Source organism: Alkalimonas collagenimarina (assembly GCF_030717845.1).
Taxonomy (GTDB): domain Bacteria; phylum Pseudomonadota; class Gammaproteobacteria; order Enterobacterales; family Alteromonadaceae; genus Alkalimonas; species Alkalimonas collagenimarina.
In genome coordinates, this window is sequence record NZ_JAUZVZ010000013.1 from 1 (window position 1) to 57,671 (window position 57,671).

Annotated in this window: 51 protein-coding genes (1 of these 51 running past the window's edge); 32 read left to right on the forward strand and 19 right to left on the reverse strand. The window is 49.3% G+C overall.

Annotated features, from left to right (window positions below):
• Positions 1 to 47 precede the first annotated feature (47 nt).
• From Q3O60_RS10315 to tkt, 10 genes are all read right to left on the reverse strand, one after another.
• Positions 48 to 1,322, reverse strand: coding sequence for a tetratricopeptide repeat protein (locus Q3O60_RS10315; protein ID WP_305893848.1), 1,275 nt, complete (start codon positions 1,320 to 1,322; stop codon positions 48 to 50).
• On the reverse strand, positions 1,322 to 1,942 hold the full coding sequence (locus Q3O60_RS10320; protein ID WP_305893849.1) for an energy transducer TonB: 621 nt from the start codon (positions 1,940 to 1,942) through the stop codon (positions 1,322 to 1,324). The genes Q3O60_RS10315 and Q3O60_RS10320 overlap by 1 nt, the downstream gene beginning before the upstream one ends.
• A gap of 4 nt (positions 1,943 to 1,946) precedes the next feature.
• Positions 1,947 to 2,345, reverse strand: a complete 399-nt coding sequence (locus Q3O60_RS10325) for an ExbD/TolR family protein (protein ID WP_305893850.1) — start codon at positions 2,343 to 2,345, stop codon at positions 1,947 to 1,949.
• A 12-nt stretch (positions 2,346 to 2,357) separates the two neighbouring features.
• Complete coding sequence (locus tag Q3O60_RS10330; RefSeq protein WP_305893950.1) at positions 2,358 to 2,882, reverse strand: MotA/TolQ/ExbB proton channel family protein; 525 nt, start codon at positions 2,880 to 2,882, stop codon at positions 2,358 to 2,360.
• A gap of 2 nt (positions 2,883 to 2,884) precedes the next feature.
• Complete coding sequence (locus tag Q3O60_RS10335; RefSeq protein WP_305893851.1) at positions 2,885 to 4,252, reverse strand: MotA/TolQ/ExbB proton channel family protein; 1,368 nt, start codon at positions 4,250 to 4,252, stop codon at positions 2,885 to 2,887.
• A gap of 6 nt (positions 4,253 to 4,258) precedes the next feature.
• Positions 4,259 to 5,032, reverse strand: coding sequence for a DUF3450 domain-containing protein (locus Q3O60_RS10340; RefSeq protein ID WP_305893852.1), 774 nt, complete (start codon positions 5,030 to 5,032; stop codon positions 4,259 to 4,261).
• Between the two features lie 317 nt (positions 5,033 to 5,349).
• Positions 5,350 to 6,387 (reverse strand): class II fructose-bisphosphate aldolase, encoded by a 1,038-nt coding sequence (gene fba / locus Q3O60_RS10345; protein WP_305893853.1) that lies wholly within the window; start codon positions 6,385 to 6,387, stop codon positions 5,350 to 5,352.
• A gap of 115 nt (positions 6,388 to 6,502) precedes the next feature.
• Positions 6,503 to 7,684, reverse strand: coding sequence for a phosphoglycerate kinase (locus Q3O60_RS10350; RefSeq protein WP_305893854.1), 1,182 nt, complete (start codon positions 7,682 to 7,684; stop codon positions 6,503 to 6,505).
• An 11-nt stretch (positions 7,685 to 7,695) separates the two neighbouring features.
• The gene (gene epd, locus Q3O60_RS10355; RefSeq protein ID WP_305893855.1) at positions 7,696 to 8,721 is read right to left on the reverse strand and encodes an erythrose-4-phosphate dehydrogenase; all 1,026 of its coding nucleotides are present in this window, start codon (positions 8,719 to 8,721) and stop codon (positions 7,696 to 7,698) included.
• Between the two features lie 56 nt (positions 8,722 to 8,777).
• Entirely contained in the window at positions 8,778 to 10,775 is a 1,998-nt protein-coding gene (tkt, locus tag Q3O60_RS10360) for a transketolase (RefSeq protein ID WP_305893856.1), read from the reverse strand.
• Between the two features lie 389 nt (positions 10,776 to 11,164).
• Between tkt and metK the strand changes: the two genes are divergently transcribed.
• From metK to Q3O60_RS10440, 16 genes are all read left to right on the forward strand, one after another.
• The gene (gene metK, locus Q3O60_RS10365; RefSeq protein ID WP_305893857.1) at positions 11,165 to 12,313 is read left to right on the forward strand and encodes a methionine adenosyltransferase; all 1,149 of its coding nucleotides are present in this window, start codon (positions 11,165 to 11,167) and stop codon (positions 12,311 to 12,313) included.
• Between the two features lie 193 nt (positions 12,314 to 12,506).
• The gene (locus tag Q3O60_RS10370; protein ID WP_305893858.1) at positions 12,507 to 14,084 is read left to right on the forward strand and encodes an AbgT family transporter; all 1,578 of its coding nucleotides are present in this window, start codon (positions 12,507 to 12,509) and stop codon (positions 14,082 to 14,084) included.
• A gap of 241 nt (positions 14,085 to 14,325) precedes the next feature.
• Positions 14,326 to 15,240, forward strand: coding sequence for a PEP-CTERM sorting domain-containing protein (locus tag Q3O60_RS10375; protein WP_305893859.1), 915 nt, complete (start codon positions 14,326 to 14,328; stop codon positions 15,238 to 15,240).
• Between the two features lie 106 nt (positions 15,241 to 15,346).
• Positions 15,347 to 16,072 carry a 16S rRNA (uracil(1498)-N(3))-methyltransferase gene (rsmE, locus tag Q3O60_RS10380; RefSeq protein ID WP_305893860.1) on the forward strand — a complete coding sequence of 242 codons (726 nt, stop codon included), beginning with the start codon at positions 15,347 to 15,349 and terminating at the stop codon, positions 16,070 to 16,072.
• 53 nt (positions 16,073 to 16,125) lie between these two features.
• On the forward strand, positions 16,126 to 17,091 hold the full coding sequence (gene gshB, locus Q3O60_RS10385; RefSeq protein ID WP_305893861.1) for a glutathione synthase: 966 nt from the start codon (positions 16,126 to 16,128) through the stop codon (positions 17,089 to 17,091).
• A 22-nt stretch (positions 17,092 to 17,113) separates the two neighbouring features.
• The gene (locus Q3O60_RS10390; protein WP_305893862.1) at positions 17,114 to 17,671 is read left to right on the forward strand and encodes a YqgE/AlgH family protein; all 558 of its coding nucleotides are present in this window, start codon (positions 17,114 to 17,116) and stop codon (positions 17,669 to 17,671) included.
• Positions 17,671 to 18,108, forward strand: coding sequence for a Holliday junction resolvase RuvX (ruvX, locus tag Q3O60_RS10395; RefSeq protein WP_305893863.1), 438 nt, complete (start codon positions 17,671 to 17,673; stop codon positions 18,106 to 18,108). Before Q3O60_RS10390 ends, ruvX begins: the two co-directional genes overlap by 1 nt.
• Positions 18,098 to 18,346 (forward strand): DUF1653 domain-containing protein, encoded by a 249-nt coding sequence (locus Q3O60_RS10400; protein ID WP_305893864.1) that lies wholly within the window; start codon positions 18,098 to 18,100, stop codon positions 18,344 to 18,346. Before ruvX ends, Q3O60_RS10400 begins: the two co-directional genes overlap by 11 nt.
• A 164-nt stretch (positions 18,347 to 18,510) precedes the next feature.
• Positions 18,511 to 18,765, forward strand: coding sequence for a superinfection immunity protein (locus Q3O60_RS10405; protein ID WP_305893865.1), 255 nt, complete (start codon positions 18,511 to 18,513; stop codon positions 18,763 to 18,765).
• A gap of 4 nt (positions 18,766 to 18,769) precedes the next feature.
• Positions 18,770 to 19,465, forward strand: a complete 696-nt coding sequence (locus Q3O60_RS10410) for a Yip1 family protein (protein WP_305893866.1) — start codon at positions 18,770 to 18,772, stop codon at positions 19,463 to 19,465.
• Between the two features lie 22 nt (positions 19,466 to 19,487).
• Complete coding sequence (locus Q3O60_RS10415) at positions 19,488 to 20,639, forward strand: efflux RND transporter periplasmic adaptor subunit (protein ID WP_305893867.1); 1,152 nt, start codon at positions 19,488 to 19,490, stop codon at positions 20,637 to 20,639.
• 1 nt (position 20,640) lies between these two features.
• Positions 20,641 to 21,351, forward strand: coding sequence for an ABC transporter ATP-binding protein (locus Q3O60_RS10420; protein WP_305893868.1), 711 nt, complete (start codon positions 20,641 to 20,643; stop codon positions 21,349 to 21,351).
• Entirely contained in the window at positions 21,344 to 22,582 is a 1,239-nt protein-coding gene (locus Q3O60_RS10425) for an ABC transporter permease (protein ID WP_305893869.1), read from the forward strand. The genes Q3O60_RS10420 and Q3O60_RS10425 overlap by 8 nt, the downstream gene beginning before the upstream one ends.
• The gene (locus Q3O60_RS10430; RefSeq protein ID WP_305893870.1) at positions 22,575 to 23,696 is read left to right on the forward strand and encodes a sensor histidine kinase; all 1,122 of its coding nucleotides are present in this window, start codon (positions 22,575 to 22,577) and stop codon (positions 23,694 to 23,696) included. Before Q3O60_RS10425 ends, Q3O60_RS10430 begins: the two co-directional genes overlap by 8 nt.
• On the forward strand, positions 23,686 to 24,438 hold the full coding sequence (locus Q3O60_RS10435; protein WP_305893871.1) for a LytR/AlgR family response regulator transcription factor: 753 nt from the start codon (positions 23,686 to 23,688) through the stop codon (positions 24,436 to 24,438). Before Q3O60_RS10430 ends, Q3O60_RS10435 begins: the two co-directional genes overlap by 11 nt.
• Before the next feature lie 153 nt (positions 24,439 to 24,591).
• Positions 24,592 to 25,824 carry a sugar phosphate nucleotidyltransferase gene (locus tag Q3O60_RS10440; RefSeq protein WP_305893872.1) on the forward strand — a complete coding sequence of 411 codons (1,233 nt, stop codon included), beginning with the start codon at positions 24,592 to 24,594 and terminating at the stop codon, positions 25,822 to 25,824.
• 3 nt (positions 25,825 to 25,827) lie between these two features.
• Here the strand turns inward: Q3O60_RS10440 and Q3O60_RS10445 are convergent, their stop codons facing one another.
• Complete coding sequence (locus Q3O60_RS10445; protein WP_305893873.1) at positions 25,828 to 26,721, reverse strand: tRNA/rRNA methyltransferase; 894 nt, start codon at positions 26,719 to 26,721, stop codon at positions 25,828 to 25,830.
• Positions 26,722 to 26,884: 163 nt separating this feature from the next.
• On the opposite strand from Q3O60_RS10445, the gene Q3O60_RS10450 reads away from it, so the two are divergent.
• Both Q3O60_RS10450 and Q3O60_RS10455 read left to right on the forward strand, forming a co-directional pair.
• Positions 26,885 to 27,736 carry a 23S rRNA (adenine(2030)-N(6))-methyltransferase RlmJ gene (locus Q3O60_RS10450; protein WP_305893874.1) on the forward strand — a complete coding sequence of 284 codons (852 nt, stop codon included), beginning with the start codon at positions 26,885 to 26,887 and terminating at the stop codon, positions 27,734 to 27,736.
• Positions 27,737 to 27,740: 4 nt separating this feature from the next.
• Entirely contained in the window at positions 27,741 to 28,541 is an 801-nt protein-coding gene (locus Q3O60_RS10455; protein WP_305893875.1) for a S1/P1 nuclease, read from the forward strand.
• Here the strand turns inward: Q3O60_RS10455 and Q3O60_RS10460 are convergent.
• Positions 28,538 to 29,086, reverse strand: coding sequence for a hydrolase (locus Q3O60_RS10460; RefSeq protein ID WP_305893876.1), 549 nt, complete (start codon positions 29,084 to 29,086; stop codon positions 28,538 to 28,540). The two genes, Q3O60_RS10455 and Q3O60_RS10460, sit on opposite strands and share 4 nt — an antisense overlap.
• A gap of 153 nt (positions 29,087 to 29,239) precedes the next feature.
• Positions 29,240 to 29,563, reverse strand: coding sequence for a DUF440 family protein (locus Q3O60_RS10465; RefSeq protein WP_305893877.1), 324 nt, complete (start codon positions 29,561 to 29,563; stop codon positions 29,240 to 29,242).
• Between the two features lie 100 nt (positions 29,564 to 29,663).
• Between Q3O60_RS10465 and Q3O60_RS10470 the strand changes: the two genes are divergently transcribed.
• Together Q3O60_RS10470 and Q3O60_RS10475 are read left to right on the forward strand one after the other, a co-directional pair.
• Entirely contained in the window at positions 29,664 to 30,494 is an 831-nt protein-coding gene (locus Q3O60_RS10470; protein WP_305893878.1) for a putative RNA methyltransferase, read from the forward strand.
• A 51-nt stretch (positions 30,495 to 30,545) separates the two neighbouring features.
• A complete protein-coding gene (locus tag Q3O60_RS10475; protein ID WP_305893879.1) occupies positions 30,546 to 30,962 on the forward strand; it encodes a DUF3429 domain-containing protein in 417 nt (138 codons plus the stop codon).
• Positions 30,963 to 30,974: 12 nt separating this feature from the next.
• Here Q3O60_RS10475 and Q3O60_RS10480 read toward each other — a convergent pair whose 3' ends face one another.
• The 4 genes from Q3O60_RS10480 to Q3O60_RS10495 are packed head-to-tail and all read right to left on the reverse strand — an operon-like array spanning position 30,975 to position 37,044.
• Positions 30,975 to 32,162, reverse strand: coding sequence for a serine hydrolase domain-containing protein (locus Q3O60_RS10480; protein ID WP_305893880.1), 1,188 nt, complete (start codon positions 32,160 to 32,162; stop codon positions 30,975 to 30,977).
• A 6-nt stretch (positions 32,163 to 32,168) separates the two neighbouring features.
• On the reverse strand, positions 32,169 to 32,657 hold the full coding sequence (locus Q3O60_RS10485; RefSeq protein ID WP_305893881.1) for a hypothetical protein: 489 nt from the start codon (positions 32,655 to 32,657) through the stop codon (positions 32,169 to 32,171).
• A 33-nt stretch (positions 32,658 to 32,690) separates the two neighbouring features.
• Positions 32,691 to 34,382 (reverse strand): NAD-dependent malic enzyme, encoded by a 1,692-nt coding sequence (locus Q3O60_RS10490; protein WP_305893882.1) that lies wholly within the window; start codon positions 34,380 to 34,382, stop codon positions 32,691 to 32,693.
• 55 nt (positions 34,383 to 34,437) lie between these two features.
• On the reverse strand, positions 34,438 to 37,044 hold the full coding sequence (locus Q3O60_RS10495; protein ID WP_305893883.1) for a S8 family serine peptidase: 2,607 nt from the start codon (positions 37,042 to 37,044) through the stop codon (positions 34,438 to 34,440).
• A 191-nt stretch (positions 37,045 to 37,235) separates the two neighbouring features.
• Here Q3O60_RS10495 and Q3O60_RS10500 point away from each other — a divergent pair, with 191 nt between their 5' ends.
• The 5 genes from Q3O60_RS10500 (at position 37,236) to Q3O60_RS10520 (ending at position 46,314) form a co-directional block, all read left to right on the forward strand.
• Positions 37,236 to 38,675 (forward strand): efflux RND transporter periplasmic adaptor subunit, encoded by a 1,440-nt coding sequence (locus Q3O60_RS10500; protein WP_305893884.1) that lies wholly within the window; start codon positions 37,236 to 37,238, stop codon positions 38,673 to 38,675.
• Positions 38,672 to 39,421, forward strand: coding sequence for an ABC transporter ATP-binding protein (locus tag Q3O60_RS10505; protein WP_305893885.1), 750 nt, complete (start codon positions 38,672 to 38,674; stop codon positions 39,419 to 39,421). The genes Q3O60_RS10500 and Q3O60_RS10505 overlap by 4 nt, the downstream gene beginning before the upstream one ends.
• The gene (locus tag Q3O60_RS10510; protein ID WP_305893886.1) at positions 39,418 to 40,647 is read left to right on the forward strand and encodes an ABC transporter permease; all 1,230 of its coding nucleotides are present in this window, start codon (positions 39,418 to 39,420) and stop codon (positions 40,645 to 40,647) included. Before Q3O60_RS10505 ends, Q3O60_RS10510 begins: the two co-directional genes overlap by 4 nt.
• Before the next feature lie 215 nt (positions 40,648 to 40,862).
• Positions 40,863 to 44,060, forward strand: a complete 3,198-nt coding sequence (locus Q3O60_RS10515) for an amidohydrolase family protein (protein ID WP_305893887.1) — start codon at positions 40,863 to 40,865, stop codon at positions 44,058 to 44,060.
• A gap of 385 nt (positions 44,061 to 44,445) precedes the next feature.
• A complete protein-coding gene (locus tag Q3O60_RS10520; protein WP_305893888.1) occupies positions 44,446 to 46,314 on the forward strand; it encodes a C39 family peptidase in 1,869 nt (622 codons plus the stop codon).
• A gap of 69 nt (positions 46,315 to 46,383) precedes the next feature.
• Here the strand turns inward: Q3O60_RS10520 and Q3O60_RS10525 are convergent, their stop codons facing one another.
• Together Q3O60_RS10525 and Q3O60_RS10530 are read right to left on the reverse strand one after the other, a co-directional pair.
• The gene (locus Q3O60_RS10525; protein ID WP_305893889.1) at positions 46,384 to 47,568 is read right to left on the reverse strand and encodes an MFS transporter; all 1,185 of its coding nucleotides are present in this window, start codon (positions 47,566 to 47,568) and stop codon (positions 46,384 to 46,386) included.
• Positions 47,569 to 47,644: 76 nt separating this feature from the next.
• Positions 47,645 to 50,059, reverse strand: a complete 2,415-nt coding sequence (locus tag Q3O60_RS10530; RefSeq protein ID WP_305893890.1) for a TonB-dependent receptor — start codon at positions 50,057 to 50,059, stop codon at positions 47,645 to 47,647.
• A gap of 163 nt (positions 50,060 to 50,222) precedes the next feature.
• Here Q3O60_RS10530 and Q3O60_RS10535 point away from each other — a divergent pair, with 163 nt between their 5' ends.
• The 7 genes from Q3O60_RS10535 to cysT all read left to right on the forward strand — a co-directional run.
• On the forward strand, positions 50,223 to 51,122 hold the full coding sequence (locus tag Q3O60_RS10535) for a LysR family transcriptional regulator (RefSeq protein WP_305893891.1): 900 nt from the start codon (positions 50,223 to 50,225) through the stop codon (positions 51,120 to 51,122).
• Between the two features lie 120 nt (positions 51,123 to 51,242).
• Entirely contained in the window at positions 51,243 to 52,661 is a 1,419-nt protein-coding gene (locus tag Q3O60_RS10540) for an aminotransferase (protein ID WP_305893892.1), read from the forward strand.
• A gap of 123 nt (positions 52,662 to 52,784) precedes the next feature.
• Entirely contained in the window at positions 52,785 to 53,912 is a 1,128-nt protein-coding gene (locus Q3O60_RS10545) for a C39 family peptidase (protein WP_305893893.1), read from the forward strand.
• 73 nt (positions 53,913 to 53,985) lie between these two features.
• Positions 53,986 to 55,263, forward strand: a complete 1,278-nt coding sequence (gene chrA / locus Q3O60_RS10550) for a chromate efflux transporter (RefSeq protein WP_305893894.1) — start codon at positions 53,986 to 53,988, stop codon at positions 55,261 to 55,263.
• Positions 55,264 to 55,273: 10 nt separating this feature from the next.
• Positions 55,274 to 55,726: a hypothetical protein gene (locus tag Q3O60_RS10555; protein ID WP_305893895.1), complete on the forward strand. Its 453-nt coding sequence runs from the start codon at positions 55,274 to 55,276 to the stop codon at positions 55,724 to 55,726.
• 133 nt (positions 55,727 to 55,859) lie between these two features.
• Positions 55,860 to 56,867 (forward strand): thiosulfate ABC transporter substrate-binding protein CysP, encoded by a 1,008-nt coding sequence (gene cysP, locus Q3O60_RS10560; RefSeq protein ID WP_305893896.1) that lies wholly within the window; start codon positions 55,860 to 55,862, stop codon positions 56,865 to 56,867.
• An 18-nt stretch (positions 56,868 to 56,885) separates the two neighbouring features.
• Positions 56,886 to 57,671, forward strand: the 5' portion of a protein-coding gene (gene cysT / locus Q3O60_RS10565; protein ID WP_305893897.1) for a sulfate/thiosulfate ABC transporter permease CysT. The gene runs 60 nt beyond the window's last position; the window shows 786 of its 846 coding nt (coding positions 1-786); the start codon lies at positions 56,886 to 56,888; the stop codon falls past the right edge of the window.

The following is a 57,671-nucleotide window of genomic DNA, read 5'->3' on the forward strand; positions in this document are numbered from 1 at the left end:
GCCAGCTGGCGGGTTTTTTAGTACTGTACTTTAGCGGAAAAAGTAGCTTATAGGTTTACACCTTTCTGCTGTGCTTTCTCACGAATATAGTTTTCCCAGCTGCGAGCTTGACGAGACAATGACGAATCTCTCCGGGCTTGCGTTACTGCAGCCAATGCCTGCGGATACTGCTCCTGGTAAAAATGTGCGCTTACCAAGCTCATATGGACCCGACCAGCATTATCTACATTCAGCTCCAACGCTTTGTTAAATGCAGTTACTGCATCACGATAACGTTGAATGCTTAAATAAGCCTCACCCTGACGACGATAGGCTTCAGCATCATTCTCTTTCTGGCCTAATTTACCATAGAACTCTGCTGCTTTGGCGTATTCACGAGCGGCCTGGTAGTTACTAGCGGTTGCCAATAACAATTGACGACTGTCATTGATTACACCTGCTTTGATCTGCTTATCGAAGATATCAGCTGCTTTAAATTGCATCTCATTGTTAGCATACATCTGACCTAACATCTGATAATGCGATTGCGTTTCTATGAAACCTAATAGATTAGCTACCCGCAATGCCGACAATGCCTTTTCATACTGCTCTTGCAACTGATACGTATTCCCAAGATAGAACCACCACTGGGCGCTTTCAGGGAATATTTGTACCATCTCTTCAAGCACAGCAACAGCTTGTGGGATCTGCTGTCCTTCATACAAAGAAGCAAACTTCAATGTGTAGTAAGGCTCTCGCGGCTCACTCGACAAAGCAATCGCTCTGTTAACAGGGTCAAGTACTCGATCATACTGATTCAACTGCTGATAGGCTGCTGCTATGCGATAGTAAACATCATGCTTTTCTTCACCGGTAAAGTGCATCCAAACCTGATACGCATCAATTGACTGCTGATACTGTTCAGCATTTAAATGCAATTGCGCAATGAGTTCCAGCAATTGAGACTGATCCGCAAAGCTCAGAATATCTGGTGCCGCAGCACGTTTCAGATAGTCCAACGCTTTGGCATCATCCAGACCGATGTTCATTTGGCCAATGTAGCGATCGACAAAGGCACGATCAAAGTCTGAGCTGGTGCGGGCACCCTCAAGAATCACCAGCGCTTCTCGCACTTGATCTTCCTGATACAACTCAAAAGCCTGAGTGACTGCACGACCCGTTCGCTCGCTAACTGCCTGACTCCGTCTGTCTTTACGTTCCTGGATCCGCTGCTGCTTCTGCGCGGCTGTTTCAGCAAAACTAACCGGGCTATAAAAACCAGCACCTGCAACAGCAATCATCAAAGCCAGCGCTGAAGTCAGTTTAGTAAACTGTTTCATCATTAACCTCCGGCCATATCAAGATTGAAGTCCAGCTGAACTTGCAAACCTGTTTGCACTTGTGGACGACCATCAACAATTTTCGGTTGATACTTCCAGCGGCGCAAAGCTCGTACAGCTTCACGGTCGAACACGCGGCGTGGTTCAGCTTCAATGACTTCCACATCACCCACACTGCCATCTTCCAATATGCTAAAACTCAACCGTACCCAGCCTTGCAAACCATCACGCGCGGCTTGCACCGGATAACGAGGTTCAATCCGTACGATAGGCTGAGCATCGCCATCACGCATTAGGGCACCTGACGGGTCTCCAATGCCAGTACCAGCACCACCTAGATCCAAACCTGGCATATTAAAACCAACCGCTCCTGAAACATCCGTCGTATCTGGCGGTGTTTCCGGGGTTTGCGGCGGCTGTGCCGGTGGTGGTGGCGGCGGCGGCGGTGGTGGACGACGCACTTGCGTGTCCATATCTGGCGGTGTTGTGTTCACTTCTATAACAATCCGCTCTTGCTCATCGACCCGACGTTCCCCGGTCCCTTTGACCAGGGTCGCCATTAACAAGAACAATAGAAACGTTACCACAGCACCTAGAATAAGCGATGTTATGAAACGTGCCATAGTATCACTGCTCCCCGGCGATCGTGATAATGTAATCACCTGCCGCTTTGATTTGGTCCATGACTTCCATCACCCGACCATGTTGGGTTTCTTTGTCAGCCTGAACGATAATAGTATCAGTCGGTGACTCTGCAACCAGTCGCTCAATGTTTGCCGCAACCCGCTCAACATCGACCATACGACGGTCCATCCAGATCTCGCCATTCGGACGAATTGCGATAAAGATGGTTGCGCTTGGTTTTTGCTGTGCCTGTGTAGATTCAGGTTTGTTGACATCGATACCGGCTTCCTTAACGAAAGAGGTCGTCACAATAAAGAATATCAACATAATGAAAACGATATCCATCATCGGCGTAATGTCGATTTGGGCCTCGTCGTCTTCACGAATACGTTTACGTGCCATAAAAATCTCTCTTTAATGATGCGGTAAGCTGTCAACCAAGCTGGCTTTTTCGCGCTTCGCTTTGATTTCCAACCGTGAACTGAAGAAGAGTCCGGATAACGCTGCAACCATACCTGACATTGTCGGGATCGTTGCCATCGAAATACCCGATGCCATGGTTCTTGGATTACCTGTTCCCTGGGTTGCCATCACATCAAATACGGCAATCATCCCGGTTACTGTTCCCAGCAGTCCGATTAACGGACACATGGCGACCAAGGTTTTGATCAAAAGCATGTTCTGATCGATTCTACTTCCTGCTTCAGAAATCCAGGTATCACGAATTTTATGAGCATACCAAGAGGTGGTGTCCTCTCTGGCATCCCAGCGGGCAATAATTGCCTTTTTCTCTTTCGGGAAAACCGCTCTCAGATACCAGTAGCGCTCTAACATCAAAAACCACATGATGAGGAGCACCAGGGCGACAACGTACAATACGTTGCCCCCGGTATGAATAAAATCCTGTACCGATTCCCACAGCTCAATTAGCTGGAGCATCATTAGGCCTTCTCCTTCTCCGCATGAGCAGCAACGATACCTGCGCTTTGCTCATCCAGTACATGCATTACACTTTTGGCTTTTGACGCCACGATGCTATGAGCGAAGATCAGTGGCAATGCCGCGATCAGACCCAGAGCCGTAGTTACCAAGGCCAGAGAGATATCACCTGCCATCAGTTTCGGGTCACCGGTACCGTACAGCGTGATGGTTTGGAAGGTCATGATCATACCGATAACAGTACCTAACAGACCCATCAATGGTGCGACCGCTGCGAACAGCTTGATCATCGGAATACCACGTTCGATTTTTGGCGTCTCACGTAAAATGGCTTCGTCCAATTTCAACTCAAGGTTTTCCACATCAGCAGATTTGTTGTTGTGGTAGACCTTCAGGATACGACCCAGTGGGTTGCCATCGGATGGATTCGACAGATTTTTCAGCTGAGACTTAATTTTGCCGCCAACCATGCTCAGTACCACAAAGCGCTCAATGGCAATCAGTAAACCTAATACCAACAAGAAGGTGATTAAGTAACCGACTTCTTTACCCTGATGATAGTATTCAGACAAGGTTGCGCGCTGCTGGTTCAAACGCAGGATGCTGTTGCCTTTGGTTGGGTCAACAAACAAGCTAGTCAGTGAACCTGCACTGGCGTTGTGGAAATCAGATACAGTGCTATGTACACGGCTAACCGGTGCACGGCCTAAAGGCTGCAACTGGTTGGTATCTGCGTTGAAATAAAGGTAGTCACGATCAGTGGTGACATGGAAAGCACCGAAACGCGTCACACGTTGGGTACTGGTACCACCATCCAGATTAACCACTTCAGCATCAAAACGAGTGATTTTGCCAGACTCAGTCATCTCAGTCAGCAAAGCAACCCACAGATCTTCCATTTCTGGAATAGTCGGTAATTCCGTTGCTGCTGCCAAACCACGTAGCGGCTGCTCACGATTAGGATATTGTGAACTGACGATTGAAGTACCGACGACACCAATGGCATCAGAGGCACTACCACGAACCATACCAAACAACTCACCTAAGGTGCCTTGTGCAGAGTCTAGCTCTTGTTCTTTTTGCGCAATCAAAATGTCGTTATCAGCGTAATTTTTTTGTAGACGCTCACCACGAGACTCTTCTGCTGCCAGAGTACGTCTTGCTTCGGTCAAAATACGTTGCTGATCGGCACGGGCATTGATAAATGCTTGCTCACGTTGCTGATTAACACGGCCTTCAAGTTGACGCTCGCGCTTCACTTGTTCCAGAATTTCATCCAGCTTCGCTGTGCTGGCTGATACGTTGAATGCCATGCTAGCAGTAGCAGTGACCGCAGCGGCAACAATGATCGATTTAAATAGGTTTCTCATTTATTCTTACTCCGCTGCGATTAGTGGTACGCGTGCCATTTCAAAGTTAATCTCACGACGGGCCATTTTGATGAAATCGCTGACACCGCTCAAGTAGCTGGCTGGCAGTGAATCCCAATTATTGGTCTGATTGTTCCAAACCCACGCAGAGTTGCCATCTAATGACATCGCCATCAATGCCAAACGGCCCAGATGCACGTAATCAACCGTTAATTCGTTGCCACCAAGAACCAAAGTGCCCTGGAACGATTCTAATGCAGAACCATAACCAGCTTCGATGCTGTAGGCTTCCATGATTTGACGGTATTGCTCAGACAACTGAACATCTGAACGGCCCATCACATCACGCAAACGCTCAACACGTTCCATACGACGCTCGGTGCGCAGTGGAATGTCGTTCTTCACGAACTCTTCCAGAGCATCAATCATTTTAAACATGAGCGGAACGGTGCCACGACGCGTATCTTCCAACGTGTCGATTTGACGCTGAATTGAGTCGATTTGACGCTGCTGATCGGTTACCAATGTCTGCAAGAAGTCGTTGTAGACTTTCAGGCTGTCTGTTTGGTCTACCACAGTGCGATACTCACCCAGAAGCTCCTGAGTTTGCTCATAAATCGTGTTGATTCGCTCTTGTGAACGAACGGCTTCACGAACGATTTGGCTGTTTTCCTGATGCAGTTGCTCTAATCCGGAATTCGCTATTGCTCCGCCTGAAAAGGCGAAGGCACCAGCCAAAGCTGATGCAATAAGACTTTTACTCATTTTATTGTTAAACATAGTTCCCAACCAATAATTGCTGATTAACGTAACCTGGAGTTATTTAGGGCTTACTCACACTACCCTTTGGTCAATCACATTAAGCACTTCAACATAGCGCGTTGACCACGAATAGAGAGCCCTGGTTAGAGGGTAAACCAACCGCATCATTGCAGCTAAAAAGCCCATTGTCAATACGACAACAGGCTTTGGCAATAATTCACTCGATGCTTATTTATGCAGTTTTTGCCAATTAATATGCACCTTTAAAGCTATGGTTTTTTTATTGTCAAACTTTATTAAAGTTCGCGTACAAAAAAGCAGCAGCAGCCAGTGGCTTACTTATAAAAATCAACCATTTTTTCTAAGCTAACTGGCTTAATTTTGCTGGCATGACCAGCAGTACCAAAGGCTTCATAGCGAGCCAGACAAATGTCTGTCATGGCTTTAGTCGATGCTTGCAAAAATTTTCTCGGATCAAACTCAGCCGGATTTTGCGCTAAAAACTGACGTACAGCCCCTGTGGATGCCAAACGCAGGTCAGTATCAATATTCACTTTACGAACACCGTGCTTAATCCCCTCCAAAATTTGCTCCACAGGCACACCATAAGTCTCTGGGATCGCCCCGCCAAATTCATTGATTACTTTTAACCATTCTTGAGGTACCGAAGACGAGCCGTGCATGACTAAATGAGTATTGGGGATTTTGGCATGAATGGCTTTTATGCGATCAATCGCCAGAATATCGCCCGTTGGTGGACGGCTGAATTTGTATGCGCCGTGCGAGGTACCGCAAGCAATAGCTAATGCATCCACGCCTGTGGCTTTAACAAAGTCGAGCGCTTCATCCGGGTCGGTCAGCATTTGATCGTGCGTTAAAATACCTTCAGCCCCGATACCATCTTCTTCACCAGCCGTACCAGTTTCTAACGAGCCCAAACAGCCAAGCTCCCCTTCGACCGATACGCCACAGGCATGTGCAATATCCACTACACTTTTGGTCACTGCCACGTTGTAATCATAATCCATCGGTGTTTTGCCATCTTCACCTAAGGAACCATCCATCATCACGGAGGAGAAACCCAGTTGAATGGAACGCTGACACACCGGCATCGAGGTACCATGATCCTGATGCATCACCACAGGAATATGTGGGAACTCTTCAATGGCTGCCAGAATTAAGTGACGCAAAAAAGGAGCACCTGCATACTTTCGTGCACCTGCCGACGCCTGAACAATCACAGGGCTGTCGGTTTGTTCTGCCGCCAGCATGATAGCGCGCATTTGTTCTAAGTTGTTCACATTGTACGCCGGTACGCCGTAGTCATGCTCTGCGGCATGATCAAGCAGCTGACGTAATGAAATAAGTGCCATGAGATCCTCTCTTCACTTTAGTTAGGGTACAGGTTTAAATAAGTATGCTCTTTGAGCTTATGTTTTAATCGTCGTGTTCTAAGCTTTGTATTAATGGTGCCGCTGACTTGGAAGGCTACGCTTGTTGAGCACGTTGTTCTAGTATAGCGACTGCTGGCAAAGTTTTACCCTCCAAAAACTCTAAAAATGCTCCACCACCGGTTGAAATATACGAAATCTTATCGGCAACCTTGTATTGATCGATGGCGGCTAGTGTATCGCCGCCTCCGGCGATAGAAAAAGCAGAACTTTCGGCGATTGCATGAGCGATGGCCTCAGTACCCGCGGAAAACTGGGCGAACTCAAATACGCCAACAGGCCCGTTCCATACGATAGTTCCTGCACTTTTTAGTACCTTAACAAGGGCCGCAACTGACACCGGCCCGATGTCAAAAATCATGTCATCGGCAGCTACATCATTTACTGGTTTTAGGCTCGCTGGGGTACTTTCACTAAAAGCCTTACCGACCACCACATCCGAAGGCACCGGAATACTGGCACCACGCGCATTGGCGGCTGCAATCAAGCGCTTAGCTTCAGGAATTAAATCATCCTCACACAGTGATTTCCCGACGCTGTGGCCATCGGCAGCAATAAAAGTATTAGCAATGCCACCGCCAACGATTAATTGATCGACAATGCCAGACAAGGATTCCAACACAGTGAGTTTGGTGGATACTTTAGAGCCACCAACAATAGCAACCAATGGACGCTTAGGTGATTTTAATGCCATCGTTAAGGCTTCAAGCTCACCAGATAGCAAAGGCCCGGCACAAGCGATGGGGGCAAATTTAGCCACGCCATGGGTCGATGCCTGCGCCCGGTGTGCAGTGCCAAAGGCATCCATCACAAACACATCACACAATGCAGCCAGCTTTTTAGCTAAACCATCATCATTCTTCTTTTCACCCGAGTTAAAGCGGACATTTTCAAACACCACCACTTCGCCTGGTGTGGCCGTCACGCCATCCAAATAATCTTTTTCCAATCGTACGGGTACAGATAAGGCCTGCTGCAAATAAGCGACAACGGGCTGTAAGGATGCCTCTTCACTGTAGACACCTTCTTCTGGCCGACCTAAATGCGACATCACCATCACGGCTGCACCTTTTTCCAGTGCCAGCTCAATAGAGGGGATGGCAGCTTTAATTCGGGCATCAGAGGTGACCTGACCGTTTTTAACCGGTACATTTAAGTCTTCACGGATCAGGACTCGTTTACCCGCCAAGTCCAGGTCGGCCATTTTTAATACCGTCATGAGTTTCTCCATTAATTTAGTTTAGATCCTGAAAAGGCCATCATAGCTCTGGCTGTATCCAGCATTCGATGAGCAAAGCCCCACTCGTTGTCGCACCAAAGCAAACATTTAACTAACCGCTTGTGACTAACCCGGGTCAGGGAGCCATCGACGATACAGGAGTGTGGGTTGTGATTAAAATCGACAGAGACCAAAGGCTCTTCGGTGTAATCCAAAATACCCGTTAAGCGTTGTTGGCCTGCTTGCTGCAATACCTGATTGATTGAGGCGGGACTGACGTCTTGATGCAACGTCAGGCTGACATCCATCGCAGTAACATTGACCGTGGGTACCCGTACAGCAATGGCTTCAAAACGACCGGCTAATTGCGGCAATATGCGCTCAATACCCAGCGCCAACTTGGTATCGACCGGAATAATGGATTGGCTGGCCGCCCGGGTACGACGTAAATCGCTGTGATAGGCATCAATCACTTGTTGATCATGCATCGACGCATGGATAGTAGTAATAGTGCCACTTTCAATGCCATAGGCCTGATCCAGCAGCTGCAACACCGGCACCACGCAGTTGGTAGTGCAGGATCCGTTGGAAATAATGGACATGGCTGGGGTTAATAACTGTTGGTTAATGCCATAAATCACGGTGGCATCCACATCGGCATCGGCCGGATGGGAAAACAGTACTTTTTTTGCACCAGCTGCCAGATGCCAGCCGGCATGCTCTCGACTATGAAACACACCGGTGCATTCCAGCACCACATCAATATCAAGCTCAGACCAAGGCAACTCAGTGGGGTCGGCTTCTGCGAATAAGCGAATCAAATCGCCATTCACTTCAATGCCCTGCTCTACCCGCTTTACATCGGCCGCAAAGCGACCGTGTGAGGTATCGTATTTTAGTAGATGGGCAACCCCTTTGGCATCGGCCAATTCGTTGATAGCCACCACTTGCATATCTCGCAGGCCAGATTCGTACAAGGCCCGCACAATGTTACGGCCAATACGACCAAAACCATTAATTGCCAAACGTACTGTCATAGCTTCCTTCAAAAGGCTCGCTTTAAGCGAGCCTTGTTTCGCTTTGCTTGCTACGATTAACCGCGCAGTAATTCACGTGCAGCACTCAACACGCGCTCACTAGTGATACCAAAGTGTTCAAATAGCTGCTCTGCAGGCGCTGACTCGCCGAAAGACGTCATGCCAATCACGGCGCCATTCAAACCAACGTACTTGTACCAACCATCGGTTATCCCTGCTTCGACCGCAATGCGCCGACTAACTGCTGCAGGCAAAACCTGCTCACGGTAGCTGGCATCCTGCGCCTCGAACACGTCCGTCGATGGCATGGATACTACCCGTACTTTATGGCCATCTGCCTGCAATGTTTCAGCCGCTTGCATTGCCAGCTGAACCTCCGAACCGGTGCCAATCAGAATAAGCTCTGGTGTGCCTTCACAATCTAACAATACATAGCCACCACGGCGAATCGCCGCTACTTGCTCGGGGTTGCGCTGCTGCTGCGGCAAACCCTGGCGGGTAAAGATTAAGCTGCTTGGGCCATTTTTACGTTCAATCGCTGCCTGCCATGCCACGGCCGACTCTACTTGATCGCAAGGACGCCAGTTCATTAGGTTAGGCGTAGCGCGTAATGCGACCAATTGCTCAACCGGTTGGTGCGTTGGGCCATCTTCACCCAAACCGATGGAGTCGTGCGTGTACACAAAGATCACGCGTTGCTTCATCAAGGCAGCCATGCGAACCGCATTGCGGGCATACTCCATAAACATCAGGAAGGTCGCACCGTAAGGTACAAAACCACCATGCAGGGCGATGCCGTTCATAATGGCCGACATGCCAAATTCGCGCACACCGTAATAAATGTAGTTACCGCTGGCATCAGTCTGAGTTAATGGCTGAGAGCCAGACCAGATGGTTAAGTTGGAACCAGCTAAATCGGCCGAACCGCCCATAAACTCTGGCAACATAGGGCCAAAAGCGTTCAACGTATTTTGCGATGCTTTACGGGTGGCTATGTTTTGAGGATTGGCCTGTAAATCAGCGATGTAAGCGGCACTTTGCTCCGCCCAATCTGCCGGTAAGTCGCCATCCATTCGACGTTCAAACTCAGCCGCTAACTCAGGGTGGGCAGCACGATAGGCTGTTAACTTCTGTTGCCAGTCTTGCTCCGCAGCCGCTCCTTTGCTCTTGGCATCCCATTCGGCATAGATATCAGCTGGAATGTCAAAGGGTGCATGTGGCCATTGCAAAAACTCACGACTAGCGGCAATTTCAGCATCACCCAAAGGCGCACCATGACAATCATGGCTGCCCGCTTTGTTAGGAGCACCATAACCAATTACTGTTTTACAGCAAATAAGCGTAGGTTGGTCGGTTGCACGTGCGGCTTCGATGGCTGCTTTCACTGCTGCAGAGTCATGGCCATCGACGGCTTCAATGACATGCCAGCCATAGGCTTTAAAACGTGCCGGGGTATCATCGGTAAACCAGCCTTCGACTTCACCATCGATGGAGATACCATTGTCATCCCAAAACGCAATCAGCTTACCAAGGCCCAGGGTGCCCGCAAGAGAGCAGGCTTCATGCGAAATCCCTTCCATTAAGCAACCATCACCCAAAAACACGTAGGTAAAATGATCGACCACCTCATGATCTGGCCGATTAAACTGTGCTGCCATGGATTTTTCGGCAATCGCCATACCGACCGCATTGGTGATACCTTGTCCTAATGGCCCTGTGGTGGTTTCTACCCCAGGGGCATAACCATACTCCGGGTGGCCCGGTGTTTTTGAATGCAGCTGACGAAACTGTTTCAGATCATCGATGCTCAGTTCATAGCCAGCAAGATGCAACAGCGAATACAGCAGCATGGAACCATGGCCATTGGATAGCACAAAGCGATCGCGATCGGCCCAGTTCGGGTTGGTCGGGTTGTGCTTTAAAAAATCACGCCATAATACTTCAGCAATATCAGCCATACCCATTGGGGCGCCTGGGTGACCTGATTTGGCTTTTTGAACGGCATCCATGCTTAGGGCACGAATCGCATTGGCGAGTTGTTTACGAGAAGGCATGCTTACTCCTGGGCAGTCTGTATGTGTTCGATTCTGTGATGAAGTACGCTCGGCTGTGATGCCAAACCATGATCACCTGAGATTTGCTGTTATACCGTGGCTGTTTTACCGACATTTGTTTTTATGCCGCATATTTTCACTCAGGCAACTGCTAATGGCAAATTTAAATCATCGCGTCTGGCTTTTACCCGGAATTGTCCCGAATTGAATTCCAGAGGTGACACAGCCAATCTGGCGTCACAGACGTCTGGAAGTCAACTTTTTCTAGCCAAGGCTGATCTAATTCTTTAAAATAGCCGTTAACACGGTCCGACGACCACGAACTCGTACTGGGTAAAACCTTCGTCACGAGTTGTACCTATTTAATTTTATGGATGGACATAACGCCCATGGCTCAACATATTTTTACGTCTGAATCTGTTTCTGAAGGGCATCCGGATAAAATTGCTGATCAAATTTCTGATGCAGTATTGGATGCTATTTTATCGCAAGACCCCAAAGCCCGCGTGGCTTGTGAGACCTTCGTCAAAACTGGCATGGTGCTGGTTGGCGGTGAAATCACCACTTCTGCCTGGGTTGATATAGAAGAATTAACCCGTAAAACAGTGCGTGATATCGGCTATGTTCATTCCGACATGGGCTTTGATGCCGATTCTTGTGCGGTATTAAATGCCATTGGTAAGCAATCACCTGATATCAATCAGGGCGTTGATCGCGCATCACCTTCAGAGCAGGGTGCTGGTGATCAAGGTTTGATGTTTGGTTATGCCAGCAACGAAACCGATGTGCTGATGCCTGCTCCTATCACGTATTCTCATCGTTTAGTGCAACGTCAGGCGCAAGTTCGTAAAGATGGCACCCTGCCGTGGTTGCGTCCCGATGCCAAATCACAGTTGAGCTTTATCTATGAAGATGGCAAGCCGGTGGGTATTGATGCCGTAGTATTGTCGACCCAACATTGCGATACCATCAGTACCGAAGACCTGCGCGAAGCAGTGATGGAAGAAATTATCAAGCCTGTATTGCCTGCGGAATGGCTGACCAGTGCGACCAAGTTCTTTATCAACCCAACTGGTCGCTTTGTTATTGGTGGTCCAATGGGCGACTGTGGTTTAACCGGTCGTAAAATCATCGTCGATACCTATGGTGGTATGGCCCGTCATGGTGGTGGTGCCTTCTCTGGTAAAGATCCATCCAAGGTGGATCGCTCTGCGGCCTATGCTGCTCGTTATGTGGCAAAAAACATCGTCGCAGCTGGTTTAGCTGAACGCTGTGAAATTCAGGTGTCTTACGCAATAGGTGTGGCTGAGCCGACCTCAATCAGCGTAGAAACCTTTGGCACCAGCAAGCTGGGCGAAGATCAATTGATTGGATTAATTCGTGAGCATTTCGACCTGCGTCCACATGGCCTGATTGAAATGCTGCAACTGGAGCGGCCTATTTACTTACCTACTGCGGCCTACGGACACTTTGGTCGACCAGAGTTCCCTTGGGAGCAAACCGACAAAGCCGACGTCTTGCGTCAGTACGCCAAGTAATCACTGCCCACGATCTTGAAAGGAGAGCTTAAGCTCTCCTTTTCTGTATTTATTGGGGCCTCACCTTATTTTGTCCTTATCAATTACGCCTTTTTGTGTATGATAAAGACGTTTAGCTTCCAGGGTTCAGCTGTTCGTTAGTTCAGCTAACAAAATAAAAATATAAAAAGATAAATAGGTCAAAGGAAATACTATGTCTGATCAAACTGCCGCCGTAGAAAATAACGGCTGGATGAATCGTGCGCTCAATACCATCGAAGTAGTTGGTAATAAACTACCTGATCCAGCAGTGCTTTTTGCGCTATTAATGGTGCTGGTCTGGATCCTGTCTTGGTTATTTTCTGGTGTCACCTTTAACGAGTTAGATCCTCGCACTGGTGAAGGTATTCAGATTGTCAACTTGCTGTCTGGTAGTGCCATGACCGAGTTCAGCGCCAATATTGTCACTACTTTTGTTAACTTTCCGCCCCTTGGTGTGGTTCTGGTTGCCATGTTGGGTCTTGGCGTGGCCGAATACACTGGCTTTATTAATGCTAGCTTACGCTCTATTCTTTCCATCACGCCAAAAATGCTATTAACGCCGGTATTGATTGCTGTAGGTATTTTAAGCCATGTCGCGGTCGATGCAGGCTATGTTCTGGTTATTCCACTTGGCGCTGTCATTTTTTATGCTGCTGGTCGACATCCACTTGCCGGTATTGCTGCTGCATTTGCAGGTGTATCCGGCGGCTTTTCTGCCACCTTTTTCGTTCCATCAAGCCTAGACCCACTTCTGGCTGGTATGACTGAGATTTCAGCTCAGATCATGGATCCTAGTGTTACTGTTAACTCGCTTAATAACTACTTCTTCACGACCGCTTCAACATTTTTAATTGTGCTGATAGGTTGGTTTTTAACGGATAAAGTGATCGAGCCTCGTTTAAAAGCTACTAAGGTTGATGGTGACACATCGCAAATGGTCTCGATGGATGCCTTAACGGATCAAGAGCGTAAAGGCTTGCGTGCAGCATCATTCTCTATGTTGGTGATGATCGTCTTACTCGTGTTAAGTGTGCTCCCAGAAAATACGCCTTGGGCTGCTTCGCCAGAAAATGTCGCAGAAGGCTTGAACCCGTTATTGGTCAATACAGCACCGCTAATGCAGTCTATCGTTACACTGATATTTATATTTTTCCTGGTGCCGGGTGTTGTTTACGGGTATGTCTCAGGCTCGGTGCAAAATCACCGTGATGTGATAAAAGGTATGAGCCATGCAATGAGTGGTATGGGTTACTACATCGTCATGGCTTTTTTCTGTGCATTATTTATTTACTCCTTCACGCAATCTAATTTGGGTGTGTTATTAGCACTTAAAGGTGCTAATGCGTTAAAAGCTATGGGTATGCCGCTGGCGTTAACGTTGGTTGGAATTGTATTTTTATCTGGCTTTGTCAACCTTGTTGTCGGTTCGGCCTCGGCAAAATGGGCGTTGATTGGCGCCATTATGGTGCCAATGCTGATGGAACTGGGTATTTCCCCCGATTTAACTCAAGCCGCTTATCGCGTTGGTGATTCATCCACCAATATTATCACCCCATTATTGCCCTATTTCCCGTTAATTGTGGTGTTCTGTCAGAAGTACGTGAAAAACAGCGGCATCGGTACTCTGGTTGCATTAATGCTTCCTTTCTCCATTGCTATGATAGTGCTCTGGACAGCCTTCTTACTTGGTTTCTGGGCGCTAAATATACCTCTTGGGTTTGGCGCAAGTTATACCTACCCAGCGGGCTAACCCACTTATGACTGCCCTAAAGCCCTCTCATAACTGAGAGGGCTTTTTCTTTTGCAGCATGCACTTATGTCAGTTTTGTTTACAATTGATATAGTTGAATGAAGCCACTAAATTACAATAGCCTGATATAGTTAGGTAAATAATACTGGCCTGAAATTTGCTTCTAGTAAAATAATAAAAAACAATACTAAAGTTTTTGCTGTAAAGGATTCATGCAAAAAATTGTTTTAGGAGAAAATTTATGTCTAAGCACCTAATAGCTGGTTTAGCATTCGTCGGTTTTGTGGCTTTAACCACAGGTAAAGCTGAAGCAGGCTTAGTAACGCCAACCTTCAATAATGAAAATTGTTCAGCCGTAACTCTGACCTCGGTAAGTAATTTGGGGGCTCCTGGTACCAACTTATTAAGTCAAAGCTATAACGCTAATCAGTGTATTGGCTTTATCGGGCCAAACCCATCACACAATGACGATCCTTTTAACAATATCAATAATCCCACTACCAACATTGGTTACCTGGGTGATGGTTTGCTAAATGGGGGTGTCCATAACGGAAACCAGTACTTCATTGGTACTGAGTTTATCGATCAGAGCGATTTGCAGGATCTGCAAACTAGCGGCAACTTTATCGATCCGGGCTGGATCCATCTTGGTCACTTTAACGGTGATAACAGCAATTGGACCTATTCGTCACTGGGTACAGGGCTGGTGAAAGATGATGAACCGGTTACGCCATTAAATATCGCTGATTTATTAGAGCTATCTTTGGACTGTACCTCGGGCAATGCCAATGACTGCAAAGCCGGTACCTGGACAATATCGACCAAACTGGACATTATTGAACAAGTTCAAGCCTTACTTGGCCCAGCCACCTTCGATCACCTGGCATTTTCCATCAAAGCTGGTCCAAGCTTTGTGGTCTATGATTTTAATTTTAAGAATATCTTTGCAAATGAAAACGACCCTTTGCTAAATTTTAATACCCCCTATATTTTGAGTGGTACTTTCAACACGTCGGATCTGGGCAATAAGGGAGTATCCCATCTGAATATAATGGCTCGGGATCCAATAGATACCACAACGGTTGACGTCCCTGCTCCTGCTACTCTTGCTATTCTGGGATTAGGCTTATTGGTACTTCGCTTGTTCCGCCGATAGTGTCTGATTTCTTTACATATTGATAAAACCCGCTTCGGCGGGTTTTTCTTTGGAAAACGCCCCTCTCTTGCTACCATATCTTCATTGATCATCACAATGATGCCCTATGCGAATTCCAAGAATTTATGTCGACCACCCTCTTTCGCTAACCACACATGAACTACCAGCCGAGGCTGCTGCTCATGTTGGCCGGGTTCTGCGAATGCAGGCTGGAGATGCCCTGCAGCTTTTTAATGGCGACGGTAACAATTATGCCGCAACCATTGAGCAAGCAAGCAAGAAGCAAGTGCTGGTTGTAGTTTCCCACTGCGAACCTAACCCAACGGAATCCCGTCTTCACTTACATTTAGGCCAAGTAATTTCACGTGGAGATCGGATGGATTTTGCCATCCAAAAAGCGGTTGAGCTTGGTGTGACCTGCATTACTCCACTGTTTTCTGAGCGTTGTGGTGTCAAATTGGATGGTGAGCGACTGGAGAAAAAGCAACTGCAATGGCAAAAAATCGTGATCTCTGCCTGTGAACAGTCCGGCCGAAGTGTGGTACCTCAAGTATTGCCAGCACAAAATTTGGCTCACTGGCTGGCAGAGGCAACAAAAGATCTGAAGTTAACCTTGCATCCGTGGGCAACTAACACCATAAAGACCATAGAGCCTATTGAGCATATTCGTTTGATGATTGGCCCTGAAGGGGGCTTTAGCGATCAGGAAATGGCCGCCGCTGAACAAGCGGGTTATCTTGGCGTTCAACTAGGTCCTCGTGTACTACGCACAGAAACCGCAGCACTGACGGCCATCAGTGCGTTGCAGCTGCAATTTGGCGATCTTGCCTAAGGGCAGTGAGTTCCGACTGAATTGTGCATCATTTAACTGAAAAGAGCGCTACTATGACCACTCGTTCTATGGGTATCGTGATGGATCCGATTGCGGATATCACCATCAAAAAAGACACCAGCTTCGCTATGTTGCTGCAAGCGCAATTGCGTGGCTATACCATCCACTACATGGAAATGGCCGATCTTTATCTGTTGGAAGGCGAAGCCAGAGCCCACACCAAGCTGCTGGTGGTCGAGGAAAATGAACAAAACTGGTATCAGTTTGGTCAGCAGCAAGACATCGCACTGGCTGATCTTGATGTTATCTTAATGCGCAAAGATCCGCCCTTTGATACCGAATACATCTATGCCACTTACATGCTTGAGCTGGCTGAGCAACGCGGTACGCTCATCGTCAACAAACCACAAAGCTTACGCGATGCCAATGAAAAGCTGTATACCAGCTGGTTTAGTGAACATACGCCGAAAACCATGGTTAGCCGCGACAGCAAGCGGCTGCGCGAATTCTGGCAACAGCATCAGGATGTGATCCTGAAACCCTTGGATGGCATGGGTGGCGCCTCTATTTTTCGTTTAAAAGCGGATGACCCCAATGTCGCTGTGGTTCTGGAAACCTTAACTGCGCACAATACTCGTTTCGCCATGGCGCAGCAGTTTATCCCTGCTATCAGTGATGGCGATAAACGCATCTTGATGATCAATGGCGAACCCGTGCCTTATTGTTTGGCTCGAATTCCCGCTCAGGGTGAAACGCGGGGTAATTTAGCAGCGGGTGGCCGCGGTGAAGTAAGGCCGATTAGTGAATCTGATCGCACGATTGCCAAAGCCGTTGGTCCAACTCTGAAAGCCAAAGGGCTTATTTTTGTCGGCCTGGATATTATTGGTGATAAACTCACTGAGATAAATGTCACCAGCCCCACTTGCGTGCGCGAAATTGAAGCAGCAGCTCCGGTGGATATCATGGGGCAGTTGTTTGATACCATAGAACAACTTCTTAGCGAAACGTCAGGCACTTAACGCCCATTAAAACGAGGTGAGTATGCAGACATTACAGCACCATTTTTTAATTGCAATGCCATCACTAGAAGACCCTTTTTTTCAACGCAGCGTCACCTACATCTGCGAGCACAATGCTGAAGGTGCCATGGGTATTGTTATTAACCATCCACTGAAAGCCACTGTGGGCGAACTGCTTGAACAACTGGATATCACCTTTGACAGCACAAGTAGCATTGCTGAACAGGCCGTTTGTGCCGGGGGTCCGGTGCAGGTAGATCGTGGTTTTGTTCTTCATAGTGCCAGACCGGGTTACCAAAGCAGTTTGGAGTTAAATGACGAGCTGATGATCACCACATCAAAAGATATTTTGCAGCAGCTGACCTCCGAAGAAGCACCTCGTAAATTTTTATTAGCCTTAGGTTATGCGGGCTGGACACCTGGCCAATTGGAGCAAGAAATTGCCGATAACTCCTGGCTGGTGATCCCGGCTGACCCCAGTATTATCTTTGATCTTGCTCATGCCCAGAAATGGGAGGCGGCCACCAGAACCATGGGCATTGAGTCATGGCAGTTGACGGGCGAAACCGGACACGCCTGATGACAACAAGCTCCCATATCAGCAATAAACATCGATCGGTCCTGACTTTTGATTACGGTACCAAAAGTATTGGCGTAGCCATTGGTCAGGAGCTAACCGGCAGTGCTAGCCTATTGCCCGCTTTAAAAGCCCGCGACGGCATTCCAGACTGGACACAGATTGAGAAGCTACTCAAAGAATGGCAGCCAGATTTACTACTGGTCGGCTTGCCGCTCAATATGGATGGCAGTGAACAAGACTTTACTGTACGAACCCGCAAATTCGCCAACCGCCTGCATGGCCGTTTTGGTTTGCCTGTTGAACTGCACGATGAGCGCCTGACAACCGCCGATGCCCGCCAGCAACTGTTCGACGAAGGCGGCTTTCGTAACCTGAGCAAAGACAAGGTCGATAGCCTATCTGCTCGTATCATTTTTGAGAGTTGGTATGAGCGCTAACAGCCCCACCCGACGCATTGAGCCCGGCTATTATCAGCACTACAAGGGCTCATACTATCAGGTACTTGATGTCGCCCGGCATAGCGAAACTGAAGAGTGGCTGGTGATTTACCGGCCCATGTATGGTGAGCAAGCGCTATGGGCCAGGCCGCTCAGCATGTTCACTGAACACGTTTCCGTACACCAGCAACGGCTACCTCGCTTTCGTTATATAGGCTCACAACTACCGACAAGTTAACACTATGCTTGCCACTGTCTACCGAAAATCACCGCAAACAACCGCTTATCACTTTTTTAGCTACCACGCATCTATTGCCATGTAGTATCCATGCTGTACTTGATGCCAAGCGATAGCAAAATATCGTTACATTTTACTTTTATAGTCATACACCGGAGCATGGTATGTTTGAATCGTCTGAGTGGGTCTATTTAATTGAACAAAGTAGCGTTGGATTTTTCATCTGGTTTATCCCGCTTTTTTTGTTTATTTACTTTGTCCCGACACTGATTGCTGTATTTTTTAATCGTAACCATTTGGGAAAGATCGCCTTGGCGAACATACCAGCAGGATTTTCTGTCATTGCTTGGTGTGCACTAATAGGCGTTGCGTTTAGTGGCAAGTTGTTGACGAAAAAATCATTGGAAAAAACGGAGTGAAACCATGAGTAAAAATGTGACGCAGGCACTGCTTGATATTTATGTAGCGCCCAAACAAGTATTTGATACCTTACCAGAGAAAAAAGGCTGGAGCTGGCTGCCCTTTGCTCTGATTATCGCCATCAGCGCTATCACTATGTTGTGGTTTTATGCTGGCATGACCCCAGAGTGGATTGTCGAGCAACAAATTGCTCAAACAGCCCATAGCATGACACCAGCTGAAATTGAACAAAGCCGTGCCGTCATGGGCCAAATGGCCGATAAAAGCGGCATATTCGCGGTCGGTGGTGTGGTGGTCATGACCCCGATCATGCTGGCGCTGATGGCAGTCTACCTGATGCTGGTCGGTAACTCTGGCCAAAAACGCAGCTATGGTGACTGGTACGCCCTGACAGTATGGAGCAATATGCCTGGCATCATCAATATGCTCGGCCTAATGGTATTGATATTGATCAGTAGCGATCCGAACATGCCTTTAAATACAGTCAATTATCTTTCAGTCAACCAATTGCTCCTGGGGCTGGAACCTGGTCAAGCCTGGCACACCTGGGCTGAAAGCCTGAACCTGATCTATATCTGGGTGACCGCATTATTTGCTGTTGGCCTGCATAGCTGGAGCAAGTACAGCCCGGCAAAAAGTGCAGTGCTTGCTGCTTTACCGATGATAGTTATTTTTGGCCTTTGGGCTGTATTCATCTGAATCGAATAAACGGAATCAACCGATGAAAAAAGCGCTGATCATTGTTGTTATTGCCGCAGTACTGATTGGAATGATCAGTCTGAGTCAGTACCGTAAGCAACAACAAACCACGACGGTTACTACGGCCTTAGTGACCGAAGGCAGTCTGGCCGATAGCATTTTGGCATCGGGTAATCTGGAATTTAATACCCAAATTCAGATCCGCTCAGAAGTTACGGGGCGGGTATTGGATGTATTGGTAGAAGAAGGTGATATGGTGGAAAAAGGCCAAATTTTGATGCGCCTCGACTCCACCGCCTTCGAAGCAGACGTCAGCCGTACCCGTGCCCTGGTCCGCAGTCAAAAAATTGATATTGAGCGTGCCAGGGCGCAGCTGGCCGATTTACAACGTCAGTTTGCTCGTCAGCAACAAATGCACCAAAGCGGGCTTATACAGCAAGAGACCATCGATAGTTTGCAAAGCCAACTGGATATTGCCCATATCAATATCGAAGCCGCAAAAGCAGCTTTGCAACAAGGCGAAGCCAGCTTAGCCATGGCAGAAGATAACCTCAGTAAAACCATTTACCGGGCGCCGATCGCCGGGTTGCTCTCTACTGTGGATATTAAACCCGGTGAAACCGTCATTGCCGGCAGCACCAATATTATTGGTAGCCCCCTGATGACACTGGCTGATCCCAGTGCCATTTTGGCAGAGCTTCGGGTCGATGAAGCCGATATTGCTAATGTGCATATTGGCCAGCATGCTGAAATTTTTGCCGCCGCCTACCCGCATCAGGCGATCCACGGCGAAGTGATTCAAATCGCTACCTCAGCCCGTTACATGAACCAGAGCCAAAGCTTATCGTTTCGGGTGAAAGTACTGCTGCAGCCAGAAGATATAGCGTTGTATCCGGGCATGAGCTGCCGGGCTGAAATTATTATGTCAAAGCAAGAGAATAGTTTGCAGGTGCCGATTGCCGCAGTGCAACGCAACCAGAATGAATACTTTGTCTGGGCGGTTCAAGACGAGCGCTCAGTTAAAAAGCCGGTCACACTCGGCATGGCAACCGATATCGCACAAGAAGTACTTTCTGGTCTGCAGCTGGGGGATGAAGTGATTGTCGGCCCTGCTCGCACCATGCTTGGCTTAAGTGAAGGCCGGCGGTTGACCGCTGAACAACAGGACCGCTGAAATGAGTCAGGCAGTGATCCAACTCCGGCAAGTGAGTAAAAGTTACCTGATGGCCGATGAGACTTTTTTTGCACTCAAGCAGGTTGATTTGTCGATTACCGAAAACGACTATGTCGCCATTATAGGCCCTTCCGGCTCTGGAAAGTCGACCTTAATGAATATACTCGGCTGTCTGGATACACCAAGTTCAGGCCACTACCAATTGGCCAACCGGGATGTATCGACCATGGATGAGACCGAGCTGGCTGAGCTCCGTAATGAAGCCGTCGGTTTTATCTTTCAGAGTTTTAATTTGCTGCCACGCGCTAGTGTGCTGGCCAATGTCATGCAGCCACTGGTGTACCGGGTGATGCCGAACAGCACTCGTAAAGCTCTGGCGCTTGAAGCGTTACAACGCGTTGGTCTGGCCGATAAAACCAGTCATCTTCCCAACCAGTTGTCTGGCGGTCAGCGCCAACGCGTTGCCATTGCCCGGGCCTTAGTCACCAAGCCTCGCATTCTGCTGGGTGATGAGCCAACGGGTAACCTCGATAGTAAAACGACCAAGGATATTATGGCGCTGTTTGATCAACTGCATCAGGAAGGCCACACCATTATTCTGGTGACTCACGAGCAGGATATTGCCGATCATTGCCAACGGGTGATCCGGCTGGTTGATGGACAGGTTGAACAAGACTTTCGTAACCAGCATGGAGTCGCAGCCCATGTTTAAATGGTTTCATGCCAGTTTTGAGGGCAGCAAAGCTGCTTTTGCATCGATACGAGCTCATGCCCTTCGCAGCGCCCTGACCACGCTCGGTATTATTATTGGTGTGGCCGCGGTGATTACCGTGGTCGCTATTATGCAGGGGCTGAGCCACAGCATCACCAGCCAGCTGGATGATCTTGGCAGCGATATGATTACCCTTCGGGCCTATACGCCCACCAATCAACAACTGCTCGGCATTCACAATCAACTGCATTACAACGACTTTCTGCTGCTGAAAAGCCGGGTGCAAAATGTCGAAGATATGACCGCCAGTATGCAGGCATTCAGTATGGGATCGCAGGTGCAATATGGTCGTAACACTGCACAATCACAAATTATTGGCACCGATAGCAGCTACCAAAATGTTGTTCGGGTATATCCCGAGTTAGGTCGATTCTTATCCAGCAGCGATGATGATCGCCGACGCCGGGTCGCTTTTGTCGGCTCATCGTTGATTAAAGAGCTGGATTTGCCCGTGAACCCGGTCGGTGAGTTTATTAACCTGTCTGGCGACTGGTTTCGCATTATCGGTGTGGCAGAAACCAGAGGCAGTTTGTTTGGCTTTGACCAGGACAACTATATTATTGCGCCCTTTAGCACCATTCGGTCGCTCAGTGGAGAGCGTGCTGCCAGAAATATTGAAGTGATGTTTCGCCCGGCAGCAGGTGCCGATGCAGAGCAAATCCAGCAGCAAATGCGGGCTATTTTGCGCCAACACCATAAATTAGCGGCCGAAGACCCTGACCCTTTTGAGTTTGTCAGCGCTGAGCGCATGATAGAGCAGTTTAATACCATTACCCGCAGCATCACTCTGGTTGCCGGTGGCGTGGTCAGCATCAGCTTGCTGGTCGGTGGCATCGGTGTGATGAATATTATGCTGGTCTCGGTGACCGAGCGCACCCGGGAAATAGGCATTGTGAAAGCACTCGGTGCCACTCCGCAGTTTATTCTGATCCAATTTCTGGTCGAGGCCTTAGTACTTTCATTGTTTGGTGGCATTATTGGCTTGGCACTTGGCGCCGGTATTGCCAGTTTTATTGGCTTACTCTTGCCTGCCATGCCCGATGCGCTGGTGCCTTTATGGGCTATTCTACTGGCGATTGGTTTTACCACGCTGATCGGTGTGGTATTTGGCTTAGCCCCTGCAGTGAAAGCCTCACGCTTAAACCCGATTGATGCGCTACGTTATGAATAGTGCAAACTCTATCTGGCGTCAGCACTGGCAGCTGTGCTGGCAAACCAACCGGGCATATCGCATCGGTCTGGCACTTACTTTTTTGCTATTTGTCAGCTTTTATTTGTTGTACACCTTGCCCTTTATTCAAGATGATAAACCCGGATTGCTGAGTACTTTCCTCGTACGTTATATAGTGGAAGCCCTTTGCTTTGTGCTTGTCAGCCATTTTTTTCTCCGGCCACCACTCAACATTCATTACCACCGGGGAATAACTTTTAGCGCGGTGCTACAAATAGCCTGCTGGCTGCTAATCGCTGCCATGTTATTGGCGCTGGTGAGTACCTTTATTTCTTTTCTACCGGCGCTGAAGCAAACGGATATGCAACAAATAGCCATGATTGACAGAGAAGATGCGCAAGGCTTGCAGATGCACTTTACCTTAACCAGCTTGGTTATCATGATGGGGTTGATGCATCTCAGCTTATTTATAGTCTGGAGTCTGATCTACCTCGGTTGGCAAATGCGGCAAAGCCGTAAGGCGCTGCAAGAGGAAATGCAGCAAGCCCGTTTGCAACAGCTGACCAACCAGCTTAGCCCGCACTTTTTATTTAATTCGCTGAACAGTATCCGGGCACTTATTTTTGAAGATCAGCACAAAGCAGCAGATACCGTAACGCAACTATCAGAGCTGTTTCGCGTGCATTTGCAAGCGCACTTGAGGCCCACAGCCAGCCTGCAAGAAGAATGGTTACTGTGTCAGCATTACCTGAAAATAGAACAAGTCCGGCTGGAAGATCGGCTACAAATCGAAGTCGATATAGCGGATGTGTTACTTCAGCAACCATTGCCTACCCTGACCTTACTGACCCTGCTGGAAAATGCCGTGAAACATGGCATTAGCCCCAATACAGCGGCAGGCACTATTCGTATTCGTGCCAGCCAGCAAGGCAAGCGGTGGCAACTGGCAATAGCAAACTCTGTTGGCGCTGCCTCAACCAGCCAATCGACCGGTACTGGCCTGAAAAACTGCCGCAAACGACTGCAATTGATGCATGGTGACCAAGCAACAATGACCACTGAACGTGATGAAACGCACTTTATGGTGAGGATAGAGCTGCCTTATGCAAACTAGCTATAAAACGTTAATTGTTGATGATGAGCGACTGGCGCGCAACGAGCTGAAACGGCTGCTGAAAGCCCACCCGGAATGTGAAGTGGTCGCCGAAGCGGCAAGTGCCAAAGAAGCGCTGAAGGTACTGGCGCAGCAGTCGATAGATCTGGTATTTCTGGATATTCAGATGCCCGAAGTCAGTGGCATCGAGCTGGCTCAGGATATCCCCGCCTGTACCCGCTTTGTTTTTTGTACCGCTTTTAACAGTTATGCACTGGATGCATTCTCGCTCAACGCCATTGATTACCTGCTCAAACCCGTCGCGCCAGAGCGTCTGGCTAAAACCATAGCTCGTTTACCAGCAGTAGGATCTACAGAACATGCGCCTGATCCTGCTACGCAGCTCCCTGCTGCACACTACCTGCCAGAACACCATGGCATTTTACTCAAGTTCGGCGATATTAATCGCATTGTGCGTTTGCACGAAATTTATCGCTTTGAAAGTGTTGGCAACCATGCCGCTGTTTACAGCTCGCATGGCAAAAGCTTTCTGCACAGTTCTCTGGCTCGTATCGAGCAAAAGCTGGACCCATCGTTTTATTTCAAAGCCAGTCGGGCGGACATTATTCGGTTGGATGCGATAGAGCATATCGAAGCAGGTATCAGTGCTGGTTCGATGCTGGCGGTATTGCACGATGGCCAACAAATTGATGTCAGCCGGCGTCAGGCACAGCAATTGCGGCTGTTATTCAGTAGCTTATAAATTGCTCTTTTATCACCACATCAGCCTGTACATTTTTTCACCAAATTTATTGATGCAGAACAAAGCAAAATCCCCACAGTTTGCTATAACTAGGATCCCTTTATTGGCAACTCAGAGGATCGCGAACATGGCTCGTTCAGCACAATTGTTGCCATGAACAGTAACGAAGCAACCAGATTGCTTTCCATCGTGCTTGCCGGTGGCAAAGGCAATCGTTTGCGTCCTTTAACCAGCCATTGTGCCAAACCAGCCGTGCCTTTTGCCGGCCATTATCGCATTATTGATTTCGTGCTAAGCAACTGCATTAACTCCGGCTGCCATGACGTCTTGTTACTCAGTCAGTATGAAGCTTCGGGGTTACACCACTACGTGCAGCAGCACTGGCAAGCAAGCCCTTATGCTAAAACGATCCAATTAGTCGCAGCCCCTGCTGATGCCAATACCGGGACGGCTGGTGCGGTTTATCAACAACTGGATCGCATTACTAAAAGTTCAGCGACCCATTTATGTGTGTTAAGTGCCGATCACATCTATAAAATGGATTTTCGGCAAATGCTGGATTTTCATGAACGCAAGCAAGCCTGTTTAACCGTGGCCGCTATCCCCGTTCCCGTCGCTATAGCTCATCACTTTGGCGTCATAGCATTAAATAGTGCGGGTCGGATGACAGGTTTTATTGAAAAACCATCTGCAGAACAAGCACAACAGTTAGCCAACGCTGACGGTATGGTACTCGCCTCAATGGGAAACTATATTTTTAATCGTCATTGCTTGCTTAAAGTGCTGCAACAAGATGCCGCTGAACCAAACTCACAGCACGATTTTGGGCATGACATCATTCCACGGATGTATCCGGATGAGCCGGTTTATGTGTACGAATTTTTAGCCAATACCATTCTCGGAGAAGAGGGCAACCAAGCACATTACTGGCGTGACGTCGGTACTTTAGATGCATTTTATCAAGCCCATATGGACTTGCTGGGCCCCTGCCCAAAAGTGCGATTACGCAATCGTTTCTGGCCCATTTCGGGCCCAATCGATGCTCTTCCGCCCAGTTATATTGCTGGCTCCGAGCAATCAGGGGTTCAAATCCAAGACAGTTTAATTTCTGCCGGATGTGAGCTATCACACGCCCATATCCGACATAGTGTACTCGGCCCCAATTGTCGGGTTCATCAACAGGCGCAGCTGGATCACTGCGTGCTATTAGGCAATGTAGAGGTCGGTGCAAATGCGCGACTACAACGCTGTATTGTTGCAGAAAACAGTAGTATTGCGCCCTACAGCTTAATTGGCCATGAGTCCGGTTTAGATCAACAGCGCTTTGAATGCACTGAGTCAGGAGTCATAGTGGTACCGGCTAACAGTCGTGTCGGTTATCATTAATGGTTACTCAGCGTGATGCTGCCGAAACCACTCCCCCACAATCAGAGCGGCAGCAACCCCAACATTTAACGACTCGACCTTACCTGTTCCAGGGATTTTTAGCAGTACATCGGCTTTTTGCGCCACTTGCTTCGACACGCCAAACATCTCTTCGCCAAAGACCATCACCGCTTTGGCTGGCAAGGCGAGTTGATATAATGATTCACCCTTATGGCTTGATGTACTCAGCAACTGATAACCCGCTTTTTGGCATTGCAACAAGGCTGCTGGTAACTGCGTACAACGTACCCCTTCAACAAACTCAGCTCCCCCTGCCGCCGTTCGAACCGCAGCACCAGAATGCAGTAGCTGTGCATCGGCCATTAACAGCGCTTTGACACCAAAATGAGCGCAGGTGCGGGCAATGGCGCCCAAATTATGTGGATTACTGACGCCATCGAGCGCTAGAATCAGATCTTGTTTGCTGCGTTTAGTCGCTCGCAGATAGGTGTCGATGGAACGGCTTTCAGGTTGCTTCACCAGCAACACTACACCACCATGATGTTGACTGCCTGCAACCTTCTCCAGCTCAGCATCAGCGACGATATGATAGGCTTTTTTCTGCTTAGCCAGGTACTTCATCATGGCTGCACATTTTGGCGCCATCGCCTCATTGACATACAAACGAATAATCGCCTCCGGCCGCTCGGCAAACAACACCAGGCAGGCTTTTTCGCCATAGACTTTTTGCTCATGCTCACGGCCTGATGCTGCTCGTTTGGGCTCTCCGCGCTTAGGCTCAGCGCGGCTAAACTCTCCCCGGCTTGCATCGGCTCGAGCTGGCCCTTTACGCCCGTGGTTCGATGGTTTTTTGCTGGTTTTCGTAGCAGGTTTGCTTCGAGGTGGAACACGTGACATAAGAGCAACCTTGGCAGATAGTGGATACAAGCTGCATTGTACTGTATCCCCGTTGCCTTTCAAAATACACGGCGATAGCCGCGGAAAAACCGATAGCCAGCATGACAAAATAACCAGAAACCGCTATGCTATCAGGCCATTTTCTCTGAAGAGATCTGCCTTCATGCTCAGTTATCGTCACAGTTTTCATGCGGGCAACTTTGCCGATGTGTTAAAGCACTTGGTTCAAGTCGCCATCATTGACTATCTGAAAAAGAAGGATAAGCCTTTTTGCTATCATGACACCCATTCAGGGGCTGGTCTTTACAGCCTTGAAAGTGAGCATGCGACCAAAACCGGCGAGTTTCATTCGGGCATTGGTCAGCTATTCCAACAGCCAGTGCCAACTGCATTAGAACACAGCCCGGCTGCTCGCTATCTGAGCGTGATCCACCAGCTGAACCCAGAGCAAGAGCTATTATTCTACCCGGGCTCCCCCTCCATCGCCGCACAAATGCTGCGACCACAAGACCAGTTGCAACTGACCGAGCTGCACCCAACCGACTTCGCATTGTTGCAACAGCATCTGGCTGGCCGCAAACATTGTCGTGTTGAAAAAATGGATGCATGGGCTGGCATCAAAGCTATGCTGCCTCCACTCAGTAAGCGCGGTCTGGTCTTAATTGATCCGCCTTATGAGCTCAAACATGAATACGATGATGTAGTGCAGGGGCTACAGCACGCTCTAAAACGCTTTGCCAATGGCACCTATGCCATTTGGTACCCGGTGATCGAACGCGAAGCCATTGAGCGCTTTGTCAGCCAAATTGCGGCATTGCCTGTAACAGACTTACTGAGGGTAGAATGGTGTCCGAAAGCCGACAGCGACGGATACGGCATGACTGGCAGTGGCATGCTGGTAATTAACCCCCCCTATATTCTGGCGGAACAGTGCCGGCAACTACTGCCTTGGTTGCAACAGCAACTCGGCGATGCCGGCCCTGCTCAGGTCACTCAATTGATTGCAGAGGCGTAATAGTATGCAACTAACGATGATTCGCACGCTGTGTTTATCTTTCCTGCTGTTCAGCGGTAGCAGCCTCGCCTTTGGCCAAATCGGTCATCGCATGATTTGTGAACTGGCTTATGAAATGTTATCGCCCAACCAACAAACTCGCGTAGATGCCTTGCTAGAACATACCGAGTTTGACCAGTTCCCACCCGCCTGTGTTTGGGCAGACCGCCTACGGGGTCAGGAGGCTTATGATTTTGCCCGTCCGCATCATTACGTTAATATTAGCCGCGGCGATACCGAAATCACCATGGAGCATTGCCCGGACTATGGCTGTGTGCTCTCTGCAATTAAGCAGCATGTTGCCACGCTAGAGCGAGATAGCTACTCGGCTGATGCGGCCAAATCATTGAAGTTTCTTAGCCATTTTGTTGGTGATTTACATCAACCGCTGCATGTCGGTTACGATTTTGACCGTGGTGGCAATGACACAGGCGTGATTTTTATGGGCGAAGTTCGAAATCTGCATGGTATCTGGGATACCGGTATGCTGTTGCAACTGGGCTTTCAAGATTATCAAGCCAGCATCGACCGTCTACGGCCTCGTTTGACCGAAGCTGCGCTAAACCAATGGCAGCAGGGCGAGGTCTTGGATTGGGCCAATGAATCAGTGAAAATTGTCCAGCAGATTTATGCTGAGCATGAGCCGGGAAAACCGTTAGATCAGAGTTATGCATTGCGACATCAAGAGACCCTTGAAACTCGATTGCTACAGGCTTCAGCACGATTAGCCTGGCTGCTGCAACAACTGTGGCCAGACGAAAATTAGCGGATCCAGCCCTGATGAATTTGCCGGAAAGTATCGGTACCGGCACATTCCAGCCATTCAAAAGCTAGCATTTCACGGTTAATGATGACAGCGCCAGCTTGTTGCAAGCGGGCTAGCGCTTGTTCTTTGTGCCTTGCATCGCGAGAACCAACCGCATCTTCAACCAAAAACACCTGATAACCGGCTGCTAATAGATCCATCGCGGTCTGCAGTACACAAACATGGGTTTCTGTGCCGAGCAGGATCAGCTGCTTGCGTTGCAACTGCGCGACTTTGCGGCGAAAGGCTTCTTCTTTAAAGGCACTGAAGTGTATTTTTTCTATCACGGCGTGTTCAGGCAATAACTCAGCCAACACTGGAACCGTGGTACCTAACCCCTCCGGGTATTGTTCCGTAGCAATGATAGGCACGTCGAGTTGCAAAGCCACCTGCAACACCCAGGCGGCAGAGTTTTCTACATCGCGACCATGATCGATGGCAGGTGCCAGCCGACTTTGGATATCAATCAGTACCACTACACTTTGATCCCGTTCCAGCAATAGCATAACCTGCACACCTATATTGGATTTTTATCTATTCAAGCTAGCAGAAAGCAGTCTGCTTGCCTAGTTGCACCATGGTCGTAGATGCTCTTGCTCCTTGTTATATGGAGGCGATGGTTCTCACCGTTATTGCCCCCGCCGCTCTTTTTCTCTCGGCTACTGCCCTCGCCATTGTGCGAAACACTCGGTTTCGTCTTTATCGCGATTCAGTAGCAAACGAGCCAGAACTTTATCCGGCTCACCTTCAGTACCCGTCAGGCCAATCCATGCTTCTACGTGCATCGCTTGATCCAGCTCTATTGGATAGAGATCTTCCCAACTATCATCTGGCTTTTTTAAATCAACAAAACCATTGGCCAGATGCTGTTGCTGATAGGCGGTATAATCCTCAGCAGTTAAGTTATCTGAGGCCAGTTCTTCAAAAATATCAAAGGCGTGATCGCAAAGCTCATCCAGCGACCACTGCAAGCTATCTGTCATGGTGGTTATCTCAAAAAAAAATCTGCCAATATAATAGCAAGTTTCCTGCCAAGGCACAGCCTGATACTATAGGCACATTGTTGCTGCTTTGAAAAACCCGATGACCAGTCTCTTGCCACAAACCAGTACTCCGTTCCGCTGTCCAATCTGCCACGCTCTATTGCAGCGGGCTGATCGGCATTACTATTGCGAGAATCATCATCATTTTGATGTCGCCAAAGAAGGCTATGTCAACTTACTACCGGTACAGCACAAAAACTCCAAACAACCGGGTGACAGCAAAGCCATGTTGCAGCAGCGCCGCCTGTTTCTGCAATCTGGCGCTTATCAACCCTTGGTCGATGACCTGCTCAACGTCATTGATGCATTACAACCCACTTGTTTACTGGATTCAGGCTGCGGCGAAGGGTACTACAGCAGGCAACTGCGAAAACGACTGCCCACCACAACCGAACTGCATGCGATGGATATTTCCAAAGCTGCCATTCAGTTAGCGGCTAAGCATGGTTCAGGGATTCACTTCTGTGTTGCCAGCGCGAAAGAGCTGCCCTACCCGGCAGCCAGTTTTGATGCCATCTTACTGTTGTGCGCGCCATTTCAAACCAGTGAGTTGCAGCGCGTGCTGCAAGATCAGGCTGCACTGGTGTTGGTATCAGCCGCACCGCAGCATTTACTTGAGTTTAAGCAAGGGATCTATCAAGACGTTAAGCTGCATAGCGATGCCATCCGAGCCATTGATGGCTTTGTCCATCAGCAGCGCCAACGCTGCTCATTTGAGCTGAACTCACTATCTCCTGAGAGCTATCTGAGTTTATTGAACATGATGCCACTAGGTTGGAAACTGACGGAAGCACAAAAGCAGGTGCTATGTGCTCGCTTGACAACATTACAGGCAGATTTTTATATTGATGTGTATTGCAAGGGATCGTAAAGCTCGTACTTTGCGTATCATAGGGCGTGTAACTTACAGAAGGAGTCCGAAGTGACTTACCCTCGCCTTTTAGGTTTTGCTGGCATTGCGCCATTTTATCTTAGTTTGGCTGCTGTGTTGCTGTGGCCACAAAGTCAGCTGGCACTGGTGGCATTGGTGGGTTATGCCGCCGTCATATTAAGCTTTCTTGGCGCCGTTCACTGGGGCTTGGCTATGCAGATGGATGACGCCGCTCAGGCCAGACGCAGCTATGTATTTAGCGTCGTACCCGCCCTGCTGGGCTGGTTGGCATTGATTGCCCCTTTCCAACCAGCCTTGATCATGTTGGCAGCCGGTTTTGGCTGGGTCTGGCTACGTGAATACCAGAATCCACCTGTTGCTATGCCAGCCTGGTATCGCCAGCTTAGAGGTATGCTGACAGCTTTGGTGTTACCCGCTTTAGTTCTTGGCGCTATTTTTAGTGGCTAAGCGAGGAAGCCATTATTCTTCTTCGCTTAACAACTGATCGGCTAAAGCTTGTTCAGCTTCTGCGATATGAATGGCATCAAACACCTGTGACCAGAAAAAAGTGCTTAACTCGCTGACAATATTGCTTTCTGCATTGAGCAAAATCACCAAACCGACCTGACGATCTTTGGAATAGGCTACATCGGCACGAAAACCGCGTACCCAACCACCATGATAGACCAGTTCTTCGTCTCCAAACTGATAGACCCGCCACCCTAAAGCATAATGTGCATCCTGAATAAATTGCCGCCAATGACCACGGCGCAAGTCCCGGCTGGTACGTACCCGTTTATCGGTGATATGTGCCAGGATATGCTCTGGCATCACATCAGGATAATGCCCCAGTTGTGCCATCACCCAGTGACTCAGATCCATCGCACTGGCGTTAACACCGGCGGCAGGTGCAAACCGATAATAACTCGGTACCACCGTACTCTGATACCAACCACCACGTGCACGCACGTGAGGCAAGGCTTTATTTTCTGTCGCCATAAAAGGATCCATCCCTACCGAGGCCGTTGGCATTTGCAGCGGGGTAAAAATAAGCTCCTGCATCAAGGTCGTATAATCTTTTTGTGTAGTTTGCTGAACGATGGGTTCGATCAAGCTAAACAGTACATTCTGATAGCCATAGCAATCACCAGGATTACACATAGGGTCAATTTTTTTAAAATGTGGAATGATGCGATCAGGCAATACATTGGCTTCAATCAGATTATCGTAAGCATTGGGCATCACGCCGGTACTTTGTGATAACAGATGCTCAACCTGCAAGCCTTGATTAAAACGAGGGCTTCGGAATGAAAAATCTGGCACATAATTAATAACCGGATCATCCCAGCGAAAATGCCCTTGATCGGCCAAAACTGCAGCTAAGCCAGCTGCAAAGGTTTTTGAGACGGAAGCGATCCTAAATACGGTATAAGGGTCGACTGTATCTTCACTCCCCCTTGCCCGGACGCCAATACCTCGTACGCGTACAATTTGATCGCCTTCAATGATGGCATACACGCCACCCGGGATCAGATGTTCAGCCAACTGTTGCTCAAAATAACGATCAAACTCGACCGCCACCTGAGTGACGGGTGCAGTTGTTGCTGTGGTACTTAAGCTCGTGAGCACTCCAAGCATGCTCAGTGCAACCAACAGGTGTGATTTCATAAATAATTACTTAAAATCAGCAGTGTGGCGAAACAAAGGTTGATCATTCATAAAAGGAACCTCTTCTGCAACATGGCAAGCTAAGCAGGCGCTGCGGGCTTGTTGAAAACGCTGTTGAATCGCTTGGCGATCGTCGCTGGTTAGTTGCTCTTTCAATTCTGGCCACGCGGTCTCCAGAAAGAGCCCTTTTGCATTGGCGGCCCGCCCCGGCCGGCGCAAGTAGCCTAATTCAATCGCTCCTCTCAACTTATCCCAATGATAACTCGCCAAGGCATAGTTGCCATCCTTTATGGCATCATAAGTATGCTGATATCGATCACCTACCTCAGCCATTGCGCCTGAAAAGCCAGCAAACATTTGCTCTACGCGTTTAAACCGCTCTTCATCGTTTTCTGCATCCAGCAGCCAATGGTTAGTTGCTTTGGGCTCTGCGCCAGCTATTCCACTAACGAATAACGCAACCAAGGCGCTGCTGGTAATCATTGAAAAGTTCATCTGAACCTCCTGCTGTGGCGACGGATACGTTGATTAAAAGCTGACTCGTTTAAACTCACGATACTCTGGTCGCCAGAAATTAGCTTCTATTTGATCCTGCAGTTGATTGTCACTAATTTCAAGTGCTAATCCTTGTTGCTGTGCAACTTTACCCACCGCAAAAGCAATTCGCTTGCTTAATTGAGCCAGCGAGGTCAGCGAGGGCAGCAACTCACCTTCGCCGGTGTTAGCCAATGGCGACGCCGCTGCCAGTGTTTCACTTGCCGCCATCAACATTTCATCGCTAATACGCTTCGCTTTCACGGCAATTACGCCAAGGCCGATGCCGGGGAAAATATAACTGTTGTTGCACTGCGCTACCGGAAAGCTCTTGCCATGATACTGAACCGGAGCAAAGGGGCTGCCGGTCGCTAAAATCACCTGACCTTCGGTCCATGCAATCACTTGCTCAGGAGTGGCTTCGACCTGCCTCGATGGGTTGCTGAGCGGGAAAATAATCGGTAAATCACAGCCTTTATGCATTGCACGCACGACTTGCTCACTGAATAAACCCGGCTGGCCTGAAACACCAATCAACACCGTGGGTTTAGCACAGTTCATCACATCCAACAACGAAGCGTAATCGCCACTGTAGTTCCAATCGGCCAGAGCATCGTTGCTTTGCACTAATTTCTCTTGAAAGTCACGCAACCCTGTCATGCCTTCGCTCAGTAAGCCAAAGCGATCCACCATAAATACCTGAGAACGTGCCTGTTGCTCTGATAACCCCTCGGCCTGCATTTGCGTAATAACTTGCTCAGCAATGCCACAACCAGCCGAGCCGGCGCCTACAAAAACCACACGCTGCTCCGATAGCTTTTGCTTTTTCACCCGACTGGCCGCCAGCAACGAACCAACCGTTACGGCAGCTGTGCCTTGCACATCGTCGTTAAAGCAGCAGTACTTGTCACGGTAACGCTGCAGAATCGGCATAGCATTAGGCTGAGCAAAGTCTTCAAACTGGATCATTGCCTCCGGCCAGCGCTTGTGGACGGCATGCATAAATTGATCAACAAAGGCATCGTACTCGGCTTGCTCAATACGTTTATGCCGCGCTCCCATGTACATGGGGTCGTTCAATAGTTTTTCATTGTTGGTACCGACATCCAACACCACTGGTAAGGTATAAGCTGGGCTAATGCCGCCACAGGCGGTATACAAAGATAGTTTACCAATCGAGATCCCCATACCACCGATACCCTGGTCACCTAAGCCCAGTACACGTTCCCCATCAGTCACCACAATCACTTTTACTTTTGGCTTGGTGGCATTACGTAAGATAGCATCCAATTGATCGCGCTCTGCATAGGATACAAACAAGCCACGCTTGCTGCGGTAAATATCGGAAAATCGCTCGCAGGCATCGCCGACAGTTGGCGTATAAATAATAGGCAGCATTTCAGGTAAATGTTCTTGCACCAGGCGGAAGAACAAGGTTTCATTTTTATCCTGAATGGCACGCAAATAAATGTGTTTATTGATGGTGTTTTCAAAGCTGGAGTACTGCATGTAGGCACGTTTTACCTGCTCTTCAATACTCTCGTAGCGCGGAGGTAATAAACCTGTCAGGTTAAAAGCTTCCCGCTCTTCTTTGCTGAAGGCACTGCCTTTATTCAACAGAGGTGTTTCCAATAACGCCGGTCCGGCATAGGGAATATAGAGTGGACCTTTTACACGGGTCGTCATAACAGCGTTTCCTTATCCAGTATGACCCTGTGACTTGAAGATGCAGCAATATCGGCTACATTTTCAATGTCACAGGTACATCATGTTTAAATTTGGTGGGCGAGTATACCCGATCAGCTAAGACCCGGCCAATCAAGATCAGCAGACAAACCAACCACAACCAAAGAGCAGCTCCGCCTGACGATGCATCTGGCGGAGGTACGGCTTGCACGGTAATACTGACGGTATCTTCACTACTGCTGCGCAAATCACTGGCACGAACACGAAAGCTTAGGGTCACCGTTTGCGAGGGTGATGGGCTGGTAAAACTCGGTTGCAAGGTATCGGCAGCAGTTAAAGCGACCGTGGGGCCTGAGAACTGGAGCCACTGGAAGCTCAAACGCTCACCATCTGCATCGGATGCCGTGCCTTGCAAAGTGACCTGGCTGCCCGCAGCTACAGTTCTCGCTGACCCCGCACTCACCTGCGGAGCTTGATTTGGACAGTCATCATTAACCCATAGGTTAGGGATAGCTTGCAGCCATTGGTAATACTCAGCGTTTCTGGGCTCGCATAAATCAGTGTCGCGATAATCAAAGTAATTCAATGACGATAAATCGGTCAGACGACTGGGTAGCTCACCTTGCAAAAAGTTATCCGACAGATCCAGCCATTGCAATGCAGTCAACTCACTGACCGCAGCAGGCAAGGAGCCACTAAGCGCATTCGAAGCGAGATCCAATCGCTGCAAACTTTGCAGCTGATGAATATCAGATGGCAGTGAGCCAGTCAGACCATTGCCACTTAAATCCAGCCGCTGCAAAGCTGATAACTGAACGAAGCTAGCCGGAATAGAGCCAGTTAAGTTGTTGTCCGCTAACTCAATTGCCGTGACTTGACTGCCTTGGCACTGCACGCCAAACCAACTGCATGGCATATTATTTTGCAGCCAACCACTGCGCTCAAACCAGCCAGGTCCAGTCGTTTGGTAGTAAAGTTCAACCAGAGCATCGCATTGCTGTTCAGAGACTTCGGTAACATTCATCTCACTGCAGTACTCGGGTCGACGCACTTCAACCTGAACCGCTCCATCCGGAAAATTCAACTCAGCTGCCGTGCCAGAAAAAAACCAACGCCCAGTGTAAATGCCATCGCCCGCATGCGCATCTTCAGCCTGACCATCATCATTGAGTTGCAGAATCTCCATACTGTCACTGACCGTGATGGCAGGCAACGCAATGGCACCATCGCAGTTGATTGCCATCGCCTTGACATCGATCCAACTGCCTGCCTCGGCATAGACAATATCGGTCTCTGGTGCCAGGCGCCGCAGTAACTGCTGATCCTGACAATTCATAGCTCCGCCGCTATCACCATCGGCGGCAAGTGTCAGGTTGCCGCTCATGGTGTAATCACGCACTAACGGATCGGTTGCGGCCGATGCTCCGACCAAAATACTCGATTTAATGCGCTGCATATCAGCGGCTGGCTGAGCCGCTTTAATCAGTGCAGCCAAGCCAGCTACGACTGGCCCAGCCATAGAGGTACCAGAAGAAGTCGCGTATTGATTACCCAAAAAAGTGCTGAGCATTTGCACGCCGGGGGCAGATATAGCCACATGCTGGCGGCCATAATTAGCAAAACCTGCACGCTGACCTTGCTGATCGTGCGCCGTTACACTGATCACATTGGGTAGATCGAAAGCCGCGGGGTAAAAGGGAATCGCATTGCCGCTATTACCGGCACTGGCAACAAACAAGATGCCAGCATCATAATGCGCTTGCACAGCTTGATACAGGCTTTGTGAAAACTGTGCACTGCCCCATGAATTATTGCTCGCCACAATGGGTATGGCATGATTCACTTTTAAATCGAGTACATAGTCTAAACACTCAATGGCATCGCTGGTGAAACCGTCGCCTTCATCATCCAGAAACTTGCAAGGCAGCAGCTGCAGTTGCCAATTGACCCCAGCCACTCCCTGACTGTTATTGCCTGCTGCGGCAATAAGGCCCGCAATCAGGGTACCATGCCCATCGTCATCCATGGGGTCCGAGGTATTGTTGGCCGTATCAATACCACGAATATCATCAATGTAACCATTGCCGCTATCATCCTGACCATTGTCTTGCTCCAGCGGATTACGCCAGATGTTATCTTGTAAATCAGGATGATTGTAATCAATACCAGTATCAATCACGGCCACCACGACATTCGGATCCCCTGTGGTTTGCTGCCAGGCCTGCTCAGCCTGAATGCCCGGCAAGGCTTGCAGGTGCCACTGCTCATCGTACAGTGGATCATTGGGTTGCTGTGTTTTTCGTACCCGGTAATCACGCTCAACCTGAAGCACTTCAGGTAAATCCATTAAGGCTTGCATGGTTTGTTCGAGGCTTTGCCCATTGGGGCGATGGACAATGACCTGTCTTGGTAGATGTTCGAAGTGCTCTGCCTGCTGCAACAAGCTGCGCTGTGATGGCTCGGTGGCTGCCTGAGCAGTACTGACTCTGTCGCTTTGCTTATCGTGTCGCAAAATTACCAGCAGTCGATCGGGGTGATAAGCAGCACTTGCTTTTGCATGAGTATCGACAACAGCATACACAGGCTCAGCAGCACGAAGCTGAGTTGTCAGCATCATGCTCATGGCCAGAAAAAAAGTACCATAACGGCTAAAAGTCATCATAAAACGGCTCACATCTAAAGAACTTTATTAAGGATAGTACCAAAGCTTGAGACGAACCGATCATTTTTCGGGCTAAAACACGTTAATGGGCCGACCTTTACACAACCTTTACGCTGTATGGTATTGGCGGCTTGTTAAAAGCTTCATATAGTTGATTTTATTATCTACGGTACGATTTTTTGGAGAGTTTTGTGCGTTATAGCATCATTGCAGCAGTTATTGTCGCCATAGTGGCTTTTTTGTGGTGGCCAACCTCAACCACTGAGCGGTTGCTTTACCAAACTCAAGGCGTCACTCACGGTGATATTGAAAGCCTGGTCAATACCGCTGGTACTACACGAGCAGTAGTCACGGTGGAAGTAGGTTCAGAAGTGTCTGGGCTTATCACCGACATCTACGCCGATTTTAACGCCGATGTAGAACAAGGCCAGTTGATTGCTCAGCTGGATAACCGTAGCTTTTTAGCCCGCGTGCGCCAGGCAGAAGCCGATATCCTGATGAGCGACGCCAATGTTAGCCAGCAAGCGGCCAATGTCACCAAAGCTGAAGCCGAGTTATCCCGACTAGAGCGTGCCTATCAGCGCCAATTGCAACTGATGCAACAAAACCTGACCAACCAAACTGAGGTAGACAATGCTTTAGCCAATTTTGAAGTTGCTAAAGCGCAGATCTTGGTCAGCCAGGCACAGTTGCAAAGTGCCAAAGCACAACTCACTCAGCGTGAGGCACAGTTAGAGCAGCACCAGCTCGATCTGGATCGCACCCAAATCCGTTCCCCCGTCAATGGCACTGTGATTGATCGCCAAGTCGATGTTGGTCAAACGGTCGCGGCCAGCCTGTCAGCCCCCACCCTGTTTACCATTGCGCAAGACTTATCCGAAATGCAAATTGAAGCCGATGTTGATGAAGCGGATATCGGCAAAATAGCAGCTGGACAGCAAGTGCGCTTTCAAGTGGATGCCCACCCGGATCGCCAATTTCGTGGTGTTGTATCGCAAGTTCGAAAAGCAGCCACCAATGTTGCCAATGTGGTCACCTACAAAGTCATTATTGAAGCACCCAATCGGCAGCAGTTGCTCTTACCCGGCATGACCGCCAATCTGAACTTTGTGATTGGCCAGCAGCAAGATGTACTGCGTGTACCGAATGCTGCGCTGCGCTTTCGCCCGGCAGGGGCTCAGCAAAGTGCAGCACAAACACCTGATCGCACGACTGAGTTGGTGCAACAACTCGATTTACCCAACGACAAACAGCGAAAAGTGCAAACCCTTTTACGCGACTTTAATCAGAACCTGCAGAGCGTACGTAGCCAGCAAAGCAATAACCCTATGGCCAATCCCCGGCAGCAGTTTCAACAACTGCGCCAAGCGCTCAACAATGAACTTCGTATGGTGTTATCGGAAGAGGAGTTCAATCGCTACCAGCAGCTGATGTCAGCTCAACGAGAACAACGCCAGGGCCGCGAACAGCAGGGTCGCTCTGCTGAAGTTTGGGTACTGAATGCACAGCAGCAACCAGAGCTGCGTCGTATTCAGGTCGGTTTGGCCAACGACGAGTATGCCGAGGTATTGTCTGGTGAGCTGCAAACAGGTGATGCTGTCATTGTACGAGCAGTAAGGGCTGGCTCATGATTCAGGCCGTCATCGAAAGCATTGCCATTACCAAAAGTTATCAAATGGGTTCGCAGCAGGTTCAGGCGTTAGCCGGGGTCGATGTGCATATTCAGGCTGGAGAATTTATTGCCGTGATGGGGCCATCCGGCTCAGGTAAATCAACCTTTATGAATATGTTGGGTTGTCTTGACTCGCCAAGCTCTGGCGAGATCCGTATTCAAGGCGAAAATGTCACCCACCTATCAGCAGCACAATTGGCAAGGATCCGTAATCGTTACATTGGCTTTGTTTTCCAGCAGTTTAATTTGCTGCCACGTACCAGTGCATTGGACAATGTGATGCTACCGTTGCTGTATCGCCCCGATCACAGCGATGCGGAATCGTTTGCCATTGAGTGCTTAAAACGCGTTGGTCTGGCCGAACGGATGGATCACCATCCTTCGCAACTTTCCGGCGGCCAACAACAACGGGTCGCCATCGCCCGGGCATTGGTCAATCAACCCGCGGTACTGCTGGCCGATGAACCAACCGGTGCGCTTGATACCGAAACCGGACTTGAAATTATGCAGTTGTTTCAACAACTGCATAGTGAAGGTAAAACCATTGTATTGGTGACGCATGAACCAGAAATTGCCGCTTTCGCCAGTCGACAACTTATTTTCCGCGATGGCCGCTTGCAAAGTGATAAAAGGGTGCAACCTGCTTCGGCGACCGAACATTTACAGCGCTATCGCCAGCAAAAATCACAAGAGGGGCTGGCATGAAGTGGCTGTTGTTATTTAAAGTTGCCTGGGTTGCGCTGCAAGTGAACCTGATGCGCAGTATTTTAACCATGCTCGGTATTATCATTGGCGTGGCGGCGGTGATTATCATGTTAGCACTGGGCGCTGGTGCGCAATACGAAGTCGACCAGCAAATTAAAAGTCTGGGTGGCAACGTGTTTATTGTCTTTGCCCGGGGTCGTGCCACCTCTGGCGCTCGTGGTGCTGCGGGTTCAGTGCAGACCTTAACTGAGATGGATGCCGAAGCCATTGAGCAGCAGATTCCGCAAGTCACCGTGGCGGCCCCAACCATGTGGGCCAATGCGCAGGTGATTTATGGCAACCTGAACTGGGCGCCAAGTATTCAGGGCGTCGATAACCGTATTTTTAGTGCCCAAAACTGGCAATTGAACCAAGGTCGTGAATTCTCGGCTGCCGAGCTAAGTAGCTCCGGCCGGGTCGCCATTATTGGTGCCACGGTGCAACGTGAGTTATTTGGAGCCTCCGATCCGATTGGTCAATCCATTCGGGTCGATCGGGTGCCGGTCACTGTGATTGGCGTGCTGGATGCCAAAGGTCAGAATACCCAAGGCAATGATCAGGACGATTTAATTTTTATGCCACTGGATACGGTGCGTAAACGTATTTCAGGCCGCACCCTGGCCAGCCCCAGAGCGGTTCGCTCCATTATCGTGCAGGTGGCAGACGAGCGTGATATGGCACTGGTGGAACAAGAGCTGGAATCACTGCTGCGTCAACGATTGCGTACCACCGGCAGCGATGATCCTTTTCGCATCCGCAACTTATCCGAGATGGTCGAAACCCGGGCTCGCACCATGCAAATATTTAATGGCTTGCTGGCGGCAGTTGCCTCGGTTTCGTTGCTGGTAGGCGGCATTGGCATCATGAATATCATGCTGGTGTCAGTAACCGAGCGTACCCGTGAAATTGGCTTGCGGATGGCGGTGGGTGCAGAACCCGGCGATATCATGAAACAATTTTTGATCGAAGCCATGCTGATGTGCAGTTTGGGTGGTTTTCTTGGCCTTAGTATTGCGCTGCTGGTCACCAAAGGCTTGGAGAAATTTGCCGGCTTTACCGCCATTATTCAACCAGAAGTGGTGCTGCTGAGCATCGGGTTTTCAGCACTGATCGGTATATTCTTTGGCTATTACCCTGCCCGAAAAGCGTCGCGACTACAACCGATTGATGCCCTGCGGCATGAGTAAAAAATAGGCTGTTCTATTTTTGAAGAACAATGATGCTTTTTTCAGTTCTTGCATTACATGCTGGAAAAGCATCTTTCTTTTCTGGCGGGCAATAATCGCCAAAACCACCACATTAATCCCATTTCTGCTTGCCTCTGCTTACCCTGCTGCTGGTTTTATGGCATGGTGAGCCTGATAAAACTATAAATAGAATACAACCAACTCAGGAACCTCGTATGAAAGCTATTCCAACTTTACTGGCTTTGGCAGTCAGTGCCGCCCTTAGTACAGCACTGATCGCTGATGAGACAACCAACAACGACAGCAAACCCGAAAGCTGGCAAGTAAACCAGCCGCAGGGCGAATTTGAAACAGTGCAGATCACGACCCAGCAAGGCACCTGGATGAATGTCGATGTCAGCCCGGATGGCACTCAGCTGGTGTTTGATTTGCTCGGTGATATTTACATCATGCCCATTAGCGGTGGCAGTGCCACGGCCTTAACCAATGATATCGGCTGGCAAATGCAGCCACGATTTAGCCCCGATGGCAACAGTATTGCCTTTACCAGCGATGAAGGTGGCGGTGATAACCTCTGGATCATGGATCTGGATGGCAGCAATAAACAGCAAGTCACCAATGAAAGCTTTCGTTTGTTGAACAGCCCAGACTGGAGCCCGGACGGTAACTTTTTGGTTGGCCGGAAACACTTTACCGGCACGCGTTCATTAGGCGCTGGTGAAATTTGGCTGTACCACAAAACCGGTGGTAGCGGCGTGATGCTGACGGCCCGGCCGAATGAGCAAAAAGATTTAGGTGAACCGGCATTTTCCCCTGATGGCAAATACGTCTATTTTTCACAAGATGATACGCCCGGCCAAACCTTTCACTACAGCAAAGACTCCGAATCAGGCATCTACAGCATCAAGCGATTTGAGCTAGAAACAGGTGAGATAGATACCATCATCAGTGGTCGTGGTGGTGCCATTCGCCCGACGCCTTCGCGCGATGGGCGTTATCTGGCGTATATTTCACGACGTGATTTTCAAAGCACGCTGTTTTTGTACGATGTGAAGACTGGCGAGCACATTGAAATTTACGATGGGCTTGAGCGCGATATGCAAGAAACCTGGGCCATTCATGGTGTCTACCCCACCCTAAGCTGGACCCCGGATAATCAGCACATCGTCTTTTGGGCCGGTGGTGAACTGCGTAAAGTGAGCATTGCCAACAAATCAGCTCAGAGCATCCCCTTTGAAGTGCAGGCAGAAAAGCAAATTCAAACGGCTGTTCGTTTGCAGCAAGATCTGGATAAAGACGATGTCGATGTCAAAATGCTGCGTTTTGTGCAGGTCTCACCCGATGGCAAGCGCGCCGTATTCTCTGCGCTGGGGCATTTGTACATTACCGACTTAAACGACAACAAGCCCCGACGCTTAACCAGGGCTACCAATGAGTTTGAATTTTACCCATCCTTCAGCCGCGATGGCCGCCAACTGGTGTACACCAGCTGGAATGATCAGGAACAAGGCCGGGTGAAGCTGCTAAACCTTCGCAACAACCGGGTCACTGAGCTGGTCAGCGAGCCGGGTAAATACGTTGAGCCAACCTTCAGCCCTGATGGCAAAACGGTGGTGTATCGTAAAACTGGCGCTGGCAGCCTGATGCCTCGTCAGTGGTCACTGAATACCGGCCTCTATCAAGTCAGCAGCGCTGGAGGCGAGCCTGAACTGCTGAGCCGCCAGGGCAGCAGCCCAATGTTTGGCAAGCACAACGATCGGGTCTATGCCATGGCCAACCGGGGTGGCCCAGCGTTGCTTTCCATTGATTTGTCCACCCGACAAGAACAGGTATTGTACACCGCAGCTCATGGTACAGAATTTAAGGTATCGCCCGATGGCCGTTCCCTCGCCTTTACCGATCGCTTTAAGGTGTTTGTGACACCATTCGTCGAGCGTGGTTCGGTGATCAATATCAGTGGCAGCGACAAGCAATTCCCGGTACGACAGTTGTCGGTACGAGCGGGTGAGCACATCAGCTGGACGGCGGATAGTCAGCATCTGTATTGGACTTTAGGCCCAGAGCTCTACCATGCATCTGTTGCCGGGTTATTTGATAAAAAAGATCCAACCGACTTTGCCGCTGAAAATGGTCAGTCGATTGGCTTTAGTGTCCCAGCTGATATTCCACAAGGCGTCGTAGCCTTTGTCGGTGGTCAAGTGATCACCATGCAAGACGATGTGGTATTGCAAGATGCGGTGGTGCTGGTCGAAAACAACAAAATCCGTGCCGTCGGTAGCCGGGATGACGTCTCAATCCCCCGTGGAGCTACCGTGTTTGATATCAGCGGTAAAACCATTATGCCTGGCTTGTTTGATGCTCATGCCCATGGACCGCATGGTGTCAATCAACTGATCCCACAACAGAACTGGAGCCTGTACGCTGGCTTGACCTTAGGCGTCACCAGCATCCACGATCCATCCAACAATACGCGTGAAATCTTTACTTCGAGTGAAATGCAGCGTACTGGCCAGATCGTTGGACCGCGTATTTTCTCGACGGGTACCATCATCTATGGCGCTGAAGTGCCTGGTTTCACCTCGCATATTGACAGTCTGGATGATGCGAAATTCCATCTGGAGCGCTTGCAAAAAGTTGGTGCTTTTAGCGTGAAGAGCTACAACCAACCACGCCGTGATCAGCGCCAGCAAGTGATTCAGGCCGCTCGTGAGTTAGGCATGATGGTGGTGCCGGAAGGTGGCTCCTTATTGCAACACAACCTGACTATGGTCGTCGATGGCCACACCACACTCGAGCATGCTCTGCCTGCGGCTTACGTCTATGAAGATGTGTTGCAACTGTGGGAAGCCAGCGGTACCGCCTACACGCCAACACTAAATGTAGCTTATGGCGGCATTTGGGGTGAAAACTACTGGTACGATAAAACTGAAGTATGGAAACATCCACGCTTAAGTCGCTATGTACCTATGGATCGCCTGGCTCCCCGCAGCATGCGACGAGAAAAAGCACCCGAACATCACTACAATCATTTCGCTGTTGTCGAAACCGCTAAAAAAATGTCGGACCGCGGTATCATCGCCAATATCGGCGCGCACGGCCAGCGCGAAGGCTTAGGCGCACACTGGGAGATCTGGATGTTTGCTCAAGGTGGTATGTCGCCGCTTGAAGCATTGAAAACGGCCACCATCAACCCTGCCATTACCTTTGGTATGGACCATCAGCTCGGCAGCATTGAAGCGGGTAAGCTGGCCGATTTAATTGTCATTGATGGCAATCCTCTGGACGATATACGCGTCAGTGATCGGGTGCAGTACACCATGGTCAATGGCCGTTTATTTGATGCTGAAAGTATGAATGAGATCGGCCTGCGGGAACGCAAACGCCAACCGTTTGAATTTGAGCCACGCGATTAAGTCTCAATAATGGTTCCATCGGTTAAACCGTTGCTGACTATTTATACAAAGGTTCGTGACCAGGTTAAATTAGCCATCATCAGAGGCAGCCCCTCTGATGATGGCATCTCTCCCGATCCATCACTCATAAGGTGTCACGAGTTGCACCTTATGCTTGACTATTCCTGGTCACTTATTCGAGCTCATGGATGAGCTGCTTTTTGATAAGCCCCATTTTAGAAACAAAAAATATACTATAGCTTCAAGCTATGGTTACTATTTTCGCCCATTTAGACGGCCGCTTTATAGTCGTGGCTGACAACTCAGTATTTTGTCAATCGCTGAAAGCGACGGACCCTTTCGCAGTGCACTCCAGGACAAGAATAAATCATACCGGAGATAACCAATGCGTTTGAACACACTATTACTACTCTGTGTGCTAGGGTTCTCGTCTGCAGCTTTTGCCGCATGCCCTGATAACACAGAATTCGACCATCAGCTAAGCTTTTGCGCCGATGATGACAACCTCTATGGCCCCTTTACAAAAGCGATGGTAGATAACTGCGTCGCCTTTGGTGGTGGCAATGCTTGCACGACTCCAGAGCCTTATCAGGTTGATGGCAACACTATTAATATATTGCGCTGGGCAAAACCCTTTGCCATGGCCATTCGGGGCAGCAACGATTGCCCACTGGGTTCAGTGCGATCACCAAGCTATGGTGGTCACTGTTTTGAAAGCCTCAGCGACGCGCCAAACAATGTTTATGGTGATTTCACTGTCGCCGAAGTGGCCAGCTGTGAAAATTTAAATGGCGGAACCGCCTGTTACACCACGCGCTGGTCAGCCAGCTTCTACAACTGGGTGAAAGGGAACATCGAACCCAGCGACCCAACACCTTTAACGAATAAGTTTGGTGCTTGGCTTTGGTACATTGATGAAGCAGGATTAAATAAAAGTCATCAGCAATTGGCCAATGAATTATCAGCGCTTGGCATAAAGCGCGTCTTTATTAAAATCGCTGACAATACTGCGTCCTGTTCTTTATTTCCCGATGCTTGCTCCAGTCAGACCACGCAAATATACAAAGACAAAGGCATCGAGCCTTGGGCGTGGGCCTACAACTACCCCGGCAATTATGCTGCCCAAGCCAATGCATTGTACCAAGCTGCTCAATATGGTTATGTCGGCTTTATTTCCGATGTGGAAGTTGAGTTCAATAACACCACCACCGAATTGCATTTGATGTTTCAGGCTTTTCAGACTGCCCGAAATCAAGCCATTGCAGATGGCCATGCCGAGGCTAACTTTCCTCTGGCGGCAACCACCTGGGGCAACCCACTGGATCAAGGCATGCGGGTCGATATTATTGACCAATATGTTGATGCTCATATGCCACAAACCTACCTTGAAGTCTGGGGTAGCAGCTACATGGCCAATGCGAAATATTGGATTGAAGAAGGCAATTGTGAGTATCGTGCCATGGGAGCAAACAAACCCATCTGGCATATTGTCTCGACTGAATATGGCAACATCACCCCCGCGCAATTAAATACCTTTTTAGATGTTGCAGGGCCAAATGCATCCATATGGCGAGTTCCCGGCGGCTCCATTCCACAGAGTGTCTGGCAGGATTGGGATCAGCTGAATTGGCAACGTGACAACTTTGATTCTCAGGTCGACTGTTCAAGTGGCAATAATAACCTGACCAGTTACATTGATGAGGTAGCACCACCGCCAGCCGACCCAACACCGGCACAGGTTCCTTACTGGGATCAGAAGTTGAATCAGTTTCAGCCGTATAGTGCCTGCAGTGTGACATCACTAGCCATGCTGACCGACTACTTTGGCTTGACCGATCCAGCCGCATTGGGCCAACGCACACCAGACTACCTGTACAATCGGTTTGGTTTACTGCAAACCGTACCTGATTTAGCCTGGGGGTTTAATACCATTGCGCAGGAACAAGGCAGCGCCATCCGCGATATTGGCAAAACCAATGGTACCCTGGCTGAGTTGCGTCAGTTAGCCAGTGCTGGCATCCCGACCATAGTGCACGGCTGGTTTACCTCACCTGGCCATATCCTCGTGGTCACGGGTTACGAAGGTACTCACTACACCGTCAACGATCCCTTTGGTGTTTGGAACTTACAGAAATGGGGTAGTTACAACACCAGCCAATCAGGCAAAGGAGTAAAGTATCCAAAAGCCGCCTTTGAGCATGCCATTAACGACAATGGAACCGGCGATGATCTTTGGTTGCATACCTTTCAGTAACTCGTTTTGACATAAAAAAGCCGGGGGTCCTGATGAAGTGCCCCCAGCTTTTCTATAGTGTATGACCGTCTACTTGCTCGAGCTACTTTCGCGCTGTAACAAACGGTTTGATGCCATCAAACACACCACACTGATTACAATCGCCACTGCACCAAGCCATAACACTTCATTCAAGCTGGCAATACCAATAGTAAAAGCAGCCGCCGGTGGACCGAGTACCAAACCAATTTTAAAGGCCGTAACGCAAAAAACAATCAAGCGCCCGCTTTTATCCACATCATTAAAAATTGCCATCATGATCGGCACGATAAAGCTCCAGAAAATTTGATACACAATGGTAGCGATGGCATACACCAGCCAAGCGTGGCTGTTACTGAGCCAGTACAAAGCAGCCAGACAGGGCAGTTGCACAGCAGCAGTAATCATTAACGAGCGATTGCGGCCAATGTGCGAAACAAACCAGCTTGATAGCATGGAGCCAATCGCGCTGATGGCAAAACCAACGCCAAGAATGGCGCCTACTTCCGCTACCGACAAACCGGCATTCACACCAATTCGTTCCAGATACGCCCAGACGGTTCCTTGCGCAAAGTAATAGGCAATGGTGCCGGCAAATACCAAGCCCGCAGCCAACCAGCGCCCATGTAAGTCAATCCGGAATGTTTTTTGCGGCTTCTGATTGGTCGGAAAGCTGATAAAGCTCAGTACAAAGGCCAGCACTAAAAACAAATTAAAACATTGATAAATACCCGCGTAGCCAAAGCGAATAATGACGTAAGGCAGCAGAGCGAATCCGGCAGTACCAAAAATGACCTGAATGGTTACCATCACGCCGAAGGCTTTATCGACCCGGCTTTGGTCACCAAGAGCAGCCAAAGCAATGGCATAGGAGACGCCGCAGGCCAAGCCTGCCACAAAACGAAGTAACACCACCAACTCATACGTCACAATCCAGCTGGTCGCCAGATTGCAGGCAATAAAAGCCAGTAAACTCAGCTGAGTCCAGCTGCGCCATGGAATACGCCGTACCCAAAGATAAGCCGAAGCACTGGATATCAGGATACCTGCAATTTCTGCCGAAGCCAGATACCCCACCTGAGTGGTGCTGAATAAACCACTATCGGTAAATGCGCCTACCAGCAACGGCATTAAAATGGTGACCGATGCCCCCATCATCGCAATCAGTAAGATGCAACTGTACTGCGGCAAGTCAAAATCGGTTGCAACCGCCCGACGAAACGTCAGAGAGATCATTTTAAGCTCCTGTTTATTAAAAAAGTGAGGCCAAAGCCTCACTTTTTTTGTCGCTTTATTGCTTATCACTTACTCATTAAAAGTAACTGTATGAGAAGCTTAAACCAATGGTCCTTGGCGTCAACGCAATGGTTCTTCGGCCCAGAATACCAGAGTTCTGATTCGATACGATAGCATCGCTATCGGTCAGGTTGGTCGCCCAAAGACGCACATCCCAGTTATCCTTACCTAAGCCAAGGTTGGCACTGACCGTGGTGTAAGATGGATACTCAAAGATAGCCGCATCTGGGTTATCCTGACGTTCATTTTGTACTTTACCGACGTAACGGGCATTGATACCACCCCACAACGACATACCATTATCCAGATCCGCTGTGTACCGTAGCCCCAGATTATGCCGCCATTTCGGATTGCCTCCCAATAAGCCACCTTTAGTCCAGGTACGACACTCATTGTTATCGACCGAGTCTTCATAAACACACTTGGTCAAGGTTTCATCCCAGGTGCCTTTGGTGGTTGCTGTGGCATAGCTTAGTACCAGGTTGTCAGTCAGATAGTAACGTGTACTTAGCTCAAAACCACGTGTTTTGGCATCCGGCCCGTTGGTAGTGCCATTCACCGGGAAGATGCCATCTATGGTTTGCGAGAAGTAAGTTTGCACGTTGTTCCACTGGATCTGATAGGCATTAGCCTGCACAAACCAACCATCGGCCACAAAACCTTTCACACCCAGTTCGAAGTTATCGGTAGAATCCGGCTCATAGACCTGAGCATCTTCGGCAACCGGACGACCTGCATCTTCTCGGAACGCATTACTGCCCCCACGTCGGAAGCCCTGTGAATAAGTAAAGTACGAAAGAATATTGTCACTGAAATAATAGGCGGTATTAAACTTAAAGAAGCTTTCACCACTGGCACTGCCTTTAAAGTCACGATCCGAGTCTGTTGGGCCCAAATAATCACGTATGAAGCCAGAACCAATATCGGTGTAGTTAAAAATACGCGCACCAACGGTTACATTCCATTTCTCAGTAATATCGTAACCGACCTCACCAAAAATAGCGGTTTCTTTGTATTTGCTGCCCAAGTCTTCCCGATAGCCTTCGTTTGGATTGCCCCCGGCAGTGGCACGGTCAAAGCCTAACCATGGTACTGGAGTGGCAATTTCATCCAGACGGGCAAACCATTCGGAAAACTTATAATTGCGACGTTGATTGGTATGATAAATTCCTGCAATCCAACTCCAGTCACTTTCAATATTGGAGGTTAATCGGGTTTCATGGCTCAGCCCACGGTAGCTATTGTCAAAGGTCATGTACGCTGAGTCATTGCCATCAGCCAACGCTAAACCAGGCACCCAACCATAAAAACTGTTACCCGCGCCGGCATAATCGGCCTGCCCCACGCTACTATCACGATAATTCGCCGTGCTGGAACTTAAAATGGCAAACCCTAAATCCCAGTCGATATCAATGGAATCCATTTTCAGATCACGATCAGCAAACTCCTCGTAACGCGAGACCACCGTCTGATCATCGTACTGAAATGGCGTATCAAAAGAGGTAAAGGTGCAATCGTCAATCCCCTCACAAGCGCGATCCACTGGTAACCGGCTGGCTCCCCGGGTGCCATGTGCCGTTTGGTCTTGCTGAGTACGACTGTACTTAATACGCAAATCATCACTGACTTGCCACAACAAAGTTAAGCGACCACCTAACACATCTTGCCAATCATCATTTTTGTACAAGGTTTGATCTGGGTTTGGGTCACCGGGAAAGCCTTCCCCCGGAGCCAACCAACTAGGGTTAACTTGCCTATCGGTAAAGCCTTTCTCATCCAACCGGGCTAAGGATAAACGTGCAGCAAAGCGTTCGGTCAATGGAATATTAAACACCACATCGGTATCATTGCTGATGCCACCACCACGGGTTTGGTAAACATTGGTGTTGAAATCAAATTGAAACTCATCCAGTACCGGTTCATTAGTAATGTACCGAATAGTCCCCCCTAAGCTACCCGCACCATACAAGGTACCTTGAGGGCCAATTAAACGTTCAACCCGAGCCACATCTTTAATGCGATACCCAATATTAGGCAATGGCGTACTATCCAGATAATAGGCCATGGTGGTGCGAATAAACTGCTGCAGGTTATTTGCATTAACACCAGCCACATTTAAGCCACGCACCGATACCGAGTCGGCAAAACGTGCGCTATTATCCGGTGCATGGATCTCCACACTATCGGCAATTAAAGCTTTTAAATCGCCGATATTGTTTTCGCGTAATTCAGCTTCAGTCATCGCGGTAATATTCATCGGTATTTCCGATGCCATCTTTGGCCGACCAGAGCCAGTGACGGTAATTCGTTCAATTTGCTCTGCTTTGCTTTTCGCGTCATCGTCTTGCTCAGCTTCGGCTGCCAGCACAGCGCCTGACACTAGCATGGCTGAAATCAACACGCTAAGCTCGCGTTTTTTAAATGGTATCATGCTGCATTTCCTTCCTGTTGCCCGGTTATATTTTTAATTTACAAGCGCCGTAATCCTGTTAAATTGGTGATTCAACGCTCGTCCGGTGTTCAGGATTAAACATTTTTTCATGGTGTGTACAGTTAATATCCATAGGTTTAGGCGATAGGTTAAGGTAGCAACAATGCAACTTTCATTCGAACAACTACAAGCATTTTTAACCACAGTCGAGACAGGCAGCTTCTCTGCCGCTGCCCGTAAACTTGGCAAGGCGCAATCATCCATTAGTGGTCTGATCAGCAATTTAGAAATCGATGTCGGCTTTGATGTGTTTGACCGCAGTAAACGGACGCCCCCTCTGACCGAAGAAGGCTTGGCGCTTCTGAATGACATTAAGTCGGTACTAAAAAGTTACAACAACCTGATGCATCGTATTAATAACCTCAATCAGGATGTAGAAACCGAAATTCGGCTGGCCTTTGATGATATGGCACTACCTGTTGACATGATTCTGGCTGTGACGAATGATTTTAAAGAGCACTTTCCGACCACTTCATTGCTCTTACTGAAAGCCAGCCATCAGCAGGGCTACCAGCTATTACAAAATGATCAGGTGGATGTAGCCATTGCCATTAGCCAGGACGATTACCCGGAGGAATGTGCCTTTCGGGGGATCTCGCATGTTCACTACGGCACTGTCGTCAGCAAAAACCATCCTCTGGCCGAATTGGAACGCGTCACTCCGTATGATTTATCGCAATACCGTCACTTGCGCATTACCGATCCAACCAGTGGTTTCCGTCGCTTTGATGCAGATTTATCTACCAATATCTGGTTTACCAACAGTTCAACCTTATTGATTCAGGCGGTGCAGCAAGACTTTGGCTGGGCCGAGCTCCCTCTTAACCTGATCCAACACCAACTGAATAGCGGTGAATTAATCAAACTGCCTACGACCCATCAGGCGGTCTCGTTTCCACACTGTGTTGATATGATATGGAAGAATGAAGGGCCAGTTGGTCAAGGCTTGCAGTGGCTGCTCGATCAACTGACAGAGCGAGGTATTGCCTTCACCAAACAATAACCCCCAAACGAGGGTGCACTGACAGCATCCCGGACCGGTTAGGGAATGGTAGCTCAACTTCATCATGGTTATAACTGAACACATTGCCCACATGGGCGTGTTTGATTTCAGGATATAGCGATGAACAACACTACACTAACCACCAGCGCTTTAGTTGAGCTGGATAAACAACATTTCACCCACCCCTGGACTGTATTTGATGTCTATCAGCAGCAAGGTGCCTTGCCCATCGCAGAAGCCAAAGGCTGCTACATCACCGATAGCAACGGCAAACGCTACCTCGATGCAGTAGGCGGCTTGTGGTGTACCAACATCGGCTTGGGCCGAACAGAAATGGCCGATGCTATTGCTGAACAGTGCCGACAGATGGCTTTTGCTAATCCCTTTGTCGATATGACCAATATTCCTGCCACGCAATTGGCCGCCAAACTGGCTGAACTGGCGCCGGGCGATTTAAACCACACTATTTTTACCTGCGGTGGCTCCACCGCTGTGGATAGCTCGTACCGGTTGATCCAGTATTATCAGAACTGCCGCGGTAAGCATGATAAAAAACACATTATTTCCCGCAATAATTCGTATCATGGCTCAACTTACTTATCGATGTCGATCGGCGGTAAAGCCGGTGATCACCCGGTTGAGTTTGATTTTATCAGTGACTTTATCCACCATATTTCCTGTCCGAATTTTTATCGGGCTGCGGCAGGTATGAGTGAAGCTGAGTACCTGCAGCAATTACTGGATGAACTGGAACAGAAAATCCTGACTATTGGCCCGGACAAAGTCGCCGCATTTTATGCCGAGCCCATATTTGGGGCTGGAGGCGTGATCGTACCGCCTGCGGGTTACCATCAAGCTACCTGGGCCATCTGCAAAAAATACGATGTGTTGTATGTATCCGACGAGGTCGTTACGTCCTTTGGCCGCTTAGGGCATTGGTTTGCGTCCTGGGATGTGTTTGGCATCAAACCAGACATCATCACAACAGCTAAAGGCATTACCTCTGGCTATCAGCCACTGGGCGCCTGTATTTATTCCGACCGCATTCATCAGGTGATCAGCGAGCCTGGCCATGGTCGCTGTTTTGCTCATGGTTTTACCTACTCCGGCCACCCGGTGGCTTGTGCCGCTGCCTTGAAAAATATTGAAATTATCGAACGCGAGCAACTGCTGCAACGGGTACTGGATATTGGCCCCTACTTTCAGCAGCAAATGAAGACGCTGCAAGATCTGCCTATCGTCGGTCAGGTCCGTGGGCAGCAATTAATGGTTTGTGTGGAAAATGTGCGTGATAAAGTCAGCAAATCTTTATTTGATGAAGAGCTGGATATTGGCAAACGCATTGCCGATCATGCCGAAGACTTAGGGCTGATTGTCCGGCCGATTGTGCATCTGAACGTGATGTCGCCGCCACTAACCATCACCAAAGATGAAGTGGATTTTATTGTACGGACGCTTCGACAGGCGATCGAACGCACCATCAATGACTTGCAGCAGCAAGGGCATTTACCAACGCCAGCGCAGCAGAAAACAGCCTGAGACAACAAGAGCTAGCCAATAGAGAGAAACGCTCTACTTTTATCGGCCTGACCGATGGAAGCTCATTTGCTATTGAGAGCCGGCCTTGCCTAAGCTGGCTCTGATTATTAAGAGGATACCATCATGCTGTTAGTCCGCATTACTGCACTGCTCTGCTGCTTGCTATTGCTGAACGCCTGCCAGTCAAAAACGGCAGACACCTTTTCATCAAATTCTGAGATAGAGTCATCAAGCTCGAATAGTGTTTCATCTGATACCACGAGCACAGTGCCCTATTTCAGCCAACTGGATAACCAGCACCGGCCACACGCCAGCTGCAGTCTTACCTCACTGGCTATGGTCAGCAGCTACTTTGGTATCACTGAAGCAACAGCCACCAGCACGGTGTCCGATCAATTGTTTGAACGCTTTGGCTTACTGCAAACTGTGCCTGCGCTGCAACAGGGTTTTAATACCCTGGCTCTGGAAGCTGACAGCCCGATGCGGGCACACAGCCTGCAAAACGGTACCATCACCCAACTGCAAGCAGAACTTGATGCGGGGCGCCCGGTGATCGTGCATGGCTGGTTTACCCAGCCGGGTCATATCGTGGTGGTGACTGGTTTTGAAGACGGTCATTACATCGTGCACGACCCATACGGCCAGTGGAATCTGGAAAAATGGGGCAGCTATGACAGCGCGGTCTCTGGTGCCGGTATTCGTTACCCGCAAGCCGCCTTTGAATACGCTATCAACGACAATGGCACGGGCGATGATTTATGGTTGCATCTGTTTCGTAATAAACAAGACTTGCCGGCTATCGGCGAGCAAATCAGCCAGACGGCCATGCTCTGGCAACAGCAAGATTTCCGGGTAGGTCTAGCCGAGCAATGCATGAACTGGACCCGAACCGTGCTGCAAGCCGCCTGCGGTGCCCACTTTGCCGAACTGCAAACGCAGACACCCTGGGATCTGCACTTGCTAGGCCCAGACGATCAACTGCATCCCACCCATGCCGATTCCCTCGCCAGCGAGGAGTTTGGCGAACGTATCGAGCAAATAGATCAGCTACAAGCCGGCGATCTGGTGTTTTTACAAAACACCTATGGCAACTGGGCTGAAGGCGTCATCACCCATGTGGGTATCGCCACCGGCAACGGCCAGTACATCCACCGGGTTACCTCCAATGAAGGCGTGGTAAAAACTGAAGCGATTCCGGCTGAAGATTTTCAGGCAGGCTTACGGCTAAAGCCGGAGTTGTGCCAGTTATAGAACAGTGCTCTTTTCATGTCATATGACTCAGGTATACTGTTGGTCTTTGCCAGCAATAGGTTAAGACTAATCGATGCCTGATATTTCCTTTCGTGAAGCCCTCGCCGTCTGGTGGCGCATTGGCCTGCTGAGCTTTGGTGGCCCGGCAGGGCAAATTGCACTGATGCACCGCATACTGGTGGAAGAAAAAGGCTGGGTTGATGAAAGTCGTTTTTTGCATGCACTTAATTACTGCATGCTGCTGCCAGGGCCTGAAGCGCAGCAACTGGCGACCTACATCGGCTGGCTATTGCATGGCGTGAAAGGCGGCTTAGTCGCTGGCATCTTATTTATCATTCCCGGCGCTCTGCTGATTTTAGTGTTGTCATTGTTTTATGTACTGCTTGGCGATGTGCCACTGGTTGAAGGTTTGTTCTTTGGCCTAAAAGCCGCGGTGCTCGCTATCGTGCTGCAAGCCTTGTTTCGTATCAGCCAGAAAGCACTGAAAAACCGGTTGGCCTGGGGCTTAGCCATTGCTGGTTTTATTGCCTTGTTTGCTTTTAACCTGCCTTTTCCACTGGTGGTGCTGGGCGCTGGCCTGATTGGCTATCTGCTGGCCCGAATAAACACCACCCCCAGCGACGCTAAGCCGGTCACCGCTGATGTGCTGGTTCGCCCTGGCACCAAAACCGCTGCGGTGGCCTGCACCCTACTCTGGTTTGCCACCTTGCTGGCGTTGCTGTTTCTTGTTGGCGGCGATCAGGTGTTTAGCCAAATCGCACTGTTTTTTTCCAAAATGGCCGTCGTCACGTTCGGTGGTGCTTACGCCGTACTTGGCTACGTAGCACAGCAAGGGGTTGAACACTATGGCTGGCTGCAACCCGGTGAGATGCTCGATGGCCTTGGCCTGGCTGAAACCACCCCCGGGCCACTGATTCTGGTGACCCAGTTCGTTGGATTTCTGGCGGCATTTCGTGAGTACGGTATCTGGGGCGGGATCCTCGGTGCCCTGCTGACCACCTGGGTCACCTTTTTACCCTGCTTTGTCTGGATCTTCGCCGGCGCGCCCTATGTGGAAAAATTACGCAGCAATCAGGCGTTATCGGCTGCCCTGGCCGCCATCACAGCGGCTGTGGTTGGCGTGATTGCCAACCTGGCGCTGTGGTTTGGTTTAAACGTATTATTTGCAGAGCGCTTTGTCCTGAAGCAACTGGGACTGGAACTACTGCTGCCTGACCTTAGTAGCGTAAACCTGGCCATGTTGGCTTTAACCCTGCTGGCCTGCCTGTTGCTGTTTGTCTTTAAACGCGGGCTTTTTGTCGTGCTTGGCAGCTGCGCCCTGCTCGGCATCGGCTGGCAACTGCTGGTATAACAGCAACTTTGTGACCATACTGACAGCTATCGACTTGGCTGAACTGCACCGCCAGTATATTGCCTGCGAGACCCGGGATTCACGCTTAATGGATCATTGGCAGCAATTCGGATTTAACCCGGAGCGCCATATGGCGCTTACCGTCCGAAAAGCGCAATGCATCGAATTGCTGCTGCAACAACGCATCGATCTGCTTATCTGGAACGAATACTATGAGGATCAACTGCAGCAGGAGCTGACCAAACAAAGCACCGAACTGGTAAGGCTGGCAGCCATTGAAGATGTGCGATTGTACCTGGCGTTTTCATTGGATCATTCAGAAGCCTACATTCAGCGTTGGCAGCACGCGCTGGAGCAAAGCTACCGCGATGGCCGCATGCGCGCTCTGTACCAAGGGACTTATCCGGAAGAACTGATTGAGCGCCTTGAAACCTTTGCCCAACAGCCTGTTCAGCGCGATTAACTGGCGGGGGGTCACAGTGCGGAGTCGATTATGACCAATCCATCTTATCTATAACTAAACGTACTAGCATTTTCTCTTGTCTAAACAATAACGCATATTAAACTAGCTATCACTAACTTAGATTGGAGTTGTTATGCGTCGCTTATGGATCCCCTTGGCCCTGGTCGTGGCTCAATTAACATCAACCGTGCAGGCCAAAGAATTGCTCAATAGCAGTTACGATATTGCCCGTGAACTCTTTGCCGATATCAATCCGTTGTTTGTCGAACACTGGCAGCAACAAAGCGGGGAAACTCTGACAATCAACCAGTCGCATGGCGGCTCTTCCCGTCAGGCACAGGCCATAATTCAGGGCCTGCGCGCCGATGTGGTAACCTTTAACCAAAGCACCGACATCGACATTCTGCACCAGCGTGGCAATTTGCTGCCTGAGAACTGGCGTGAGCGCTTACCGAACAATGCATCGCCTTATTATTCCACCATGGCGTTTCTGGTTCGTAAGGGCAATCCAAAAGGCATTGAAACCTGGGAAGATTTAACCAAAGAAGGCGTTACGTTGGTATTCCCAAATCCGAAAACCTCTGGCAATGCCCGTTACACCTATCTGGCCGCCTATGGCGATGCACTGCAGCGTTTTGGTGATGATAGAGCTGGAGTAAGGGCTTGGGTAGCTGAGTTTTTATCACGTGTAGCCGTATTTGATACTGGCGGCCGTGGTGCCACCACGTCATTTATCGATCGAAATCTTGGCGATGTGCTGATCACCTTTGAATCCGAAGTAAACAACATCATCAAGCAATACCCGGATCTTGGCCTGGAGCGGGTCGTACCCCCCACCAATGTGCTGGCAGAATTCCCTGTAGCCTGGATTGATCGCAATGTGGCACGCAATGGTACTGAACAACAAGCCAAGGCTTATCTGGAGTTTTTATACAGTGAGCAAGCACAGCGCCGTTTAGCTAGCTTTTATTACCGGGTGCATCACGAGGCAGTCAAAGCAGACGTTGCCGACCAGTTTCCTGCTACCGAGCTGTTTCATGTTGAAGACGTATTTGGCAGCTGGGAACAAGTAAACATCGAACACTTTGCCAATAATGCTGAATTGGATAAACTGCTGTCTGAAGGACGCCGTCGGCGTTAAGCAGGTTTATAACAGTCTATGAATTGGTTTTCTGCCACTCAAGGCAAACGCGTGCTGCCAGGCTTTACCATCAGCCTTGGCAGCAGTTTATTTTTTATAAGCCTGGTGATTTTATTGCCAATCACCGGCCTGGTGGTGCAAACGGCTGAGCTGAGTTGGGCCGAGTACTGGGCCATTATCAGCGATCCGCGCGTGGTGGCTTCTTACAAAGTCACCACCTCTGCCGCCTTGGTGGCCAGCCTCTTTAACCTATTTTTTGGCTTGCTGATGGCATGGATCCTCACCCGCTATCGTTTTCCCGGCCGGGTGCTGCTGGATGGCCTGATGGACTTGCCCTTTGCCCTGCCGACCGCCGTAGCCGGCCTGACCTTAGCTGCAATCTTCTCCACCCAAGGCTGGCTAGGCCAATACCTGGCCGTGTGGGATATTAAAGTGTCTTACACCTGGCTTGGCATCGTAGTAGCCATGGTGTTTACCAGCGTGCCTTTTGTGGTGCGAACCGTGCAGCCGGTACTGGAAGAGTTTGGCCCCGAGTACGAAGAAGCCGCAGCTACCTTGGGTTCAAACCCATGGCAGACTTTTTTTCGCATTATTCTACCGGAAATAAAACCGGCTCTGCTCACCGGCACCGCCCTGGCTTTTACCCGTAGCCTGGGCGAGTTTGGTGCCGTCATTTTTATTGCCGGCAACCTGCCCTGGCAAACCGAAGTCACCTCTTTGATGATTTTCATTCGCTTGCAGGAATTTGATTACGCCGCCGCAGCGGCCATTGCGAGTGTGGTCTTGCTGGCCTCTCTGGTATTA

What these genes read in the sequence shown, in the direction of transcription:
- Q3O60_RS10315 (WP_305893848.1), bottom strand. Translation starts at nt 1,322, where the DNA reads ATGATGAAACAGTTTACTAAACTGACTTCAGCGCTGGCTTTGATGATT.
- Q3O60_RS10320 (WP_305893849.1), bottom strand. Translation starts at nt 1,942, where the DNA reads ATGGCACGTTTCATAACATCGCTTATTCTAGGTGCTGTGGTAACGTTT.
- Q3O60_RS10325 (WP_305893850.1), bottom strand. Translation starts at nt 2,345, where the DNA reads ATGGCACGTAAACGTATTCGTGAAGACGACGAGGCCCAAATCGACATT.
- Q3O60_RS10330 (WP_305893950.1), bottom strand. Translation starts at nt 2,882, where the DNA reads ATGCTCCAGCTAATTGAGCTGTGGGAATCGGTACAGGATTTTATTCAT.
- Q3O60_RS10335 (WP_305893851.1), bottom strand. Translation starts at nt 4,252, where the DNA reads ATGAGAAACCTATTTAAATCGATCATTGTTGCCGCTGCGGTCACTGCT.
- Q3O60_RS10340 (WP_305893852.1), bottom strand. Translation starts at nt 5,032, where the DNA reads ATGTTTAACAATAAAATGAGTAAAAGTCTTATTGCATCAGCTTTGGCT.
- fba (WP_305893853.1), bottom strand. Translation starts at nt 6,387, where the DNA reads ATGGCACTTATTTCATTACGTCAGCTGCTTGATCATGCCGCAGAGCAT.
- Q3O60_RS10350 (WP_305893854.1), bottom strand. Translation starts at nt 7,684, where the DNA reads ATGACGGTATTAAAAATGGCCGACCTGGACTTGGCGGGTAAACGAGTC.
- epd (WP_305893855.1), bottom strand. Translation starts at nt 8,721, where the DNA reads ATGACAGTACGTTTGGCAATTAATGGTTTTGGTCGTATTGGCCGTAAC.
- tkt (WP_305893856.1), bottom strand. Translation starts at nt 10,775, where the DNA reads ATGCCTTCTCGTAAACAACTCGCCAATGCGATTCGTGCCCTAAGCATG.
- metK (WP_305893857.1), top strand. Translation starts at nt 11,165, where the DNA reads ATGGCTCAACATATTTTTACGTCTGAATCTGTTTCTGAAGGGCATCCG.
- Q3O60_RS10370 (WP_305893858.1), top strand. Translation starts at nt 12,507, where the DNA reads ATGTCTGATCAAACTGCCGCCGTAGAAAATAACGGCTGGATGAATCGT.
- Q3O60_RS10375 (WP_305893859.1), top strand. Translation starts at nt 14,326, where the DNA reads ATGTCTAAGCACCTAATAGCTGGTTTAGCATTCGTCGGTTTTGTGGCT.
- rsmE (WP_305893860.1), top strand. Translation starts at nt 15,347, where the DNA reads ATGCGAATTCCAAGAATTTATGTCGACCACCCTCTTTCGCTAACCACA.
- gshB (WP_305893861.1), top strand. Translation starts at nt 16,126, where the DNA reads ATGACCACTCGTTCTATGGGTATCGTGATGGATCCGATTGCGGATATC.
- Q3O60_RS10390 (WP_305893862.1), top strand. Translation starts at nt 17,114, where the DNA reads ATGCAGACATTACAGCACCATTTTTTAATTGCAATGCCATCACTAGAA.
- ruvX (WP_305893863.1), top strand. Translation starts at nt 17,671, where the DNA reads ATGACAACAAGCTCCCATATCAGCAATAAACATCGATCGGTCCTGACT.
- Q3O60_RS10400 (WP_305893864.1), top strand. Translation starts at nt 18,098, where the DNA reads ATGAGCGCTAACAGCCCCACCCGACGCATTGAGCCCGGCTATTATCAG.
- Q3O60_RS10405 (WP_305893865.1), top strand. Translation starts at nt 18,511, where the DNA reads ATGTTTGAATCGTCTGAGTGGGTCTATTTAATTGAACAAAGTAGCGTT.
- Q3O60_RS10410 (WP_305893866.1), top strand. Translation starts at nt 18,770, where the DNA reads ATGAGTAAAAATGTGACGCAGGCACTGCTTGATATTTATGTAGCGCCC.
- Q3O60_RS10415 (WP_305893867.1), top strand. Translation starts at nt 19,488, where the DNA reads ATGAAAAAAGCGCTGATCATTGTTGTTATTGCCGCAGTACTGATTGGA.
- Q3O60_RS10420 (WP_305893868.1), top strand. Translation starts at nt 20,641, where the DNA reads ATGAGTCAGGCAGTGATCCAACTCCGGCAAGTGAGTAAAAGTTACCTG.
- Q3O60_RS10425 (WP_305893869.1), top strand. Translation starts at nt 21,344, where the DNA reads ATGTTTAAATGGTTTCATGCCAGTTTTGAGGGCAGCAAAGCTGCTTTT.
- Q3O60_RS10430 (WP_305893870.1), top strand. Translation starts at nt 22,575, where the DNA reads ATGAATAGTGCAAACTCTATCTGGCGTCAGCACTGGCAGCTGTGCTGG.
- Q3O60_RS10435 (WP_305893871.1), top strand. Translation starts at nt 23,686, where the DNA reads ATGCAAACTAGCTATAAAACGTTAATTGTTGATGATGAGCGACTGGCG.
- Q3O60_RS10440 (WP_305893872.1), top strand. Translation starts at nt 24,592, where the DNA reads ATGAACAGTAACGAAGCAACCAGATTGCTTTCCATCGTGCTTGCCGGT.
- Q3O60_RS10445 (WP_305893873.1), bottom strand. Translation starts at nt 26,721, where the DNA reads ATGTCACGTGTTCCACCTCGAAGCAAACCTGCTACGAAAACCAGCAAA.
- Q3O60_RS10450 (WP_305893874.1), top strand. Translation starts at nt 26,885, where the DNA reads ATGCTCAGTTATCGTCACAGTTTTCATGCGGGCAACTTTGCCGATGTG.
- Q3O60_RS10455 (WP_305893875.1), top strand. Translation starts at nt 27,741, where the DNA reads ATGCAACTAACGATGATTCGCACGCTGTGTTTATCTTTCCTGCTGTTC.
- Q3O60_RS10460 (WP_305893876.1), bottom strand. Translation starts at nt 29,086, where the DNA reads ATGCTATTGCTGGAACGGGATCAAAGTGTAGTGGTACTGATTGATATC.
- Q3O60_RS10465 (WP_305893877.1), bottom strand. Translation starts at nt 29,563, where the DNA reads ATGACAGATAGCTTGCAGTGGTCGCTGGATGAGCTTTGCGATCACGCC.
- Q3O60_RS10470 (WP_305893878.1), top strand. Translation starts at nt 29,664, where the DNA reads ATGACCAGTCTCTTGCCACAAACCAGTACTCCGTTCCGCTGTCCAATC.
- Q3O60_RS10480 (WP_305893880.1), bottom strand. Translation starts at nt 32,162, where the DNA reads ATGAAATCACACCTGTTGGTTGCACTGAGCATGCTTGGAGTGCTCACG.
- Q3O60_RS10485 (WP_305893881.1), bottom strand. Translation starts at nt 32,657, where the DNA reads ATGAACTTTTCAATGATTACCAGCAGCGCCTTGGTTGCGTTATTCGTT.
- Q3O60_RS10490 (WP_305893882.1), bottom strand. Translation starts at nt 34,382, where the DNA reads ATGACGACCCGTGTAAAAGGTCCACTCTATATTCCCTATGCCGGACCG.
- Q3O60_RS10495 (WP_305893883.1), bottom strand. Translation starts at nt 37,044, where the DNA reads ATGATGACTTTTAGCCGTTATGGTACTTTTTTTCTGGCCATGAGCATG.
- Q3O60_RS10505 (WP_305893885.1), top strand. Translation starts at nt 38,672, where the DNA reads ATGATTCAGGCCGTCATCGAAAGCATTGCCATTACCAAAAGTTATCAA.
- Q3O60_RS10510 (WP_305893886.1), top strand. Translation starts at nt 39,418, where the DNA reads ATGAAGTGGCTGTTGTTATTTAAAGTTGCCTGGGTTGCGCTGCAAGTG.
- Q3O60_RS10515 (WP_305893887.1), top strand. Translation starts at nt 40,863, where the DNA reads ATGAAAGCTATTCCAACTTTACTGGCTTTGGCAGTCAGTGCCGCCCTT.
- Q3O60_RS10520 (WP_305893888.1), top strand. Translation starts at nt 44,446, where the DNA reads ATGCGTTTGAACACACTATTACTACTCTGTGTGCTAGGGTTCTCGTCT.
- Q3O60_RS10525 (WP_305893889.1), bottom strand. Translation starts at nt 47,568, where the DNA reads ATGATCTCTCTGACGTTTCGTCGGGCGGTTGCAACCGATTTTGACTTG.
- Q3O60_RS10530 (WP_305893890.1), bottom strand. Translation starts at nt 50,059, where the DNA reads ATGATACCATTTAAAAAACGCGAGCTTAGCGTGTTGATTTCAGCCATG.
- Q3O60_RS10535 (WP_305893891.1), top strand. Translation starts at nt 50,223, where the DNA reads ATGCAACTTTCATTCGAACAACTACAAGCATTTTTAACCACAGTCGAG.
- Q3O60_RS10540 (WP_305893892.1), top strand. Translation starts at nt 51,243, where the DNA reads ATGAACAACACTACACTAACCACCAGCGCTTTAGTTGAGCTGGATAAA.
- Q3O60_RS10545 (WP_305893893.1), top strand. Translation starts at nt 52,785, where the DNA reads ATGCTGTTAGTCCGCATTACTGCACTGCTCTGCTGCTTGCTATTGCTG.
- chrA (WP_305893894.1), top strand. Translation starts at nt 53,986, where the DNA reads ATGCCTGATATTTCCTTTCGTGAAGCCCTCGCCGTCTGGTGGCGCATT.
- cysP (WP_305893896.1), top strand. Translation starts at nt 55,860, where the DNA reads ATGCGTCGCTTATGGATCCCCTTGGCCCTGGTCGTGGCTCAATTAACA.